37 protein-coding genes (2 of these 37 cut by a window edge) are annotated in these 57671 nt (G+C 56.0%); 16 read left to right on the top strand and 21 right to left on the bottom strand.

All coding sequences use genetic code 11. From position 1 onward, the window contains the following. From J3U88_RS27280 to J3U88_RS27265, 4 genes are all read left to right on the top strand, one after another. Positions 1-159: the 3' portion of a tetratricopeptide repeat protein gene (locus J3U88_RS27280; RefSeq protein WP_207862178.1), read on the top strand. The gene continues 1080 nt to the left of window position 1, outside the view; the window shows 159 of its 1239 coding nt (coding positions 1081-1239); its start codon lies beyond the left edge, outside the window; it ends in the stop codon at positions 157-159. A 9-nt stretch (positions 160-168) separates the two neighbouring features. Further along, complete coding sequence (locus tag J3U88_RS27275) at positions 169-1125, top strand: PAAR domain-containing protein (protein WP_207862177.1); 957 nt, start codon at positions 169-171, stop codon at positions 1123-1125. Positions 1126-1164: 39 nt separating this feature from the next. Further along, positions 1165-4566 carry an RHS repeat-associated core domain-containing protein gene (locus J3U88_RS27270; protein ID WP_207862176.1) on the top strand — a complete coding sequence of 1134 codons (3402 nt, stop codon included), beginning with the start codon at positions 1165-1167 and terminating at the stop codon, positions 4564-4566. 156 nt (positions 4567-4722) lie between these two features. After that, positions 4723-5517, top strand: a complete 795-nt coding sequence (locus J3U88_RS27265; RefSeq protein ID WP_207862175.1) for a HEAT repeat domain-containing protein — start codon at positions 4723-4725, stop codon at positions 5515-5517. 55 nt (positions 5518-5572) lie between these two features. Here the strand turns inward: J3U88_RS27265 and J3U88_RS27260 are convergent, their stop codons facing one another. After that, positions 5573-6445: a LolA family protein gene (locus J3U88_RS27260; RefSeq protein ID WP_207862174.1), complete on the bottom strand. Its 873-nt coding sequence runs from the start codon at positions 6443-6445 to the stop codon at positions 5573-5575. Between the two features lie 584 nt (positions 6446-7029). Beyond that, entirely contained in the window at positions 7030-7326 is a 297-nt protein-coding gene (locus J3U88_RS27255; protein WP_207862173.1) for an RNA recognition motif domain-containing protein, read from the bottom strand. A gap of 761 nt (positions 7327-8087) precedes the next feature. Between J3U88_RS27255 and msrB the strand changes: the two genes are divergently transcribed. Further along, positions 8088-8627 carry a peptide-methionine (R)-S-oxide reductase MsrB gene (gene msrB, locus J3U88_RS27250; RefSeq protein ID WP_207862172.1) on the top strand — a complete coding sequence of 180 codons (540 nt, stop codon included), beginning with the start codon at positions 8088-8090 and terminating at the stop codon, positions 8625-8627. A gap of 101 nt (positions 8628-8728) precedes the next feature. Here the strand turns inward: msrB and J3U88_RS27245 are convergent, their stop codons facing one another. From J3U88_RS27245 to J3U88_RS27210, 8 genes are all read right to left on the bottom strand, one after another. Beyond that, on the bottom strand, positions 8729-13051 hold the full coding sequence (locus J3U88_RS27245) for a pre-peptidase C-terminal domain-containing protein (RefSeq protein WP_207862171.1): 4323 nt from the start codon (positions 13049-13051) through the stop codon (positions 8729-8731). Positions 13052-13540: 489 nt separating this feature from the next. Beyond that, positions 13541-15880: a hypothetical protein gene (locus tag J3U88_RS27240; RefSeq protein ID WP_207862170.1), complete on the bottom strand. Its 2340-nt coding sequence runs from the start codon at positions 15878-15880 to the stop codon at positions 13541-13543. A gap of 181 nt (positions 15881-16061) precedes the next feature. Next, the gene (locus tag J3U88_RS27235) at positions 16062-16265 is read right to left on the bottom strand and encodes a hypothetical protein (RefSeq protein WP_207862169.1); all 204 of its coding nucleotides are present in this window, start codon (positions 16263-16265) and stop codon (positions 16062-16064) included. A 459-nt stretch (positions 16266-16724) separates the two neighbouring features. Then, entirely contained in the window at positions 16725-17411 is a 687-nt protein-coding gene (locus tag J3U88_RS27230; RefSeq protein ID WP_207862168.1) for a hypothetical protein, read from the bottom strand. A 104-nt stretch (positions 17412-17515) separates the two neighbouring features. Further along, entirely contained in the window at positions 17516-17713 is a 198-nt protein-coding gene (locus tag J3U88_RS27225) for a hypothetical protein (RefSeq protein ID WP_207862167.1), read from the bottom strand. A 340-nt stretch (positions 17714-18053) separates the two neighbouring features. Then, positions 18054-21878, bottom strand: a complete 3825-nt coding sequence (locus tag J3U88_RS27220; RefSeq protein WP_207862166.1) for a PKD domain-containing protein — start codon at positions 21876-21878, stop codon at positions 18054-18056. Between the two features lie 172 nt (positions 21879-22050). Next, positions 22051-26115, bottom strand: a complete 4065-nt coding sequence (locus J3U88_RS27215) for a pre-peptidase C-terminal domain-containing protein (RefSeq protein ID WP_207862165.1) — start codon at positions 26113-26115, stop codon at positions 22051-22053. 748 nt (positions 26116-26863) lie between these two features. Then, the gene (locus J3U88_RS27210; RefSeq protein ID WP_207862164.1) at positions 26864-29446 is read right to left on the bottom strand and encodes a sigma 54-interacting transcriptional regulator; all 2583 of its coding nucleotides are present in this window, start codon (positions 29444-29446) and stop codon (positions 26864-26866) included. Positions 29447-30664: 1218 nt separating this feature from the next. Here J3U88_RS27210 and J3U88_RS27205 point away from each other — a divergent pair. Beyond that, positions 30665-32917: a right-handed parallel beta-helix repeat-containing protein gene (locus tag J3U88_RS27205; RefSeq protein WP_207862163.1), complete on the top strand. Its 2253-nt coding sequence runs from the start codon at positions 30665-30667 to the stop codon at positions 32915-32917. Positions 32918-33174: 257 nt separating this feature from the next. Here J3U88_RS27205 and rseP read toward each other — a convergent pair whose 3' ends face one another. The 5 genes from rseP to J3U88_RS27180 all read right to left on the bottom strand — a co-directional run bounded on the left by rseP (position 33175) and on the right by J3U88_RS27180 (position 39704). Beyond that, on the bottom strand, positions 33175-34533 hold the full coding sequence (gene rseP / locus J3U88_RS27200; RefSeq protein WP_207862162.1) for an RIP metalloprotease RseP: 1359 nt from the start codon (positions 34531-34533) through the stop codon (positions 33175-33177). A 30-nt stretch (positions 34534-34563) separates the two neighbouring features. Next, entirely contained in the window at positions 34564-35721 is a 1158-nt protein-coding gene (dxr, locus tag J3U88_RS27195) for a 1-deoxy-D-xylulose-5-phosphate reductoisomerase (protein WP_207862161.1), read from the bottom strand. Between the two features lie 133 nt (positions 35722-35854). Then, a complete protein-coding gene (locus J3U88_RS27190; protein WP_207862160.1) occupies positions 35855-37168 on the bottom strand; it encodes an ATP-dependent 6-phosphofructokinase in 1314 nt (437 codons plus the stop codon). A 127-nt stretch (positions 37169-37295) separates the two neighbouring features. Then, entirely contained in the window at positions 37296-37658 is a 363-nt protein-coding gene (locus tag J3U88_RS27185; RefSeq protein ID WP_207862159.1) for a PilZ domain-containing protein, read from the bottom strand. Between the two features lie 1200 nt (positions 37659-38858). Continuing rightward, positions 38859-39704, bottom strand: a complete 846-nt coding sequence (locus J3U88_RS27180) for a polysaccharide deacetylase family protein (protein WP_207862158.1) — start codon at positions 39702-39704, stop codon at positions 38859-38861. Between the two features lie 1074 nt (positions 39705-40778). Here J3U88_RS27180 and J3U88_RS27175 point away from each other — a divergent pair. From J3U88_RS27175 to tsf, 6 genes are all read left to right on the top strand, one after another. Beyond that, positions 40779-41579 (top strand): ABC transporter ATP-binding protein, encoded by an 801-nt coding sequence (locus J3U88_RS27175; RefSeq protein WP_207862157.1) that lies wholly within the window; start codon positions 40779-40781, stop codon positions 41577-41579. Then, positions 41576-42796 (top strand): ABC transporter permease, encoded by a 1221-nt coding sequence (locus tag J3U88_RS27170; protein WP_207862156.1) that lies wholly within the window; start codon positions 41576-41578, stop codon positions 42794-42796. Before J3U88_RS27175 ends, J3U88_RS27170 begins: the two co-directional genes overlap by 4 nt. Before the next feature lie 213 nt (positions 42797-43009). Then, on the top strand, positions 43010-43444 hold the full coding sequence (gene rplM, locus J3U88_RS27165; protein ID WP_207862155.1) for a 50S ribosomal protein L13: 435 nt from the start codon (positions 43010-43012) through the stop codon (positions 43442-43444). Positions 43445-43457: 13 nt separating this feature from the next. Next, complete coding sequence (gene rpsI, locus J3U88_RS27160; protein ID WP_207862154.1) at positions 43458-43850, top strand: 30S ribosomal protein S9; 393 nt, start codon at positions 43458-43460, stop codon at positions 43848-43850. Between the two features lie 152 nt (positions 43851-44002). Next, positions 44003-44785, top strand: a complete 783-nt coding sequence (gene rpsB / locus J3U88_RS27155) for a 30S ribosomal protein S2 (protein ID WP_207862153.1) — start codon at positions 44003-44005, stop codon at positions 44783-44785. Between the two features lie 306 nt (positions 44786-45091). Beyond that, positions 45092-45745, top strand: coding sequence for a translation elongation factor Ts (gene tsf, locus J3U88_RS27150; protein ID WP_207862152.1), 654 nt, complete (start codon positions 45092-45094; stop codon positions 45743-45745). A gap of 86 nt (positions 45746-45831) precedes the next feature. Here the strand turns inward: tsf and J3U88_RS27145 are convergent, their stop codons facing one another. Next, a complete protein-coding gene (locus tag J3U88_RS27145) occupies positions 45832-47166 on the bottom strand; it encodes a cytochrome P450 (RefSeq protein ID WP_207862151.1) in 1335 nt (444 codons plus the stop codon). A gap of 762 nt (positions 47167-47928) precedes the next feature. Between J3U88_RS27145 and J3U88_RS27140 the strand changes: the two genes are divergently transcribed. Together J3U88_RS27140 and J3U88_RS27135 are read left to right on the top strand one after the other, a co-directional pair. Next, entirely contained in the window at positions 47929-48609 is a 681-nt protein-coding gene (locus J3U88_RS27140) for a GNAT family N-acetyltransferase (protein WP_207862150.1), read from the top strand. Positions 48610-48969: 360 nt separating this feature from the next. Next, positions 48970-49704 (top strand): DUF6901 family protein, encoded by a 735-nt coding sequence (locus J3U88_RS27135; protein WP_207862149.1) that lies wholly within the window; start codon positions 48970-48972, stop codon positions 49702-49704. A 110-nt stretch (positions 49705-49814) separates the two neighbouring features. Here J3U88_RS27135 and J3U88_RS27130 read toward each other — a convergent pair whose 3' ends face one another. Further along, a complete protein-coding gene (locus J3U88_RS27130; RefSeq protein ID WP_207862148.1) occupies positions 49815-50411 on the bottom strand; it encodes a nitroreductase family protein in 597 nt (198 codons plus the stop codon). 841 nt (positions 50412-51252) lie between these two features. Between J3U88_RS27130 and J3U88_RS27125 the strand changes: the two genes are divergently transcribed. Continuing rightward, entirely contained in the window at positions 51253-52125 is an 873-nt protein-coding gene (locus tag J3U88_RS27125; protein WP_207862147.1) for an NYN domain-containing protein, read from the top strand. A 45-nt stretch (positions 52126-52170) separates the two neighbouring features. Here J3U88_RS27125 and J3U88_RS27120 read toward each other — a convergent pair whose 3' ends face one another. Beyond that, positions 52171-52782: a TrmH family RNA methyltransferase gene (locus tag J3U88_RS27120; protein WP_207862146.1), complete on the bottom strand. Its 612-nt coding sequence runs from the start codon at positions 52780-52782 to the stop codon at positions 52171-52173. Between the two features lie 235 nt (positions 52783-53017). On the opposite strand from J3U88_RS27120, the gene J3U88_RS27115 reads away from it, so the two are divergent. Then, entirely contained in the window at positions 53018-55045 is a 2028-nt protein-coding gene (locus J3U88_RS27115; protein WP_207862145.1) for a M13 family metallopeptidase, read from the top strand. A 77-nt stretch (positions 55046-55122) separates the two neighbouring features. Here the strand turns inward: J3U88_RS27115 and ndk are convergent, their stop codons facing one another. The 3 genes from ndk to sucC form a co-directional block, all read right to left on the bottom strand. Next, on the bottom strand, positions 55123-55542 hold the full coding sequence (ndk, locus tag J3U88_RS27110; protein ID WP_207862144.1) for a nucleoside-diphosphate kinase: 420 nt from the start codon (positions 55540-55542) through the stop codon (positions 55123-55125). A 91-nt stretch (positions 55543-55633) separates the two neighbouring features. Beyond that, positions 55634-56512, bottom strand: coding sequence for a succinate--CoA ligase subunit alpha (gene sucD, locus J3U88_RS27105; RefSeq protein ID WP_207862143.1), 879 nt, complete (start codon positions 56510-56512; stop codon positions 55634-55636). A gap of 3 nt (positions 56513-56515) precedes the next feature. Then, positions 56516-57671, bottom strand: partial view of an ADP-forming succinate--CoA ligase subunit beta gene (gene sucC, locus J3U88_RS27100; RefSeq protein WP_207862142.1) — the 3' portion only. Its footprint extends 11 nt past the window's final position; only the last 1156 of its 1167 coding nucleotides appear in the window; the start codon falls outside the window, past its right edge; it ends in the stop codon at positions 56516-56518.

Genomic DNA, 57671 nt, shown 5'->3' with positions numbered 1-57671 from the left:
GCGAGTTTTGAAGGCGCGGCGACCCTCAGCCGTAACTTGGACATGAACGACAAATTACAAACCAACCTTGGCCATCTTAAACGGGTTTATCCGCGGGCCGGCCGTGAGGATCAGGTGGACGGCCTCAAAGAAGAACTCAAAAACCTGAAAAAAGGGTAGGAGGGTGTTATGAGCGCAGGCAGCAGGATGTTATCCGATATCGACCCGGCTTTACCCGGTGTTCCCCCGGCGACACCGCCCTCGCTAAAACGCCCCGAAAATGCCTTGCACAAAGCGGGTAACGCCATCGCCACGGTGGTTACCGCGCCCGCCGCGGCCATTGGCTTGCTCAACGAGGGTTTTGCCAGAGCCACCAATTTTGTGGCGTCCGCGTTACCGTCCCAACCCGCCGCGTTTCAGACCTCGCTGGCCTTAGGCGCCCCCCATGCGCACATTGCCCACCCACCCAGTGGGCCGGCCCCGATTCCGCCGACCCCGATTCCCCCCGTTGGGCCCGTGACTTTTGGTTGTTGTGTTCAGGTACTTATCAACGGTCGACCGGCGGCACGGGCGGGCGATATGGGTGTCAACCCAACCTGCTGTGGGTTACCGCCGATGTACGAAATCTATACCGGTTCCTCCAAGGTTTTCATTGGGGGCGCGCGTGCCGCGCGGGTGGGGGACATCACCTTCCATTGCAAACCCGTTCCCTCGGAAGCGGCGGCTCTGCGTGGCGCCATTGCCACCGCCCAGAAGGCGATGCGGGCCGCGATGATGGCCTGCATGGTGGGCGGGTTTGTCGCCACCGGTTTAGGGGTTGCCGGGGACATCGTTGAATCGGTTGAGGCGGACAACGCGGATATGTCCGCCGCGTTGGCGCTCAGTGCCGCTACCGCCACGGCGCAAATGGCGAATGACGTCATGGCCCTGGCCGCGGCCGCCATGATGGGCAAAGATCCTTGCCTGCCGCCGGGAACGCCGGGCGCCATTTTTGCCGGCTCCCCCGATGTTTGGATCGGCGGGTTTCCCATGCCGCCGTGGATGGATATCGCCAAGGGTTTGCTCAAAATGGTGAAAGGTTTGCGGGCACGCAACCAAAACCGTTCCAACACCAACGGCACCACCCGCGTCGGCGCCCAACACTAACACTTACCCGTCCAAAAAACCAATCTGAGAAGGTGTGTTATGCCGGTTAATGTTACCCGTGGTTCCTTGTATACCGCGGCCCATGATGTCGATTGCGGTGGGATTGTGCCCATCATCTTCCGGCGCTATTATTCCACCGGTTTGCTGGACAGGGCACCAGGCGTGCTAGGTCCCGGTTGGTACCACGCCTTTGAGGCGACCATTGAACCGGACCTCGACGGTTTTACCTTTTTCGGCCACGACGGCCATACCTTGACCTTCGACGGTTCGTTTGACCAACTCGATGCCGGCGCGTCCTTGTGGAACCTCGGCCACAACATGGAGTTGCGCCGTTATCAAGACTACCTTCAGCTCTACCATTGGCACGACTACCGGCAGCGCGTTCAAAAATTCTTTTTCCAAGCCGGCGGCGACGGCGTGTACCGGCTGACCCACTGGGGTTTACCCGACGGCCACTCGCTCCACATCAGTTACGACAGCCAAAACCGCGTAAAAAAGGTCGCCCAAACCCTGCAGGCGCGACGCCTCACCTTTGATTACACCGCCGAGGGCCGGCTCAATAAACTCTACCTCAACGTATCCGGCCGCAAACCCGAATTGATGGTGGCTTTCGAGTACGACAAAGAAGGCCGCCTGCTGCGGACCCGCAACGATTTATGCGTGGTCCAGTCCTACACCTATGACGACGCGGGCCGCATGACTTCCGAACGCTATTTGGGCGACAAGGCCTACCGCATGAAATACGACGATGGGGGTCGCTGCGTGTTGCTCGGTGGCGAAGCGCGTCACGGTGAGCGGGCTTTTGCTTATGACGAGGCGGGCCGCCAGACCGTGGTGACGGACAGTTTAGGCCGCAAAACGACCTACCAGTACAACGAGGGCCGCCAGGTTGAAATGACGACCCTTCCCAACGGAAGCCGACAGCTCACCCGCTACGATGAATATGGTCGTCGGGTCAGCGAAACCACGCCTTCCGGTTTCACCACCGAGTACCAGTACGACGGACGCGGTGACCGGGTGGCGCTTCGCTACAGCACCGGCGGCGAAACCACCCTGACCTACAACGAGGAACACGAACCCATTCAGGTGCGCGAATTTGACGGCGCGGTCTGGCGTTTTTGCTGGGCGCGGGGTGCCTTGACCGAGGTGGTGAACCCGCTGGGTGAAAGCACGCGTTATCAGTACGATGAACAAAACGACCTACGCGAGGTGCTTTATCCCGGCGGCAGCGTGGTCAAATACGACCACGATCCCAAATGGACCCGTTTGGTTGTGGCGGATGAAAGCGGTGTGCTTTCGCGTGAGCATTTCGATGTACGTCTGAATCCCATCGAAAGTCACGACAGCGCCGGCTTGGTGAAACGTTTTGAATACGATCAGCTCGGCCGTCGTGTCTCGGTAGAGGATCGCCGCGACGGTGGGGACGGCAAACGGGTGATCACCTACGATGGTGCCGGTCAGGCGATTCGGTACGACCAGGCCGGCCATGTGACCCACTTCCGCTACAAGGGATACGACCTGCCCACCGAAATTGAAGAAGCCTCGGGACGCATTTACAAACTTGAATGGGACAGTGAAAAACGCAATACCGCCATCATCAATGGGGCGGGCCAAAAAACCACCTTCATCTACGATGATTTGGACCGCGTGGTGAAAACCGAATATTACGACGGTTCTTTTCAGGAATACGAATACGATGAGGCCGGTTTTGTGGTGGCCGGGTTTGACGGGGTCAACCGCCTTCAATACGAAAACGACGAACTGGGCCGCCTGCTCGAGGTAACCGCCGACGGTCTGCTCTTGGCGTCTTTCACCTACGACCTAGCCGGCAACATCGTGGCTTCCACCCGCGGTGAAGAACGCGTCACCCTGGAGCGAGATGCCCTGGGGCGCATTGTCGCCGAAACCCAAAACGGGCGCACCGTGCGCACCACGTTGAGCCCGATGGGAAGGGTTCGCACCCGCGACTTCGAGGGAAGCCGCGCCGGTACCCTGAACTACAACCACGACGGTCGTGGCCGTTTGCGCGCCTTTTTCTCCGAAAAAGGGGTTCGCCAGGGTTTTGACTACACTTCTAATGATTTGCTGATTCGCCGTAACTTCTTGAATTTTGAGGAGCGTTTTGAATATGACCCACGTGGCTTGCCGTCCAAGCAGTGGGTTGGCGTCGGAAATGCAAAAATGGTTTTTGGCCGGGCATTTCAATTTGATGCCGCCGGTCAAATTCAATCCGTGAAGGATTCGCGGCGCGGTGAGGCTTTGTACGGCTACAACGCGAGTCAGGAATTGGTCCGTTCCGAGCATTTTGGCCTTTCTCCCGTGGAATTTGTTTATGACGCGGGGGGGAATCGCGTCAATAACCGCGCGGGTGAGCGCTTGTTTTACCAACCGGCCGACCGGCTCAACATGGCCGGTGCCGCCCGTCTTGATTACGACAACGCGGGCCGCGTGATTTCGCGAACCCTGGGCGATCAAGTGACCCGCTACCACTGGCACAAGCTGGGTCATCTCGATGCCGTGGAACGCCCGGACGGGCGACGCATTGAATATCACTACGACGGTTTCGGCCGCCGCACCCGAAAATGTGAAGGCGACCAAGAAACGCGTTTTTACTGGCAAGGCAACCAATTAATGGCCGTCGAGCGCGAAGATCGGTTGACCGAATATGTGATCGACGGGTTTCGGCCCTTGTTGATGTTTGAGGACGGCGTCCCGTTCCACGTCATTCACGGTTTGTGCGATGAACCCCTGGAGGTGGTTGACGATCAAGGCGAAACCGCTTGGTGGGGAACCCTGGATGAATGGGGCAAGTTGGTGGCGCAGTCTGGCGATGAACACGCGCCGATGTTGCGCTACAGCGGCCAGTATTACGACGAGGAAAGCGGACTGTCCTACAACCGTTTCCGTTATTACAGCGCCGAGGACGGCCTGTTCCTGTCGCCGGATCCACTGGGTTTTGCGGCCGGTCCATTCCGCTATCGCTACGCGCCCAACCCGTTGAATTTTATTGATCCGTTCGGCTTGGCCTGTGGCGGCTCGCGTGGCCAATCCGTCTACGTGCTTACCAAAGGCCAACCGCCGAAAATTGTTTACGTGGGCATTACCGAACAATGTCCCCGCGAGCGGATGATGCAGCACAGTCGCGACCGGGCCGCGGGCGAGTTTGATTCGATGCGCGTTATTGCCACCGATATGGACACCCGTCGTGATGCGCGTAATTTAGAGGGATCCGCGCTCCACCATATTAACGAGGGGAACATCCGAGGGGTTGAATTTGACGGTCTGGAAAACCGGCGCATCAGCGATGACTCCCGTTATTACCATTCCTACCACGATCCCAACGATGCGGCGCGGCCCATTTTGCCCCGTGCCGATGTCCAGCGGGCGCTTGATCGGGGCACCGCCGGCAACGAAATCGCCCATCTCCCCAGGCCGCAATAACCCCGATGAAACGCGCCGCACATGAGCTGTTTTGGAAACGTGCTAGGATGCGCGCAAGGAAGATATTGCATGAGCCTGGTATAGGGATCGCAAGTTCTTGGTTTGCAAGTAGAAAGCCGGCGAGAGAAGCGGGCTATTTTTTAACGGGGTGTGCCCATGGTTATTGACGAGGCCCGGCGACTGATCGATGCTGGTGATGCCGAGGGTGCCAAAACCCTGCTGCTGAATGCCGGTTTCATCGAGCACCACGACACGGTGGTCCAAGCGGCATATTACGAACTGATTCCCGTGGATGAGCCGCTTCGGGAGCGACTGGACGGCGTGCTGAAGCAGATCGGGGAAGGTGAAGTACCAACGCGGGCAAAGGCCGCCGGCGTCGTTGCCAAGGAGGCCGCGCGTGCCGTCAACAAGAAGACCCATGCCTGGATCCGCGATCCACGCGTGACCGATGTACTCATTGAGGCCATGGAAACTGGGCAGGCCAAGTTGGTGAATCAAGCGGCGGGTGCCGCAATTTTGATTGTAAGCCGTTACTTTGCCGATCAGCGCTTGCGCGAACCTTTTAAGAAGCTGGTAAAGAACCGCAACAAAACCGTGCGCCGCCATGCTGCCAACGCTTTGGCCGCACTTTATGTGCCGGAAAACGTGCCTTTGTTAATTGGCATGTTGCAGGATAAAGCGGATGAAGTTCGCGCACAGGTCGCCCTGCTGATGGGTTCTTTGGCCGAGGCCGGTCGTTTAACCGCGGCGCAACGCGAAGAAGTTGTGCCCATTTTGTGTTCGTTTCTCCGCGACGAAACCTACGAGGTGCGCAACCGTGCCGCGGGAGCCCTGCGGAAATGCGGTGACCCGTCCGCTTTGGACGCGCTCCGCGAAGCCCATGCGACGGAATCGCTTGCGCTGGTGCGCGAAACCTTGGAATTTGCGATTGAGGGCCTTGCCGACAAATAAGCAAAAAAAAACGCGACCCGTGGGTCGCGTTTTTGATTGCTTAAGACGTGGGGCTTTAGTCGTGTTTGTGACCGTGGTCGCCGTGGCTGTGGTCATGGCCGTGGTCGCCTTCTTTCATTTGTTGCTGTTGCTTCATCATTTGGTCACCGTCAATGACCATCGCACCCTCGGGTGCCGTGTAGGTGAACAGCGCGTCGTCGACCTTGTCTAACTTTTTGAAATCGTTGAAGTTAAACTCAAAAGGCATCTTCTGACCCTCGGGCCCTTCCATCTCCATTTTCATGGTGGTGGGCCAGATGTTTTTCTCATCCAGGATCAAGGTCATTTTCATGCCTTTGACGGGCGTGCCAGGCTGAGCCATGCCCATTTTTTTGGCGGCTTCTTCCGTCATCTCAGCTTGCATGGTGACTTTGCCGTCGGCGATCCCTTTAAAGGTGATGTCGAGGGTTTTTTCCATGTTTTTGACCATTTGCGCGGGATCCATGGGGCCTTGCATGCCCATGCCGCCGAAACCCATTTCTTCATTCATTTTTTCCATGGCTTCCAGGGACAATTTGGTGACCTGGGTCATGCCGCCCGCTTGGGGTGGCATTTTCATTTCGGTCCACATCATTCTGCCGTCGAGCACGTAAAGCGCGTTCATGTCCATGGGACCGGCGGGCGTGTTCATGGTCATTTTCATGGTCATGTTCTGGTGGGTTTGATCCTTGGCGATCATCTTCCCGTCCATTTTCATGGAGATCTCTTGACCCATTTGGTTCACGGTCATGGCGCCGGTGTAGTTAAGCGAGTAAGGCATGTTGGCGTATGCCTTGGCCATTTTCTCCAGCCATTCGGCGGACTTGGCGTCGGAACCCGCGTGAAGCGGTAGTAATAAAAAGGTGGCACACAAGAGTGCGACCAGTGAGCATTTTAAAGATTTTTTCATGTTTCTCCCCTGAATTGTGGATGCATCTTGCTGCAAGCAGCCTATTGGGTTCGTAAAGATAAGTCAATCCTTACCTAATTAGGAACCATGACCGCCGTCACCAATGGCGGAGGGCCCGCTGTTCAAGGCGCGACAGCGGCTGAACGGGTCCCTGATTACCGCCGATGGTGTTGCCGATTGTTTTGAACACGAAGCATTAACGCCGACAATGTTCTTCTGTTTTACCTAAGAGGCGTGGTCGGTAGGGCCGCGGGTATGCTGTGCCCAAAAGACGAAGCCAAGCGACCTCGCGCGTGGGGGATCGGCAAACGAAGGTGCGACCAAAGACCTGTATCCTTATTAATAGGACCCCGACCCAAGGCCGTCCCAAATAGAAAAGGCCCCGGAACGGGGCCGCAACTGGGATTGTGAAAAGATGACCATTAAATGTCGTGACACACAACAGCGCATCAAGAAGGGGGGTGAAGGGGGATCACAATCCTTGATGGATGATTGGAGCAAGTCCCTCCGTGGAAGGGCTCGAAGTCCTGAAAACTAGCAGCACGAGCCACAGGCGACGCGGCTGCTAGGCAGGGGCGGCGGTTTTAAACCGTTGCCATTTGCTGCGTGGATTGTTGTTCCGCGTAATTGGGGGTGTTTTGGTCTTTGGCCATGGTGACGCGAAGACTACGACCACCGAAATCGGTTTCGTGAAGCTTGGCGATCACCTGCTCGGCGTCGTCTCTTTTAACTTCAACAAAACCAAAACCGCGGTTACGGCCTGATTCACGGTCCATGATCAGTTTGACTGAGTGGACGGAGGTTATGGTTTCAAACAGGGTGCGAACATCTTCTTCTTTCGAGTTAAAGGGCAAATTGCCAACCCAAAGTTTCGTAATCATAGGTGCTACTCCTAACATTAAGCGCCGCGGGATGCCTTTTCTCCAGATGGGGCTGGTGCCGGCAGGCAACGAAAAGTGTTCCGGCAGGTTTTCATGTGCTCAGAGAATTGGAGGTTGAGCAGTGAAGCGGGCCAGGAATCAAATTGGGGCTTAGATCGGCTTCTAGATGGGGCTTTCGGCCAATCCGTGATGCCTGAATCAGCTTCTTACTCTAATCAAAAAGCAAAACGCTGACATATGCAATCAAATTAACCTAAAACTTCAATCTTTCTGGTTTCGGGTGTCACAGCTCACAAAAGGAATGCGGACTGATTTGCTCCAAGCGCTTGTTTATGTGGTTTTTAGATAATTTGGTGTGCCGTCATTTTTAGGATAAAAGATCGGCAAAACAACCTGTTTTTGCGGGGTTAGAGCGTGTTTTTATTCCTTTCTTTTGACGCGGATAATCGTCTCTCCGGTCCGCGAGCCGGGTCATTTTGGCCCTATCCATTAGGTAAGTTAATGAAATGCAGTTGCTTGGGGTTTGGTATTTACGTGGTTTATATACTTTGACGGGAGGGTGTTTATTTATTTGAGCAACGAGAGATAATCTGTCAGGGCGGTTTGGTTGCTTTTTTGAGACGCAACTTTAGGCCTTGACCACGGTCTTGGGTCTGATCATCATCACATTTCACCAACCTGTCTTCGCTTTTCTGGATTAAAACGGAACGTCGCCGTGTTTTTCCACGCAAGAGCTGCTCTTGAGCTTTTGGAGGTTTTCCATGTTTTATCGTTTTCTCTCGCCGCTGGGCGCCCCTTTCTCCCGCTGGGTTCTGCTTGCCTTTTGCGCCCTTTCCTTCGCGTGCTCCTTCTCCGGGGCCGGTGAACCCCCCGCCAAAACCGATCAGGAACCACTACCCGTTGTTGACGGCAAGGTCTCCCTTTCCGAGGATCAGTGGCGCGAACGGCTCACCCGCAAGCAGTTCACCATTTTGCGCAAAAAAGGGACCGAGCGCGCCTTTACCGGGACCTTGCTCAACGAAAAACGCGACGGCGTTTTTGTTTGTGCCGGCTGTCGTTTGCCGTTGTTTGACGCCGCCACCAAATTTAAATCCGGCACCGGTTGGCCCAGTTTCTACAAACCCATTAAAGCCGCCAACGTGGGCGAGGTCGCGGATAACAGCCACGGCATGATTCGCACCGAGGTGGTTTGCAACCGCTGCGACGGCCATTTAGGGCACGTGTTCAACGACGGACCGCGACCCACCGGCTTGCGGTATTGCATTAACTCCGCCGCTTTGGCTTTTGAACCCGCCCAATAACCGAAAAAGGGCGTGAACCCTGAGGTTCACGCCCGGTCCTAACGGTTCCTACCGGTCCTAACGGTTCCTACCGGTCCTAACGGTTTTTATAAAACTGAAGCTTACTCGAAGTGGTAGGCGTTCAGCGTTACATCACGGTAGGTACGGTAGGCACGTACCCCGATGAAGTAGGTACCGGCCGCGGGGTTGGCGATGGAAACGCTTTCCTCGTTGCCGTTCAGGTACGGCCGTTCATCGTATGCCGTGGTGGTGGGCTGGGCACCGAAACGGATGTAAAGATCCGCGTCGCCGCTGCCGCCGCTGATGTCGATGTCCAGACGTGCGCGACCCGCGGGGACCTCGATTTCGAAGTACACCCAGTTGTTGCGGCTCGCGCCCAAACCGGTTTCGGTGAAGCCGTCGCCGGGAACCGAGGTTTCGTAGGAGGCGATGACGGTGACGCCGCTGAAGGCGCTGTAGCCGCGAATACCAATGAAGTACTCGCCCGCCGCCGGTGTGGCTTCGTTACAGGATTCGCTGTTGCCCGCGCGGAAAGGGCGACAGTCGTATTCCGTTTCCGTGGGTTCCGCGCCGAAGCGGGTGTACAGGTCCGCGTCGCCCGTGCCGCCGGAGATGAGTACGTCGAGGTTGCTCGCGCCCTCGGGTACCACAAACCGGAAGTACAACCATTCACCGGTTGCCGCGCTCAATCCGCTAACGGGAACCTGGTTTTCCAGGGTGGGAATGCCGCTGTCGCTCACGGAAACGTCTTGGGACGTACTCGCCGTTGCACCGTCGTTGTCCGTGACCGTGAGGGTCACCGTGTAGGTGCCGTCCGCCGTGTAGGTGTGGCTGGGGTTGGTGTCGCTCGATCCGTTGCCGTCGCCGAAATCCCAGTTGCGGGCGGCAATCGAGCCGTCGTCGCTGCTGGTATCGGTCAGGTTGATCGTCAAGCCGTCGACCGCAACCGTGAAGCCCGCTTGCGGTAGGCCGTTGACGCTGATCGCAATCGAAGCCGAGGTGCCGTCGCCGTTGCTGTCGGTAACCGAGGCGGTGATGCTGTGGTTGCCCGCGGACAGGTCGGAACGGTCCAGCGAGGCACCGGTCCCCAGGTTGCCGTCAAGCGAGCTGGACCAGGTGATGGAAGCACTTAAGTCGCCGTCCTCGGCGTCTTGAGCGCTGCCGCTGAAGGTAACCGTGTCACCTTGGTTGAACTGATCGCCGTCGGCGGGGCTGTCGATGCTGATCGTCGGCGCGCTGTTCACGCCAGGTTGGTTAAAGGTCAGGGTTTCGCCCGCGATGCGAACGCTGCCGGTACGGGCCTGACCCGTGGTGTTTTCCGTGGCGCGCACATCGAAGGTGAGATCACCCTGGTTGTTGCTGCCCGCGAGGATGGTGATCCAGGGATCAAAGGTGGTCGTGGACCAACTGCAATCGGGGAGGTTTGTGTCAACCGTGACCGCGATGGTACCGCCCTCGGCAGGGAAGGTATCGGCGGCGGCCGTGACTTGGTAGGTACAGGTTGTGGTGCCGCCACAGTCGCTTGCCGCACTTACGGAAATATCGTCGATCCACCAGCCGTTGCCGCCGACCGAGGAATCACAGGCCAAACGCCAGCGCAGGAACAGGTCGTTGCCCGCGAAATCAGCCAGATTGACTTCCGTCACAATAAAGCCGCTCGAGTTGCCGGACCAAGCGGCGCGACCGCCGATGGGGCTGTTGTAACTCGTGCTGATCGTGCTTTGGTAGCCGTTGGTGCTGAAGCGGTCGGCGTTGGCCGGGATTGATGCGCCGTCGCCCGCGAGGATGTCGAACCAGTTGGTGCCGTCGACGGAGTACTCAAGCACGCCGCCGTCGTAGGTGGATTCCGTGTCGTAGCGATGGGCGAAGCTCAGGGAAGCCGCGTTGCCCGCGGGCAGGTTAATCGCGCCGGCGACCGCCGCGACTTGGTCCTTGATGTTGGCTTCGTCGCTGACGAACAAACTGTTGGGTGCGGAGTTGCTGTCGGTGGAAACCAAGGCCCAGGCGCTGGTGGAACCCGTGTTGCCGGGACCGGCTTCGAGCACCCATTGAGACGCGTCAACCGCGAAATCGTCGGCAAAAGCCACGTCGACCGGACCGCCGGGCGCCGCGCCCAAGGCCGTGGTGTTGGCGTCGCTGTTGCCGCTGTTACAGGGACCGTTGCCGAAGTTGGTGTCGTCCTCGGCACGGACGATGTAGAAATAGGTGGTGCCGGAGGTGACGTTCGTATCCGTCCAGGTGGTGGCCGTCAGGCAGCTTGCCACGCGATTGCTCGCGTTGGGGGTGAAGGAATCGCTGCTACCGCGGTAGACGTGGTAGGTCACCGAGGCGCCGCAGTTAGCCGTCGCCGCGTTCCAGCTCAGGTTCAGCGCACAGGCCGAGGTGCCCGCGGAGGTAACCGATTGGATACCCGCGAAGGTTGGGGCCGTGGTGCACGGACCCACGCCGACCGCCTCTGCACAATTCGAGTTGTCGGATTCGCAGTTGTCGGCCACCGCGCGCACCACATAGGCGTAGGTGGTGCCGCCCGCGACATCCGTGTCCGTGTAGCTCGTACCCGCCACATTGTCGGCCAGCAAGGTGGCGTTATCAGCCGGGCAACCCTGGACCGCGCGGTAAACGCGGTAGCTCGTCGCGCCCGCCGCCGTGTTCCAGCTCAGGCTGATTTGGTTGTCGCCGGATGCGGAAGCATTCAGACCACTTGGTGCCGCCGGTGGGTTGTCGCAACCGCTGCACGCCTCAAAGCCGAAGTTGGCGATGCGGGTCGACCAAGAACCGCTGGTATTGTACTGGCCCGTGAACCAGAAGGAGCAGTCTGTAACCGGGTCGACGCCCATGGCGCTGTAGTCGCCGTAGCGGTTGGAGTTGTTGGCCGCGCTGCCGTCGACGATGGTGTATTCACCCTGCGGCAGGGTACCGAGGGGATCACTCGCCAAGCGGCCCACGTAACGCAGGCTGGGTGCCGTCGAGGAACTGGACACGTTGTAACCCAAGGCGATGTTGCCGTTGCCGTCCATGGAGATCGCGCCCATGAATCGGTTGTCGGCGTCGGGGGAGAAGGTTCCTTCTTGGTACAGCGTCCAGGGGCCGCTGCCGGTTTTGCGCAGTTCAAACCAACGAATACCGCCGCGGTTGTTGCCGTTAACGTCCGTCACGAAGTTACCGACCAGGGTTTGGTGGGTCCCGAAGTTGCGGTACTGCAACCGGTTCATCACGACCTCGCGCAGGGGATCCAAGGTGGTACTGCTGCCTGGCTGTGGGAAGCAGTTAAACGAGGTCAGCCCGCATAAGGTTGAGTCGAACTCGCTAATCGGGATACGGATCGGACCGGTGACGGCCGAGTTGTTGCTGTCCGCGAAATCGACGCTGAACTCGTAGATTTCCAGGTAGTCCTCGGCGCTGTTGTTGTTGCTGTCGTGAACTTCGTCGTCACGGTGACGCATGAAGATGCCGGGTTCGTCGTTGGGGGCCGGGGTGGCGCCGTCATGGTCGGCCGGGGTGATCATTTGGAAACCAAATCCGGCCAAGTCGGGGATGGTGAAACGCTGTGATGTCGCCGGTTGACCCGCCAACATGGCCGTACGATCCAGCGCGTACAGGCTGGTGCTGGATTCGTTGGTGCCCACGTAGTAGGCATCGTTCCAAACCCCGTATTTGGGATAATCCGGGAAGCTGGGCGTGTTAAACGCGTAGGCGTACCAACCGCCGCTGACCGGGTCTTCCGTCCGCGAAACGTACACGCACAAAATGTTCGAGCCGCTGGCGAATTCGCTGATCATCCAGCGATTGGCCGCTTGGTCGAACAAAATGATGGGATCACCCAAACCGCTCCCGCAACCGCCGCTGCCGAAACCATCGAGGTTAAACGGGCCGGCGACCAGGTTGCCGTTGTTTTTGTCGTACACCGTGAAGGTGGCGCCGCCACTGCCGTTGATCGATTGGATGTAGTAGTTGGTACCGACGTCGCCGACCGTGTCCGGTGGGTTCACCCCGGAAAAGCCCTGACCCGCGATGTTCACATCGGGGGAGGGGAACGCCTGGTTAATGGGAACCAAACCGTGAACCGATTCTTGTTGTTCCAACAAGCCGTCGATTTGTTTGGCGGGTTTGGGAAATACGCCGAGGGTGTTGCGCGTGCGACGCGGCACTTCCTTAATCGGATCGCCTGGCTGCCAAATGCTTCGGATCGGCAGCGAACGAAGGTCGGTTTCAATGACATACGGGGTGACCGCTTCGCCCACCCAGGGTTGGGTGATGACCTGTGTTTGGCCGTCGTCTTGGGCGAGGGCCGTCATACAAAAGAGGAAGCTGCACAGAACCAGCACCCAATGTGAGCGGGGGGTGCACCGATGAAAACGGAAATCCGAGGCGGTTTGCAGCGACCGCGATTCGGTTCCGAGCGAACGAAAACCAAGGTTGAACATGAGACGTGTCCTTTTGACCCGTCTACCGCGTTCTGATGCTGACGCAATGGTCGTCCATGTTGGGCTTCAGCGAAGTGAAAAGGACAAGGTCAGAGGACAATGCCAACGGATGAGACGGTGTAAGGGATCACCGTGGGTTGCAAGACGGCCACGCGAGGAAGAACCAAGTCGCGGAAACGGGTACGAAGATTGAATGTAAAAGGAGTGTAAGAGAAGTCTTTACACTATGAGCCTTTACCAAGGTTGTCAAACGAAAATTCCGCGAGGAACCAACGTATTTACGGTTGTCTTTTGTAAATGTCGGAAAGCACTTAAGATGTGTGTTGAGAACCAATTCTCACAATGCCGCATCAAAGATAACCCCGTCCCGGGTGGGCGTGGCTGTCCAAAACCCGGGCCGGGGAAGCACGCCGGGGTACCCGGCCACGCCAAAAAAGAAAGGCCGGACACCGACGTCAATCGGTACCCGGCCTTTTGGTTAAAAAAGAGTTAGCGGCAATTAATACAGATCTCGAATTCGACCACCGCCGGCGCCCCGCCGTCCAGGCTGGTGAGCCGGAGCTTTTGGGTGCCGTCCGGCAGCGCGCGTCCCACCTTTAAGTGAACGCTCAGTTGGCAAGGTACACCTGGCTGCAAGGCGAGGACTTGGCCGGATTGGCTCGTATCGCGGCAACCGGCCTCGGTCCAGAAGTAGGTGGGGTTGGGGTCATTCACCACAAAAGCGGGTGGTGCGTCGAGGTTGCCGACTTCAACCTGGTAGCGCCGCGCGCTGTTGGGCGACACCAGCGTGATGAGGGAGGAACAGGTCGAACCCACGCTGCAGTTGGTCAAGTAAAGCACCCCGTTTTCCGCGTCGACATCCGCCCCGCTGATGGACAAACCACCGCTTTGGGTGACCGTGAAGTGCGGACTATAGGCGGCGACGGAGGGTGACAGGTTCAGGGTTTGCAGGCGAACACGGTAGCTTGCACCCGCTTCCCAGCCATGAACAGCGGTCCAACTCCACTGGTTCTGGCCGCCGGCTTGGTTGATGTTGCTGCCGAGACGGCTGTGATAAACGCCGTTTTTGTACAGATCGATGTTGATGGTGCTGTTGGGGCCGCTCCAGTTCCAGTTGAGGTTCAAGGTTTGGCCGCTCACCGAGGGCTGGGCAATGTTGAATTGCGGGTTCACCACCTGGAAGGTGTCGCTTTCGTCGTAAAGGATGGTGTTTTGGGTGGCGCTGACACGCAGGTAGTAGGTGCCGTTGTCGTGGTTGACGTTCCAGGTGAAGTTGTTCGCGCCATTGCTGAGCACAAAGTTGTTGGTCAGCGTGCGCACGATTTCATCCGTACCGGCGTCGACCAATTCAATCGTCGCGGTTTGACCCGCTTCAAAACAGGCCGCCTGCCATTGGATCGGCGTGTTGCTACCTTCATTGACTTGGCTGCTGATGGTGACGTTGTCGATGCTTTCGTGGCAGACCTCAATCGGTTGGCTGTCCCAAGTTGCGGTCAGGTTGTAGCCGATGCCGTTGAGCACTTCCAAGGCGCCTTGGTAAACGATGCGCAGTTGGTGATCGAGCACCGCATCCACCGTGGTTTCCAATTCAACGCCGACGTACCAGGTGCCCACGCTCAGGTTGGCCGGCGTGATGGTTTTGTCCGAACCATTGGCGGTTTGGCGGTACTGGGCCGTGCTGCCGAAGGCGGGTTCGTTCTTGTTGAGGTACAGGTTGAAATCGTAGCCGGGTTCACCGAGGAGATGGAGCAGCAAATGGCGTTGGTTGCTGTTGGTGACTTGGAAACGAAAGTGGTGAATCTGCTTGTCGCCGATTTTGGTGTATTCGGGGTCGTGGTCGCTGGTTTCGCGGTCCATGACGCGGGTTGTTCCGTTTTGCAAAGGCACTTGTTTGATGCGAACCGGGCCGTTGCCCGCAATCGCGTGACTGTAAATTGCGGCGGTCAAATCGTTGCCCGAGGCGTTGTTGCGCTGCTCGGGGTGAGCGCCGGATACAACCAAACGCCCCGCGCCATCCTGAGGCAAATCATAGGCCCACGCCAGGTTTGCCGTAAGGGGAGCTGCATGTGGATCAGGATTCAGATAAAGGCCCGAAGCCAGAATGTCGATCCCGAGATGATGCGCGGTTGTGGTTGGCAGTGTGCCGCCGCCTACTGTGCCGGGGCCGCCTCGGATCGGGTTGGGGATACTGGGGAAATAATCTCTAAGAACGGTTCCGACATGCCAGTTCCATGAGCCATCGGGCATGGGATTGTTTGGGGCATCGTAGAAATGAAGCAGTGTTCTTGAAACCAGTGCTGCGCCGGCGCAAAAGCCGCTGTAGCTTCCGCCGTTATGCAAAAAAGTTTGAAAAACCTCTTTGCCCGTTTGTCCCAGAGGATTGCGTCGGTTCGTATTGTCGATATGGCCGGCGAGACGGCTCGCGCCATACATCCAGCTGTCGTTGTCGTGAATGGGGCGGCTGCAGTCATCGTCGTAAAAGGTTTCACCGGCTGCGCCGCCGACGGTCATGATGCGGAAGCGAGGGCTGCCGTCGGGATAGAGCAGGCGCCCATTGAGGTCGGTCGCGTCGCCGGAGAAGGCGTGCTGAAAAAAGTCAAAATGTTCGTCACATTCAACCGTGGAAAGATCTTCAGCCGTTAACCCCATCATTTCGAAATGGCGGGCGGGAGTGGCTTTGACCCCGGGCCCCCCGTTGAGCAAGGCATCCTTGTAGAAGCCTTCTCCCAGCGGCACGGTCCAGTGGTCTTGACCGAGTGCTGCCGAGGTTTGGATAACGCACAGGGAAAGACAGAGTGACAGCAGGGCTGTCGTTCTTAGAAAGTTCATCGTGTCTCCATAGGTAGGAATCAGTGGTGAAGGCCTAAGGCGCGACACCGGGGTTTTACGTGCGATAGGACGCAAAGTAAGGTTTGCAAATGGTTGTATTGAATAGGTTTACTTTATGCCGCTGCGGCATTGGTCAGTGATCTCACGCCCTTTTCTTGGGGTGATGAGTTCGGAAAAAGACTTATAAATAAAAAAGGTTGAGCCAATAGACACCAAAATAGAAAGCGGTCTGTCTGAGGAGCAGTTCGCTTGCCAAGCAAGTTTTGCTCGCCAGATTCTCTAAATCACACATTTGTAGAGTGAGGCTTGTAGCCGTCGGGTCGACGGCTCTTTGACTGCTCTTGGGGATTATAAGGGCGATTTCTTTTAAAAAAAGGGCAATCAAGTTTTTCTCCTAGCCCTCACTTCTCACCAGCATTCGTTGCGAGGCTTTGAAATCGCTGTGAGGACACAGGTTGCGTCCGAGGGCAAACGAAGGCGTAGCAGCACTACGTCGAGGCTTGTCCGACCAAGTAACCTAAGTCATTGCAGCTATTTCAACTTCGGAGTAGAGCTTCTTGTGAGCAATGCGGGCTAGTGGAAAAGGTTGCGGCACTTGGGTGACTGGCTCACTTTAGGTATAAGCTCGCTGTCTTGAGCGAGCGAGTGATCGTCGGCTCTGGTAGAGACGTCGAACATAGCGCGAATGGAATAAATTGTGGCCTGGGAAAAGGTTTGCCGAGAGAGAAAATATCGCGCGTCCGGGATTTAAATAGAAGGGGGCGCGGGCGGTCGGATTCCTGGCGGACAACTTGTACAAACCCAATGCGTTTTTCAAGCATTTCAAGGTTGGCTGAGGATAAGGTCAGGATGATTCATGGGCGCCATTCGTTGCGCCATTGCCGTTCTTCTGAAAATCGTTCAAAATCTTCTTCCCATGTTCGCGATCCAAAGCATCGTCTAAATGGCGTTTTCCAAAATTAATTGCGAAAAATATCCCAAGATTGTAGTCGGGAGATTTTGTAACAAGGGCGCTCTCAAAAATCTCCTTGTCTTCTTCGCTGAGACCGTAAGGAAGGCTGTTCATAAGAATTAGAATGAACTCATCGCGAGAATCAAAGACAGGATCTTTTATTTTTTCATTAATGTACCGTTTAACATCGCTCTTTATTTTGTCTTCAAGCGTTCTGAGGAATTCATCATTATCGAATTGAAGGACTTGGGCAATAGTGATTGGTTTTGAACTGTTTGGGTTTAGAGGCAAGTTAAGGATGTGACTCCCCATAAAACCAATAAACAAAGGCGCCCATAAGTCCCCAGAGGTACTTATGGGAAAAACATTAAACTCGACAAGGAAGTATAGAACGCTGTTTACAATGCAGTACCCTGCTATGTAGAGATGATAAGAGAGGTTGCGAACGCGCCAATAACCTAGCTTCTTTAGTTCGGGTTGTTTTTGTAGCGCCTGGGCGACAATCGCTCTGGAAGTCAAAAAATTCACCACCGATAAAGCAAGCGCCACCTGCATCCAGGGTGGAAAGGTTCCCAGCATTGATACCTTCTTCTGAAAATAAGAACGATAGGTATCTATACTAGCCTGGCGGAGATGGCGCGAGCAAGAAAAAAACGCTTGCGTTTTTTTTGAAAGTAGATGGGCTATTTTTGGGTGTTTTTTCGTTGTTTGAAAATGACAATTTTTTTGTCAGGGTCAATCGAGAGAATTTTGCTCCTGCCTACAATTTCCCTGAGGGACCCTTCGCCAATACCGGTTCTTAGCTCAACGGTCTCAACAGGAGCGCTACCTTTGTAATCTCTAACTGTCTGAACGATTTTTGATGAAATTTCACTTTCCATGAATCCTTCCTGATCGGGGTGCGATGGATAGACACATCAGAGCCATCGTGCATTTTACCATTTCACTTGATACGGATGTGAATTATGGTGGGTTTATCTGAAATCTGTACTTACTAAGGGATGAATCTGGAAATTAAATGCTTTAGGGAGAACGCTTTGTAAGCGTGCCCTACCTTGAGTCGCTGTCTTCAATTTTGACCTAGCGGGCATGTGTTTTGGATGAGGGAGGCGGAAAGTCGCCTTCCTTCTAACCGTTTTTTGTTTAACGGTTATCTTTTGGTTTTGTTTCATGGTCGGGGATGGTCCCTGTCTTTGAAGCCGAAAATGGTGAATCGAGAAGTTAATAGGGCACGGCGGCGAGGCCCGCGAGTTGTTCGCCGAGGCCGGTGGCGCTTAAGGTGCCGAACAGTTGGAAGCCGCATAGGGAGGCCTGGTCGCCTTCCACGTGGATGTAGGCCGCGTTGGCCAGGGGAGCGTTTGCGCCGAATAGGTCTTGGGCCAGGGCGACCCACTTGCTGTTGGCCGCCAGCGTGTTTTGCGTTTCCGCCACCACCGCGCCGTTGGCATTGTAGGCGCGCACCGTGACCGTGGTTTCGCGGCTGCCGACGTTTAGCAACGAGATGCCGGTCCAGGTGCGGCCTGCCGATAGGGTTAGGTGGGGGAAGTACAGCTCGTCGCTGAGGGCGCTTGCCGCCTGGAGGCCCGCCAAGCGGTTCAGGCCGTGGTCGCCGAACAATTCAAAGCCCGTTAAACGGCCGTCCCCTTCGACCTTTAACCAGTCGACGCTGGTTTCGCCGAACAGGTCACGCGCCGTGCGCAGCAGCTTTCCGCCCGGTGGCAGGCTCATGTTGGGATCCTCAAACACGACCTGACCGGCCGCGTTGTAACCGGTCAGGCGGAAGCTTGCCGTCTGGTCGCTTACGTTGATCAGCGAGATGCCTGTCCACCAGTTGAGGGTGTCGGCGGCGATGTGGGTGAAGTACAAATCGTTGGCGATGTAGGTGAAGTTGGGGTTTTCGCGACGGGTTGGAATCATTTCAATACCCGCCGATTCCCGGTGGCTGTCGGTACGGCCGAAAACCTCGACCCCGGCCAAACCCGCCCGACCCGACGGGGTTTCAAACGCGCCCCAACCTGGCAAAGGCCGGGGAATAACTTGGCTAAAACGCACGTCGGTTTGACTGTCGGCCTTGGCGCTTTGCCGAATCGGGAAACTGCCGTCGGGGCCGTTGAACTGGATGGCGTTGTCGCGGTCGTCGCCGTTGATGACAATCGCACGCGTGTACCAGCCATTGTCGGGGTTGGCGATGTGGGGCACCGTCACCGCCGCCGACAGGTTGGCCGTGCCCGCCACACTCAGCAGCCGCGTTTGGTCCGCGCTCGCGGCGTTGAGGTAACCGATCACGCGGCGATCCGACTGCACCCGCACCCAACGGACCTGGCGGGCGACGGGGCCCTCCGCGCCGTCGCCGAATAAGCTGACCGCATCTTGCAGCAATTGGGCGCCTGCCGCCAAGGTCCGGCTGACCTGGACCACCACCTCACCCTCGGCCGTGAGACCTTGGATGGCGAGCAAGGCTTCCGCCCCGGTTGGATTAACCAAGCCCACCGTCGATTGCAAGTTGCCGTCTTCAACGACCAGCGGGAGAAACAACGAGGGACGTAACGTATTGATGCTAAAGCCGTAGCGCAACATGCGGCGCCGTTTCTCGCCACTTGCCGATAAACGAATTGCCACGGCGTAATCGCCGGGCGGCGCTTGTTGCACCACAAAACTGTCGGCCGTCGCGCGGCTGCTCTGCAAAAGCGTGTCGCCCGCCGCCGTGCGTCGGTAAAGGGTTAAATCCAAGGCTTCGTCGGTACCTTCGATTTGGAAACGCAGGTCGCGTTCCTCGCGATCCAAGCTAAATTGGAAGACGTCGACCGGGTCTTCGCTGGTGAGCTGCAAACCGCTGTAGGAGCCTTGGCCCAACGGGCTGGCTTGGTCGAGATTGTTGTTGGGCTCCAAACGCGCGTCTTCGATTTGTCGCACGGTGACGGAAAGCGTGGCGGGTTGGCTGCTGTTGGTGAACGCGGTGCGCGCGCTCAGCGATACGGTAAAAGGTTCGTTTGCCGCGGAGGCGTTGGGAAACACAATGCCGTGGACGACCGAACCCACGGCCTCGGCGACATGGGCGCCGCCGCCGAAGTTCCAGGTATAGGTCATCGCCAAGCCGTTGGGATCGCGGCCCACGGCTTCAAAGCGCATGCTGTCTCCCGGTGAAAGGGTGATATGGCCGTCGGGAAACACAATTTCAGGTTGCGGTTCTAAGCTGGGATCAATCACCTGGATCAGGCGTGACGCGGGGAAAGGGTTGCTCAGCCCGGCGGCGTCGGTCACGAAGTATTCGATCTGGTGGATACCCGGTTCATTAAAGGTCAGAGGCGGCGGTGTTTCACCGATGTCGTAGAATTCACCGTCGACCCACCATACGCTTTGTAGCGGGGTCTGTCCGTCGGTATCGGTTGCGACGCCGCGCAATGAAACCGTCTCGCCGACAGGCACCGCGTGGACCGCTTCGTTGCTGCTGTTGCGTGCGTTGCGCACGGGTTCGGCGATTTCGGCGTTGGGCGGCATGTTGTCACCGTAGATAAAAAGAGAGTACAGATCGGCGAAGGTCCAGAATCCATGGTGATCCTGCACAAAAACCCGGATTGGGTACCAGCCGGGTTCTTCAAAGGCGACGGGCGTGGCAAGGGTCGCGCCGACTTCTTGGCGACCGTCGCTGAAGTCCCACAAGACGGTGGTGACGGCCTCCGGGTTGTTGGTGGCAATTTCGACGGCAAAGGAAAAGGCGATGCCCCGTGGGCCGCTCAGAAGGGTTTCGCTCGGCGCCGCGGGGCGCACTTGCAGGTCGATGGGTTCGCTTCCCGTTTCCTCGGCGGGAAGAACCTGGACGAATCGGCTTCGGGCCATGGTAGCGGCGCCCATGCCGTCTTCCACCCGCAGGTTGATGCGGTACAGGCCGGGTTCGGTTAAATTGACCTGATCGATAAAGGGCTGGTCAAAGGTCAACGCGGGTTGGCTACCCCAGGGATAACGCTCGATGTCCCATTTGTAGCAGAGTTCGTCGCCGTCCAAATCCTCGGCCAGACCGGAAAGGCCGAGTGGTGCGCCGGGTGGCATGCTGAAGTCGTGGTTGGGTTCAACGATGGTCGCATTGAAGGGGGCGCGGTTGTCGTCGCGAACCCAAATAAACACGCTTTCCACCAGGGGATCGCTGAGTTCGGGGCGCCCGGCGACGCCGCCGATGAAAAACGCCTGGTAACGGCCCGCCGGCCAGGTTTGCGGCGGGGGATTGATGCCTTCGAGTTCGGACTGGGTACCTTGACCCAGGTCGTAAATGTTCCAGTAACCGGTTGCCTCGCCCAATGCTTCGGCCACGGTGACGTCGCCCATCAAGGTAACCGATTCGCCCACCCCGATTTCATAATCACCGGTCACCGCGTTGTTGGCGATGGGTGCCACAATGGTGCCCTCGGCGGGGGGATCGCCTTCATATATATATAGGGCGATGAAGTTGAGGTTGGCTTGGATGTAACCGGTTTCGTCAATCGCGAAGAGGTTGACGTTCCAGGTTCCCGGCGCGGGAAAGGTATGCCGCGGTTCGGTCACGTCTTGCAGCAGGGTCCCGTCACCGAAATCCCAATACAGGGTGACGGCGTGGCCTTGACTGTCGTAACCGTGGCCTTGAAAAGAGACGGGTTGGCCGTGGGGTAAGGCGGCGCGGTCATCCGGCCGGTTGAAAAACGGCCAGGGGGGAATTTGGGCCGCGTCGGCGGCGACGCGCGGGTCTTGCACAAACATCCAGCGGCGGAACGGCGTGCTCTCGCGGCTTTGGTCGTCGCGAACCACCAGGCTGACTTGGTAGACCCCGGCCTCGGGGTAGGACCATTCGGGATTCGCGCCTTCGCCCGTGGTGCCGTTGCCGAAATCCCAGGCATAGGTGAGGTTTTCGCCGCTTGCGCCGGTGATTTCGACGGTTACCGGATCGTTGGGAAACGCCATGTAGCTAAAACTCGGCCCGGCGGCGGTAAATACCGCCCACGGGAGATCGTCTTGGGACCAAAGGTGGGATGGGAACAACACACAAGCACACAGCAGAAGCCAAGGTTTCTTAAACAACGGCATACCCCTAATTTTTTGTACGGCGATCTCTCTAATCTAAAGCGCCGGCGGCGAAATCTCCAGGTATGAGTGCTGAAAAAAGAAAATCTTGGTCACATAATTTTGAATACATAAAAAAAGCGCCGACCCGAAGGTCGACGCCCTTTTTGATTACCGATGTCGGTAAGGATTAGGGGTTGTAGTGGTACGCCTCGAGGGTGACGCCCTCAAAGGCCTGGTACGCACGAATGCCGATGTGGTAGGTTCCGGCACGGGGGTTGGTGACGCGGATCGACTCGTTGTTGCCTTTCAGGTAACCACGTTGGTCGAATTCGTCTTTGTTGGGTTCTGCACCGTAGCGAACGTAGAGATCGCCGTCACCGGTGCCACCGCTCATGGCGAGTTCCAGACGGCCGCGGCCCTCGGGGACTTCGATGGTGAAGTACAGCCATTCGTCTTTATCAGCGGACAGGTCGGTTTCGGTGAAGCCGACGCCGCCTTCGTTCACCAGGAAGCTGACGCTCAAGCTGACATCGTCGAAGTCGCTGTAAGCCCACAGGCCGATGTAGTAAACGCCGGCCTCGGGTTGCGCGATGAAGCAGCTTTCGGTGTTGCCCGTTTTCATGGGGCGACAGTTGAAGTCGAACTTGGTGGGTGCGGCGCCGAAGCGGGTGTAGAGGTCCGCGTCGCCGGTGCCGCCGTCGATGGAGATGTTCAGATCAACCGCGTTTTCGGGAACGATCAAGCGGTAGTAGATCCACTCGAAGGTATCGGCGTTGAGACCGTCGATGGTTTCGCCGTTGAGGATGAACGGAGGACCGGTCAGTTCCAGTTCAACGGTTTCGCTTACGCTGTCGGAATCGCCCAGGTTGTCGGTGACGGTCAGGGTGATGGTGTAGGTGCCGGGGTGACGGTAGAAGTAGGAAGGATTGGCCTCGGTAGAAGTGTCGCCGTTGCCGAAGTCCCACAAGCGCTCAACGATTTCGCCGTCGGGGTCCACGGAGGTGTCGGTCAGGTTAACCGTCACTTCGTCGATGTCGATGGTGAAACTCGCTTCAGGTGCTTGGTTACCGCGTTCCTGGGTGAAGGTGATGGTTTGGTCGGCCACGGTTACCGTGGCGGTACGGGCGTCAGGCAAGGTGTTGGGTGCTGCTTCAACACCGAACATGCCGTTACCGGTTGCTTCGTCGTCGCCGAGAATGGTCAACCAGTCGCTGTCGCTGACCGGGGTCCATTCGCAGTTTTCACGGTTGGTGGTGACTTCGACGCGTGCACGTCCGCCGTCACGGGTGAACTCGGTGCTGTCGGCGCTGAGCTCGTACGAACAAGGTTCGCTGTAGCAAGGCTCAACCGAGGCGATGACCACATCGTCAACCCACCAGCCCGGGGCGGAAATCGAGGTGTCACAGCCGATGCGGAAACGGATCTGCAGGGCTTGACCGGCAAAGTCGCTCAGGTCAACTTCGGTTTGAATGAAACCGTCGCTGCGACCGGTCCAGGCGTCACGGCCGCCCAAGGGGTTGCCGAAGAAGGTGGAGATGTCGTCGTTGTAGCCGTTGCTGACGAAACGGTTGGCGTTGGCGGGAATGCCGTCGCCGTTACCGGCGAGGATGTCGAACCAGTTGGCGCCGCCGTCAACGGAGTATTCCAACACGCCGCCGTCGAAACCACTTTCCATTTGGTAGTTCTGGAAAAAGGTCATTTTGGCGGGCAGGCCGGCAGGCAACATAACCGCTTCAACCAATGCCGCGGTTTGGTCTTTGGTGTCGGGTTCGTCGCTGGCGAACAAGGCGTTGGGCGCGGAGTTGCTGTTAACGGTGGAAATTTCCCAACGTTCGGTACCGCCGCCGTCGCCGTCGCCGGGAACGGTGGACCAGTTGTCGAGACCGGCGGTGAAGTCGTCGCTGAAGACAACGATTTCAGGGCCGACAGCCAGACCGCTGACGCGAACCGTGTTGTCGTCGCGGTTGCCGCCGTTGCAGGGACCGTTGCCGTCGGTGGTGTCGTCCTCGGCACGCACGATGTAGTAGTAGGTCACGCCGGAATCGATGTCGGCGTCGAGGTAACGGGTTTCATTCACGCAGCTTGCGATCAAGTTCGCGCGAGATGGGGTGAAGTCTTCAACGGTAGAGCGGTAGACAGCGTAAGAAACGCCTTGGCCGCAAGAAGGACGTGCTTCTTCCCAAGTAAGGGACAAGGAGCAGATTTCTTCGTTGGTCACGTCGACGCTCTGCAGGCCGGCGAACTCGGGTGGAATGCGGCAGGAACCGGTGGCGGTGACGTCCGCGCAGTTGGAGTTACCGGATTCGCAGTCGCCGAAGGCGCGAACCACGTAAGCGTAGGTGAGGCCGCCGGATACGTCGGTGTCAACAAACGCGTTGCGGGTGATGTCGCCGGCGAGGAATTGGAAGCGCGAGGTGGGGCAGGCAGCTTGAGCGCGGTACACGCGGTAGCTGGTCGCGCCGGGTACCTCGTCCCAGGTCAGCGCAATGCGGTTGTCGCCTTCGTTGGCGACGGTCAGGTTGGTGGGATCGGCGGGCGGATTGTCGCAGGCGCGGCATTCGTCGAAGCCGAAGTTGGCGATGCGGGTGCTCCAGGTGGAGGCCGCGTTGTATTCACCGGTGAACCAGAAGGAACAATCGGTGGAAGGGTCCACGTTCAGCGCGCTGTAATCACCGTAGCGGTTGGAGGCGTTGGCCGTGGTGCCTTCCACGATGGAGTGCTCACCTTGAGGCATGGTGCCCAGGGGATCGGTGGCCAAACGACCGGTGTAGCGCAAGCTGGGCGCTTGGGTCGTGCTGGATACGTTGTACGCCAAGGCGATGTTGCCGTTGCCGTCCATGGAGATGGCGGCCATGAAACGGTTGTCGCTGTCGGGCGAGTAGGTACCTTCTTGGAAGAGTTCCCACGGTTGGTCGCCGCTTTTGCGCAGTTCGAACCAGCGGATACCGCCGCGGTCGTTGCCGTCGACGTCGACGACAAAGTTACCGACCAGAACTTCGTAGGGACCGAAGTTACGGTATTGCAAGCGGTACATCACGACCTCACGCAGGGGGTCGAGGCGCACGGAGGAACCGGGTTGAGGGAAACAAGAGAACGACGTCAAACCGCAAAGGGAGGAGTCGAACTCGGTAACAGGGATCGAGAAGGGACCGACCAACGCGGAGTTGGCGGGGGTGTCGAAGTCAACGTTGAACTCGAAGATTTCGAGGAAGTCGGCTGAGGTGTCGCCGCCGGTGTTGTGTACTTCGTCGTCACGGTGACGCATGAAGATACCGGGTGCGTTCGCGGGAGGCGCGGTGGCACCGTCGTGGTCGGCGGGGGTGATCATTTGGAAGCCGAAACCGCCCAGGTCGGGGATGGTGAACCGTTGCGCGGTGGCGGTTTCACCGGCGAGCATGGCGTTGCGGTCCAGCGCGTACAATGCGGTGTCGGCTTCGTTGGTGCCCACGTAGTAGGCGTCGCCCATGATGCCGTATTTGGGGTAATCCGGGAAGGAAGGGGTGGGGAAGGCGTAAGCGTTCCAACCACCGGCGATGGGATCGTCGGTGCGGGATACGTAAACGCAAAGGATATTGGCGCCGCTGGCGAACTCACTGATCATCCAACGGTTGGCTTCTTGGTCGTAAAGCACGATGGGGTCGCCGAGGCCCGCGCCGCAGCCGCCGGTGCCGAAGCTGTCCAGCGTGAAGGGGCCCGCGACCAAGGTGCCGTCGGTTTTGTCATAGACGGTGAAGGTGGCGCCACCCGCGCCGTTAATGGCTTGGATGTAGTAGTTCAGGCCGACGTCGCCCACGGTGTCGGGAGGGTTAACACCGGCAAAACCTTGACCGTCCATGTTGATGTCGGTGTCGGGGAAAGCCGCGTTTACGGGTACGGTGCCGTCAACAATCGTTTGGTTCCGCAAAAGGGGGTCGATTTGGCCGGCGGGTTTTGGGTTGACTAAGTCGGGGGTGCGGCGCAGACGGGGGACTTCTTTAATCGCGTCGCCGGGTTGCCAGATGGGACGAATCGGCAGGGTGCGTAAGTCCGTTTCGATGATGTAGGGTTTGACGGGATCGCCCACCCACGGTGTGGTGCGAACCTCGGGTTCCGTGCGGGTATCTTGCGCAACGGCCGAGAATGTCAGCGCAACGAAGGTCAGAAGCATAAGCGAAAGGGTGGTGACGCCGGACAAGCGACGTACCACCGGCTGTTGTTCCCACTGGTGTGGATGAGAACAACGACCTTGAGAACGACTTCCAAGGTTGTTCATGAATTGTCCTTTTCTCCGAAACTGAATGCGCCGCGTCAGGACTAAGGACAAGGTCAAGGACGGGGACGGGGCTCGGCGAATTGGATGTCAGATAACCATATGTATTCGCCGGGGCTAATCGTTGATAGGAGCGCGTCGGTTAGCCGGTGTCCGGTTTACGAATGTTCGCGGCAGCTTTTCAGACGGGATATATTTGATTTAGAGCAATCGATAGCAGAAGTGCCTTTAACCTAATGAGCTTGGACTTCGTTGTCAAACCTAAAGTTGGCGGTATACCCGAAAGAACGAGGTGGCGTATCCCCGTGGCGGTGACGAAAAATCGCCGAAACACGGACATATAACAGAAGTCTTATATGGCAATCTGTATTTTTTCACAGCACGGTGTATCTGAAACTGAAATGTTTGCGAGCGTAAAGGTTAGCGCTGTTATAAGCTTCGAAAGTCGGTTCTTGGGTGATTGATGAAGATGGAGCTAACATTGGTTAAATAAGATGTTTAGATTAAATTTTATTGCGGTGCGAATTCTGGCAGGTAAATTTGTATAAAAAAAGTTTTGGGGAAACGCCGCGCCCTGTTTTGGTGGGTTTCACCATATACGTCTCTTGTGAGGTGGGTCACATTGGGGCGGGCGCCGACCCATCGCGGCATCCACGCTGTCACCGGCTTGCGCGGTGATCCTTGCCGGATGATGGCTTGATCCCTTTTTTGTTTTGGGTTCGTTGTATGTGACCGGCTCTTTTTTGACCCTCTATCGGCGGAATTCCCGGTAATCCAATTTCGCGCGGCTGTTTTTGAGAAAGTCGAGGAAGCGGTTGTAATCGCTTTCCGCGACGCCCATCGCCGCCGCCGCCTGTTTGTAGCTACCCTTCGATTCGGTCAAGGCCTCGCGGACCAATTCGACCAATTGACCGTGGGTTAAATCGTGGTTGCGGTAGGGCTTCTGAATGTGCTCCCAAAAGGCGTTTTCCCCGCCCTTACAGACTTGCCTGAACAAGCTGGTACCGCTCTGCTGGGCGGGCGGCCCACTTGCCGCGTGGCGCATTTCCGCCGCCAAGCTGCGTTTGACCGCTTCTTCCGTGAGTTCGCCGTTTTCCGAGAACATCACCAGTGCACGGTTGATAACCGCCTCCAGTTGCCGCACATTGCCAGGCCATGCGTAGTCCTGGAGCGTTTGGACCGCGCGGTTGGAGGTCTGGATCTTGAGGCCCGCCACCTTGCGCTCGTAGCGCGCACAAAAGTGGGTGAGCAGCAGCGGAATATCTTCGAGGCGTTCGCGCAAGGGTGGGATGCGAATCACCAGCGTTTGCAGTCGGTAAAACAAATCCTCGCGAAACTTGCCTTGTTCCACCAGGTTCCACAAGTTTTGGTGGGTTGCCGCCAACACACGTACATTGGAGCTAATATGGTCTTGACCGCCGAGGCGTTGGAACTTCTTGTTGTTGCCCTGCTGCAATACCCGCAACAGTTTAATTTGAACCGAGGGCACGATGTCGCCGACCTCGTCGATCAACAGCGTGGTTTCGTGTGCCTGCTCAATGCAGCCGATACGGCGGTTGGTCGCGCCGGAGAAACTGCCTTTCTCATGGCCGAACAACTCGCTCTGGATCAGGTTGGGGTCGCCGCCGAAACTGGCGAAGTTGGTAACCACCATCGGTTTCTTGCCCCGTTGGCTGGAGTTGTGCAACGCGAAACTAACCATCTCCTTACCGCAACCCGTCTCGCCCGTGATAAGCACGTTGAGGTCCTCACGGCCCGAATTGTTGATTTTGTGGATCGCGTCGAAGACCGCCCGCATCGCGCCCTGGGGATGGCCGACCAAGTTCCCAAAGGTGTACTGCACTTCCTTCGCATGGGTGTGTTGGTCAAAACCAAAGCGCACATCCTGCGCCTGTTTCTGGGCTTCTTCCGTCTCGGTAAACGCTTTGTCCAAAATGCCCGCTTGCAACAAGGCAATCCCGATTTGGTCACAGTAAAACAGCAGCTTGCCCAACTCCAATTGGTGGAAGTGGTGCAACTCCCGGCTGCTGATGCTAAAAACCCCGATAATCTCGCCGCGTACCCGAATCGGTGCGCAAATCTCCGAGCGGATCGCCGGGTTGAACGCGCGGTAATAGCGGTCCTTACGCACGTCCGGTACCAAGTAAGGTTTGTTCATGCGGATCACGTGGGCCGCGATGCTGGTCGGTTCGCCGTTTTTGTCCACCAACGGCAAATCCTTGAGGGGGTTGGTAAACTCGCCCGCCTGACTCACGAACATCAGGCGGTTCTGCTCGCGCGAATACAACGCCAAGGTGCCAAAATCGGCGCCCAAAAAAGGAACCAGGGTGTCGATCAAATGTTGGAAAATCACGTTGATGTCGCGATCCTGCGAGCGAACCCAGTGCTGCAAATAGACCAGGAAAGACAAGGTCGAAATCGGGACCGGTTTGCGTTTCAGCAGCTTCTCGATTTGTTCAATATAATGGAAAATATTGTCCTTGGTCCGTCCGGTCAGGCGCACCACACCCTTACATAAAAGGATGGTATTTCCTGGCTTAAACACAATGCCGGTCATGGTTTGGTCCGGGGGAAACGAGCTGTCCTTGGTGATGTGCTGCCATTCCGCGGTGAAGAAAACCTGCTGCTCGCGGTCTTTCAAATTAAACAACAAGCGGTTGCAATCAAAATCATCTTCTAAGCCCGATTGGTTCAGTGCCTGGTAGGTATCGCCGTTTAAGCGCCGAATCAGCAATACCGGTAGCTCCAGCAGGCGGTTGAACAACTGGCAAATGAAAATCGGCGTTTCCTGCTGACGGATCGCGCGCGTTGCTTGATCCATCACATGCTGTTCCAGGCGCCAACTTAACTTCTGGAACACCACCAACAATTGTTCTTGGCAGCGGTGTTGGATCGAAGCCAAATCCTGCTCACGAATCGTGACCTTGCTTTCCTTCAATCCGAACATGCTGACCAAGCCGATATTGGCGTCGGCCTTTATTTGAAAAACCGCCATCTGGCGGGGTCGGATCGTGCGTTGGAGGTAGAAGGAGCGGGGATCGTCCAGGTCGAGGCTGTCGAAAAAAAGCGGTTCCTGCATCGTCAAGGCCATGGACCGCCAAGAAAGGTTGGCGGCGATGGGAATGTGGCCAAGCGGCAATAACTTGGAATCATGGGTATCGGAGTAAATGCACCGCAACACCTGGGAAATATTATCTTTGATGTCGAAAACAAAACCCCAGTCCTCGCCGTAAATGCCGCGAATTTCGTGGATGAACTTCTGGAAAACATCGATTTCCTGCTGGGGAAGCGCCAGATTGCTTTCGAACTGAAAGGGTGCCGTAACCGACTGCATAATCAACTCCGCGCAAAAATCCTCTAGCTCCGCGAAAATCCACAGGGGAGCCGTACCAAACCACCCACAAAGGACGGGCCAAGAAAAAGCCACCGCAAGGGTGGCTGAGAGGTTTTTGACAATTTATCAGAGTTTAGTAGGGTATGTCTCGGCTTTTATCGATTAAAACCGTGCGCTTCCTCAAGAAAAGGCAGGAAATAGGCGGTTTATCCGCGACTGTGATATTTGGCACGGTGGTTGCTTTACCAGAGCGTCACAGAGTGAAGACGCGGGTGTTTCTCCTCTAACACACCAAAGTTACCAGCAGCGAATTCATTCTGAAACCAAGGAATATTCTTGCTCCACACCTAACGGTTCTCTCCTCTATGCTAGTTTGTGGAGCTGCCGCACGCCTCATTTGAAGTGTGCGGTTTTTTTTTGCCTAAAAGCGGCATCCATGCGGCCAGTGTAACAAGATGAGCGGGTTGCGTAAACTTTAATTTACATTTTGTTTACATTAGGGCTTGTGTTTCTAGTCGTAATTTCCAGGTTTTTTAAAGCACTCTCGAGATCGTCGGTGCGTTACCGCGCTCATCCAGACGAAATGTCCTGCTGTGACGGCGACCTGAAAATCTGTTTTTGGTTGGGCTGATTCGGCCTGAAGCGGTTTCATTTGCGCGTTGGAAGACCATTGCGACATCTTGTGTCTTCAACGGCTCACCCGACGGTTAAGGGGTGTTGGTCCGAGAGAATCCTTTGCATGCCCTTTTTGTAATGGCCCGGCCGTTCAGACGAATGGAACTTTAACGGTGATTTCGTGAAACAGAAGTGCCTCAAGACCTCCTAGGGCCAATGGTTTGTAGAAATCCTCACATAAAAAATCGCTACGACCTCGTATGATCGGTACAAGGTTCATTTATAGCTGAAATGGTGTTTCAGCATCCATGCAGCATAGCGGGTATGAATCCTATAAAGAACACCCTCGATCCGCCGGCTAACCTGTTCTTGTTTTCCCTTCATTTACGCGAAAGGTACCTCTTTGAGCAGTAGAGCTCAGTTCTGCCGGTAAGCATGATGCCTCCTTTTCTTCAGGGGCGCCTTCAAGACGCGGCTAAGACGCAAAAATGCGTGTTTGGGCTCCCCCGCTTAGGGGGGTGGCACTTTTAAAAAAACCAGGGTTTTTATACTTGGCCTGCCAGGCTTTTATTTTAGTGGGAGCCTTGATATGAGGAGCATGTTATGCGCGCGATTTTATTGCTTGTTGTTTTTTTGGGTAACCAGGGGGAAGCTTCGTGTCCCTTTTTGTATTCTGACTGGCCGGTAGAGGGGAGTATTCTTAACATCATTCCTTGTCTTGGGGGAACGGAAAACGAAATACCGTCGATTCAGGCGATTGAACTACATACGGCCAGTCCTGGGGAAACCTACACCGCTACACCGGTTCTGGATCGCGGCGGTGAGGTGCACTGGACCATCGCTTACGGTCCAGATGATTTGCAAATCAATCCGCTTACGGGTCAAGTGTCTTGGCAAATACCTGCTGAAAATCCCTCCGAAAGTTTTTATGTCGGTGTTCGGGCCACGAACCGCCTCGGCTCAGCAACCGAATACTGGATTGTGAAAGTCGGCGGTGGCAATATTTTGTGGGTTGGTCCAAATGAAACCCACCACACCCTCGCCGAGGCATTTGACACCATGCAAAGCGGTGACACACTTGTTATTCGTGACGGCGTTTACCCGGTTTCTTTAACCCGCCACAAAAGTTACGAAAACGCCATTGTCCGTGGGAACCAACCACCGCCCGGAACTGCCGAAGCCTGGACCACCGTGATGGCTGAAAATCCGACCGGTGTGTTGCTTGATGCCTCGGACATTGGTTTTGGCGTTCAGGAGAAGGCGATTCACCTCGTTGGCACCTTCACCCATCCCGACTTTCCCAACACCCGGCCCTCCGGTGTTGCCGCGATCGATTACCTTGCGATCAAAGGGTTGGTTGCGGGTAATACGGGTCAGGATGGTTACGCGCCGATAACCGTGTGGTACGGTCAATACCTCAAGTTCGAACTCTGTGGTGCCTATGATGCGGCCGCGACCAATACCTGCACCGACAGCAGTAACTGGGGCGATTGTAACGGGGCGACCGCCTATTTCCTGCGCTCGCAAAACGTCCTTGTGGAAAGCTGTTTTGCCTGGGGTCATGGGCGCTATTACATTCAATTACGGAACTGTTCCGATTCCATCATTCGCCGTAGTGTCGTGCGCCTAGACGAATACCGCGGGCATCAGCCGCGCGGTGGGATCATCGGTTATTCCTGCCGCAACGTCGCCTTCCAAAATAATATGATTGTGGACGGCGATTCTTCTGAGTTTTGGACTTTTTACGAAAACCACGCCAACCTCTACGGTTTTCCGGCAACCGATGACCAGCAATATCCCGAAAATCTCAGGGTGGAACGTTGTTTGGCTGTCAATAGCGAGACGGGTTTCTCATCACACGATGCCCAAAGCGACGGCGTGCTGACGCTGAAGGATGTTGTCGGCTACGACCTGACCCTAAATACCTCTCCCGAAACAGGCCGACTTACGCCGCTGGTGCATTCGGTAGGGACCACCCAAATCCAGCAAGCTTCGTTTGGGCACATTCAAACCGAAGGCAATCTGCCCTTGGCACGTTCCTTTGTTTATACCCGCGATGAAATCGAGATCGACCGGTCGATTTTCTATCGAATGGGTTGGAACGGCACGCAAATGAATGACCAGGGCCCGCTGATTTGGGCCGGTCCGGGTGATGCGATCAGCATTGACGACAGTCTCGTTTTTGACTACACGCACCCCACCGTCGCCGGTGACGGCGGCGGTAACGAAAGCGTCGGGCAAATTCACACGATGAATCCTACTGAAAATGGTTGGCGTTACCTGCCGCGAATCGAGGCGGACAGTCCGCTGACGGGTACCGGCGCTGCCGGTTCGCGGGTTGGCGCATCGGTCGAAACCTATATAGGAAAAAGCGGCTCGTTGTTTTCGCAAGCCGCCGCACACCAAGAAACAAACCGACCCGCTTGGCCCGTTCCCGCCCAGGAATTGTTCCGCGACCATATGGCCGCGTATTCTTACACCGGGCCAACCCGGACCCAAGGCGTCCAAACCCTTTCCGGTGCGCGCGGGTTCTGTGCTCAAGATACCAATCTGACCCATTACATTTGGGAATACATGGGCGATTTAGCGCCGCCGATGCCTGTTTCCGGCCATGTCGAAAACGGGGTGATGACCTTGCTCTGGAACCCGGCCTCCGGACGTCACCAGGCGCGGGTCAGCGGCTTTCGCGTGTACTTGGTCGGCGATTCGCGGCAACTGCTGGCAACATTGCCCGCCGAAACCTTCCGTTATGAGATACGCGATTATCCGGTGGGAAGCTATCGGTTTCAAGTAACCGCGGTGGACGGGACCGGCAACGAAAGCGGTGCTATTTACACGGTCGCGCTTGAATTGTAGCCTTTGCGCTTAAATCCGCAACGAACCCGACTGGGTCTTTTCCGAGGGTGTGGCGGGTTGGTTAAGTGACACGCGCCTGGGCAAGTTGCGGTGGTTCTCATTCGTTTGAGACGGTGTATCCCAAACCACGATCTGAGTTGAAAAACCTCAAAAGGTACGCTGGAGTGGACCTTTTGGGGTTCCTTTCGGGTCCGATCATTCCGCAAACCGAAAAAATGAGGCACACCATGGCAAACCGGAACCGGGTATATCCGGCATTATCCCGGCAACGAGAAGTACTGCCATTCCTTAACGAAATCCATCAACAGCACCAAGCCCATAAATCCCAGCAGGAAAAAGAAGCCGACCACCTTGATGCGCATCTTGGTTTCCAGGCTGAAATCTCGGCCCGATACCGTTTCAATCAAAATCACAAAGATTTCGCCGCCGTCGAGGACCGGGATCGGCAGCAGGTTGAGGATGCCGAGTTGAAGTGAGAGAAAGGCCATCAGCCCGATGAAAATAAAGATGCCGCTGCGCATGGTTTCGCTGGCCACGCGGCTGATGCCGACCGGGCCGGTAAAAGAGCGGATCCCCAGCTCGCCGCTCGTGAGTTTTCGCAACGCCTTAAACAGCAAAATACTGTCTTCCAAGCATCGGTTCAACGAAGTGCTAAAGGCTTCCATTACCGTGAGTTGGCGGGAAGAATAATCCGTTGTCGGGCGGACCCCGATCAACCAGCGGTCCTCTTTCTTTTCCGGTGCGATGCTGAGGGTTAGGATTTCGTCGCCTCGTTGAACCTTTAGTTCGCTGGCCTCCGGTGCGCGGCCTTCAATCTTCGTGGAGAGGTGCGTGGACTGACCGACGGCTACCGAAAAAACCGGTTCGCCGTTGGCCGCAACGATGTGGTCGCCCGCTTTTAGGCCGCCGCGCGCCGCCGGGGTATCTTCGAACACCTCACGGATGAGCACCCGTTCGTAGGGCATGAACTCGCGCAAGCCGTAACCTTCCACCTCGTGAGCGGGTACCTCCAGGCTCAGGTCCAGGGTTTCTTCGCCGCGCTGGACCGTTAGGGCCATGGTTTTGCCCGGGCTGAGCAGCAATTCTTCGTGAAACTTTTGGTAGCTCTCGATGGGGGTGCCGTCGACCGCGGTAATCTGGTCCATCGCTTGTAAACCGGCCGCTTCAGCCGAGGAATTCGGTTGGATGTAACCCACGGTGTAGGGCGCCTTCTGGTAATCGGGTGTGTACATCGTCAGGTTGCTAAACATCATCCAATACAGAACAAAAGCCAGGATGATGTTGAACATAGGGCCCATTAGCAAAACCAAGAAACGCAACCATTTGGGTTTGTTGTAAAAGTGTTTGGCGTCGTCGGGGATTTTGTCGGTGTAGATGACTTCGCCCATAAAGTCGACGTAGCCGCCGAGGGGGATCAGGTTCCAACGGTACTCGGTGCCGGCGTATTCAAAACTGAACAGTTTTTTGCCGAATCCAAAGGCGAACTTATAAACGCGAAAACCACCTAACTTGGCGACCACAAAGTGGCCGAACTCATGGAAAACAACCAACGGCACCAGCAGCAAAAAAAACGAAATGATGCGGTTGGACAATATTTCTTGAATGATGGATCCCAAGGTCGGTGCCTCCCTGGCGCGCGGTGGTGTTTAGCGACGCTGTTCCTGAACCTGCCGCGCGGCGACGCGGCGTGTTTCCTCGTCCACGGCGAACAAATCGTCCAGGACCGTGATGCGTGTGGTGCCTAGTTGGTCAAGGCACATGCGATTGATACGAGGAATATCGGTAAAAAGTATCCGGTGGTCGAGAAAAGCCTGAACCGTTACCTCGTTGGCGGCGTTGAGCACCGTCGGTGCGGCGCCTTCCTGTCGAAGTGCTTGGTAGGCCAATTCGATGCAGGGGAACTTAACCGGATCCGGTGGGTAAAAATGCAAATCAATGCCGCGGGTGATGTCGAAGGTCTCGAAAGGCGAAGCCAGCCGTTGCGGCCAGGTGAGTGCATATTGAATAGGATCGCACATGTCCGTGCGGCCGAGCTGGCACTTGTAGGAACCGTCGACCGTTTCGATAAGCGAATGCACCACCGACTGGGGGTGGACGACGATGGCGATTTCATCCGCGGCGAAACCGAACAAGAAATGGGCTTCGATGACTTCCAGCCCTTTGTTCATCATGGTGGCGCTGTCGATGGAAATTTTTCGGCCCATATCCCAGGTGGGATGTTTGAGGGCTTGTTGCGGTTGAATCGCGCTCATGTCGCCTTCGTAGGTTCGGAAGGGGCCGCCCGAGGCGGTGAGGATCAAACGTTTGACCTCGGCTCGTTTCTCGCCACGCAGGCATTGGTGCAGGGCGTTGTGTTCCGAGTCGACCGGTAAAATGTCGACTTGGTAATCGCGTGCGGCTTGGCTCATGAAAGCGCCCGCGACCACCATCGCTTCCTTGTTGGCAAGGGCGATGGTTGAACCGCTTTCGATGGCGGCCATGGTGGGTTTCAGGCCAGCCGCGCCGACCATGGCGGAAACGGTGAGATCGGCGCGTAGTTCGCGGATCGCCGCCAACAATTCGGCTTCGCCACACAAGATCTCGGTGCGGCTGCCGCGGCATTGGTCACGCAGCCAGGCCGCGTCGTTAGGGGTGCTGATGGCGGCGTAGCGAGGACGCACATGGCGGATTTGTTCGAGCAGTTTTTCGCGCGAGCGGTGCGCGCTGAGCAGCACGACGTCGAATCGGTCGGGGAAGGCGTCGATGACCTTAAGGGTGGAGCGACCGATGGAACCCGTGCTACCGAGAATGCTAATGGTTTTCATGGAGACCCTTCCACGCAAAATAAGCCGTTATTGTACCCGATTCAAGCCAATTTGGCGCTGGGAATGCGGGAAGGGATCCTTTCAGCAGGGTCCTGTGTTTTCCGGCTGAGCGATGAGGCGTGGTCACCCGGCCTCAAAACATCTTCGCGGGTTGGCCGGTTGCCTGGAGAACGGCCATCCACAATTCGCTGTCGAGCGTGATTTTCTTGCGGTTGGCGACCGCAATCGGGATGGGGACGTGGATGAATTGGTTGAAGCGGCGGCCGATCATCATGTCCGTTTTGCCGGCCATGGCGGCGTGGACCGCGAATCGTGCCAGGTTTGCTGCAAAGATGCGGTCCTGGGCATTGGCGGGAAGGCTGCGCAGCATGTAGCTGGGGTCAAAGTACTTGAGGTTTACTTCCAGACCCTTTTGCTTGAAATGTTGGTTGATGCGTTGCTTCAGGTAAACGCCGATATCGCCGTGTTTGATGTTGCCGGAGGCGTCGCGTTCTCGTTCCGATTCCGGCAAAAGGTGTTGGCCCGCGCCCTCGGCAACAACGATCACCGCGTGGTTTTTGTCGGCCATGCGTTTTTCCAAATGGTTGAGCAGGCCGTGGTTCCCGTCCAAGTGGAAGTCCATTTCGGGGATGAGGGTGTAATTCACCGTGATCGAGGCCAGGGTGGCGTAGGCCGCGATAAAACCCGAGTCCCGACCCATGACCTTGACCAGGCCGATGCCCTTGGGGTTGCCTTTGGCTTCGATGTGCGCCGCCTCGAGTGCGTCGCGGGCAAAGGACACCGCGGTGTCGAAACCAAAAGTCTTGTACACATAATTAATGTCGTTATCGATGGTTTTGGGGACGCCGATGATGGCGATTTTGGCGCCGCGTCGGGCCACTTCTTCCCAAATCGTATGGGCCGCGCGTTGTGTGCCGTCGCCGCCGATCACGAACAGGATTTGGATGTTGTGTGCTTGCAGACGGTCGACAACCACGTCCGCGGCCACGTGTCCCCGTGAGGTGCCCAACATGGTGCCGCCGTAGGCTTGGATGTCACTGACCCGTTCGTGGTTGAGTTCAATGGGATCGAGGCCGGAGGCCGGATCAAATCCGCGCAAGCCGTAGCGGAAACCCAACACACTGCGGGCTTGGTAGATGTAGTGAAGCTCCATGAACAGCGCGCGAATCACATCGTTGAGACCGGGGCAGATCCCGCCGCAGGTCACAATGGCCGCGTTGACCTCGCCGGGATTAAAAAACAGTTTCTCACGCGGGCCGGCTTTCTCGAAGGCGCGCGAGGTGTCCAAGGGGTCACCCTCCTGGAACACCACTTGGTGGGGGACCCGTTCGCGGTCATTGACGAACAAGGTGTCGGAGGTGACGTTGCGGATGCTTTCAAAATCGGCGGCGTTGTAGCGCGCTTCACCGAGTGAGGTGATTTGGAAATCGCTGGGTTTCCACGGCATGGTCTTCTTCCTTGAATACGATGAATAAGATAAGTCTGCGAGACGAAGGTGCCTTAGTTTAACTGGGACCCGTGCCGGCCGCTTGCAAGAAAAAAGTGAAGCTTGGGCCGGAGGGACGGTTAACGCCCTAATCCAAACCGAATTCCGCCAGCTTGGTCGCCACAAAGGTGTCGATGGCAAGGCGGTCCAGGTCGGTGGTGCCCGCGAATTCTACCCCGCAGCCGCCGATCTCGCCGAGGGACATTTTATGAATGATCAGGCCGTCCAGGAACATGGTGTTCAGCTCAGGGACGTTAAAGCGAATGCCGCACAAACGGGAGCCCTTTTCAAAAAGGGGTTGTTGGGCGTCGACGGCCAGGTAGGCTCCGCCCGCGGAGATACTGAGCACGGGAATATCTTTGAAGCGGTGTTCGTCCAGTGAAAACTCGACCGTACAGTCCATAAAACCCCGGGTGGGGAGTCGGCGAAATTTGCGTTTCTCGTGGTGCATTGAGGGCCTCTTCCAGTGAAATCGTGCCGGGTGCCGAGCGGCCTAACCGCCGCCCTCACCGCTGCCGATGGGCAAAACGGAACGACGAACAAGCTGCCGTGCCGGCGATAGAGCGGCAGGGGAGCGCGGGTGACGTCGTTGCTAGATGATGAGATACGTCCCCATTGTACCTAATCCGACCACAAAAGGCGGATCTTTAAAAAAAAGAGCAAGCTGTTGGTTCTATGCTTTGCGTCCCCGCACCTTATTGCCGGTGGGGGGGAGCGAAAAACAAAAATAGTTGATGGGCTGTGAAAAATGTGATGTCCGTGAATTTGCGCCGGCTTACGAGGGGATGTGTGTGCGTGGCGGTTTTATCAGAAGGCAGGTCCGTGACTGGCTAGGTTCTCTTGGATGGTTGAATTTGATGAAAAATCAGGTGTTCAGGAAAGCTTTTGGCGAATCTCGAAAGGACCTTTTTAATGGGACAGGGACGGTGTTTTCTGTGAATGCTTGTGAGGTTTTTGTGAGTGGTTCCCTCGGGAGCACCATCCATTGTGAGACACGCGCGAAGGCTTGGGCACGCGCTCTTTTGCTCGGTTTTCCACAGTTTTTTCACAGCGCGCATTGAGACGCTCCGCCGTTTTGCCGCGAGCCGCATTATCCACTCTAGCGTGCGCTGTCAAGGCTGAAAACGCTGTGAAGTCAACCTTTTTGCATGCACTCATCTCTGTGCAAGGTGGTCTCAGTTGTTGCTGTACCAGTGCTTTTGGTGGGTTTTCCGCCACTTATCCACAAAGTTTTCCACAGCCTTTGTGGACGTTTCTAAAAACCCCGGTTTTCGATCCGCGTGTCTCTGAAATCGGCTCGCTTTGATTTGGAAATGTCAAACCGTTTTCTCGGCAAATGTTGCCGGCTTTCCTCTGTTCCCGATGTACCAAGCATCCCGATTCCCTATTCCTTCTCATTGGCTGGATTTTTGGCCGGGTACCGGCAAGCCTCGGTTTCTCGGTTCACATTTCTCCTGGCAGGGTTCTGGATACAAAGCTACTTCAAGGAAAATCTGTCTGCGACGAAATTTTGGAATCCCGTAAAAATGGCCTGAAGGACGTCTTGGTTTTTTAGCGCGCCGCGATCCCCACCGTTTTTGGCTGATTGCCGTGGCATGTCGCGGCGTAGCCTGTTCCGCGATGGAAGAGGTCGCCCGTCAATGCGAGCCGCTCAATCCTTTCTCGAATCGCCTTGGGTTGGGCCGACCGCCATTAAGGTCTCCGTGGTAACGAACCGGTAACCCTGCTTGGACAACTCGCGCAGGATGGTTTTGACCGCCAGTACCGTTTGCTTGCGGTCTCCGCCGCCGTCGTGCAAAAGCACAATGGATCCTGGCTGAATCTGCTTGATGACGCGGTCCGCGATGACCTTGGCTTTTTCCCCGCGCCAATCGTCCGGCGTCACGTCGAACATCACGTTGGGTTTTTGCATCAAGGCCAGGACCAAAGGGACCGAGATGAATTGGGCCGCGTAGGGTGCACGGAAGGGAATCAACTTGGAGGAGCCTAATGTTTGGAGCAGATGGTCGGTGCGCCGGATTTCCCGTGAAACGCCCAGCGGCGTCCGGCCCAGCAAAGGACGGTGGGTCCAGCCGTGGTTACCCACTTGGCTGCCTTGTTTAAGCACGGCCTTGACCGTATCGGGATGTTTGGCCGCCTGCTCGCCGATCATAAAAAAGGTGGCTTTGGCCTCGTGGCGGCTTAAGGTCGCCAGAATATCCTCGGTAAAGGGCGGATTGGGTCCGTCGTCGAAGGTCAGGGCGATCAGTTTTTCCTCGGTGTCAACACGGCGAATGATGGGTCCAAGCAACCGGGTCTGCGAAAGACGGCGGCCGATATCAACGGCGAGAAGTGCCGCTACCGTCGCCGCCGGCACAATCGACCAGTGCAGTGAGAAATGATAAGTGGCGTAAAACAAAGGGATAAGCGGCAGAGAAAGGTATCCGTACCAGTAACCGAGAAAGGTCGCGTCGTCGTACAATCGCCGTTTGATTTTAGAGAAAAGTGCAGACGCCATAGAAATTCCGCAAAGTGAGAAAGGTTGCCGTCGAAACCGTGTTCGCGCGTGAAGAAGTTGGGGAAATGAACCATTTACAGATGTTTACCACCTTACCCCGACTTTTGATCTCGTTCAAGTCTATGCTTGATTAAGCGGCTATTTATGGATAACTTCTGGTTGAACCACGCCGGTGTGTTGTAAAAAGGTCTTTTCGTGCAAAAAAGCCGGCCCCTTTGTTGTGGGTTCGTGCGCCCGGCAAAGTACGGCTTGTGTGAGACGCCGCCTGGTCGGCGCCGCATATTACCGCTTTATTTCATGAATCGGCCCGCGTTGCCGGCAAGCTTTTGTTCCGAGCGGGTTCGGATCTACAGGTTTTTGCCAGGGTACAGGAATGCTTGAAATCGGTGATTCGGATGGAAAAGTGCTTGCGGGAACACGCGTAAAAACCTAAGAAGCGCGATAAGAGTGAGGGATTTTGGCTAAAGATCTGGAGCGAAATGGTTTGGGAAAAGCGGAAGCGCACCCGCTGGGTGCGGTGAGCATTTTCACAGACCGTTGCAGCCCAGAGGTTTAGCTAAAATAACCGCGAGTTATCGCGCTTCTTAGGAAAAAGCGCGGGACGGCGTCGTAAGGGAAGAATGCGGCGGCGATTGGACCTGGGAAAGTGTTTCCATCTCTTAAATTTTCAGGTGTTTAACCTGTTTTTCTCGAAAAAATTCATTTTGATGCAGGTGAAGTGTAAGATTGTCGTACCGCCCCAGACTGAAGTGTTCGTAACAGAGGCCGAGCAGCCCGGTTGGCAATCCGCCGACCATCGATAAGATGGTTTCGTGACGGATTTCTTGGATGGTTTTCCCTGTCCAAATTATTGCCGACACGGCCAAGCTCGGCACCCGAACGCCTTGCCGCGTTCGTCAATGGTACGAAGGGATTTGCGCCAAGCGCGCGGTGCAACAATCGACCTTGACCCGTGCTGTTCACCACGATCCCGCGTTGCATTTTTTTAGACGCCGGTGGATACGACCCTAGTTGTGACGGGCATCGCACCTAGGGGGCAGGACTGATGCCGAGGACCAAGCGAGAGAGGGTTCTATGATTGAAGCCAGAGGACTGGAGAAAGTATTTAAAATCAAAGGGAAGCGGGGAAGTAAGGAACGCGATTCCTCCGACCCACGCGACGAGGGGAAAATTTTTCGCGCTCTGCGCGGCGTTTCATTTAGATGTGACAAGGGCATGGTTCTGGGATTGGTCGGCCCCAACGGCGCCGGCAAAACCACCACGCTGCGTATTTTGTCTACCGCGCTGACCCCGACCAAGGGTTCCATCATTATCGACGGCGAAGACTACAGTCTGTTTCCCAACGAAATTCGCCGCCGCATTGGCTTTCTTTCGGGGACCACCGGGCTTTATCCACGTTTGACCGCGCGGGAAATGGTGCAGTATTTCGGGCGTTTGCACGGCATGGAAGGCAAAGCGTTGAACCACCGCATGGATGAACTGTTTGAACGCTTTGGGATGCAGGAATTTGTGAATGAACGCAACGACAAGCTTTCGACCGGGATGAAGCAGAAGGTCAACATCGTGCGCACCTTGATTCACGATCCCAGTATTTTTATCTTCGATGAACCCACCACCGGGCTCGATATTATGTCGGTCACCGTGTTCCTCGATTTTTTGACCGAGAGCAAGCATCAAAACAAAACCATCATTTTCTCCACCCACTCACTGCATGAAGTGGAAACCTTGTGCGACCAAATCGTCATCATCAACCGCGGTATTTCCAGTTTTGCAGGAACCAGCGCGGCCTTGAAACAAGAAATGGGTGAAAAAACCCTGGAGCGCGCCTTTGCCAAGCAAATTGAGCAGCGCGAATCGATGGAAGGTGCCGCATGAATATGATTCCCACCATTGTCATGAAAGAGCTGACCGAAATTACCCGTGACCGCAAAACCCTCTTTTTTATGCTGGCACTGCCGACCTTTGTCATGCCGCTTCTGTTCTACGGTGTATTCACCATCGCCAAGAAAATGGCGGTCAAGGAGCGGGACCGCATCCTGCGGGTGGCCGTGATCGGCGAGGGCGACCTCAATCAAATTCGCGGCTTGTACGCTGATGAGAACCGCTTCGAGTTGTTGGACGACGTCAACCAGAACGCGGTGAAAACCATGATCCGCAACGAGGAACTGGACGCCGCCGTGGTGGTTCCGGCCAACTACCTCAAGCAAATGGCCGACGGTTTTCAGGTTGAAATCCCCATTCAGTTCACCGGCGCCAGTCAAATCGACATGGTGTTTGACCGGGTTAGCGAGCCGCTATACTTGCTGAGCGAGGAACTGAGCAAACAGCGCCTGAGTGATCTGGGCGTCACCTTCTCGCTGAAGCAGCAGGCCGTGTTGCAGCCGCTGGTCGCCAAAAAAGACTCGCTGGCGTCCTCGCGCGAGCGCTATGGGGAACAGCTCGGCGCCTTTCTGCCCTATATCTTTATTATATTTACCTTCGTGGGTGCTATTTATCCCGCATCCGACCTGGGTGCCGGTGAAAAAGAACGCATTACCCTGGAAACCCTGTTGTTGAGTCCGGTGAATCGCGTTCAGTTGGTGCTCGGCAAATACCTGGTCGTTGCCTTGGCAGGCGTGGTCTCGGCGGTGCTTTCGATCATCAGTACCTCGGCCAGCATGGTGTACTTTGTCAAAACCATGGAGGGCGGCAAGGTGCAAGAGTTGGCCGGTTTCCTCGGCTCCATCGACACCATGGATTTTGTACAAATCGGTCTGCTGATCCTGCCGCTGGCCGCCATTTTCGCCGCCGTGCTGCTGGCGATTTCGATTTACGCCAAGTCCTACAAGGAATCGCAAACCTATTTGATGCCGGTCCAGTACATCGTGCTGGTGCCCGTCATTCTCTCCACCTTGCCGGGTATGAAGCTCAGTTATCAGACCGCGCTGATCCCGCTGTTGAACGTGAGCTTGGCTTCCAAGGAGATCATCAAAGGCACGATTGATCCGCTGCAGTACGTGCTGATTTTCGTGTCGACCTTGGTGATCGCGGTGCTCGGAATTATTTTCTGCACCAAGTGGTTCCAGCGTGAGGATGTGCTCTTCCGCAACTGATCTTTTTAACCCGTTATCGATAGGCCGAAAGGCCCGCGTCGCAAGGCTTCGCGGGCCTTTTGTGTGTTTCGGAACCACCCTCAAAAACATTTTGACCTGCGTTTGCTTTTCTAGTAGAGTTAGGGTTTCGTGCGATCTCCCACCGAGACCGTACGCACAACGACCATCAGGTGTGGCTTGCCACGCCTGTTTTAATGTTTAGGAGTACCACACATGTCAACCTACTTTCCGAAAGGTAACGACGTCGAACGGAAATGGTTTGTTGTTGACGCTGAAGGTAAGCCCATTGGTCGCATCGCCAGTAATGTTGCCCGCATTTTGATGGGTAAACACAAAGCCACCTATACGCCTCATATGGATATGGGTGATCACGTGATTGTGATTAACGCCGGTAAAGTAGCTTTCACGGGCAAGAAATTGCTCTACAAAGCGTACCGTCGTCACAGTTCGCGTCCTGGCAGCTTGAAGACCATTACCGCTGGGCACCTGTTGCAAAAACATCCCATCCGTCCCGTCGAACTGGCCGTTAAAGGCATGTTGCCAAAAACCAAAATGGGTCGCGCTATGTACCGCAAACTTAAAGTTTATGCGGGTTCCGAGCACCCCCATGCGGCACAACAGCCAGAAACCCTTGAGTTGAACATCTAAGGAGGCACTTAACGTGGCCGATATTCAGTACTACGGCACCGGCCGTCGCAAAACGTCGACAGCACGCGTTTTCTTGCGCCCCGGTACCGGTAAAATCATGGTCAACAAACGCGAGTTTGACCAGTATTTCCCTTCCGATCTTCTGAAAATGATCATCCGTCAGCCCCTGACCCTGACCGAAACCACCGAAAAGTTTGACATCGTGATCACCGTTAAAGGCGGCGGTCCTACCGGTCAAGCCGGTGCCATTCGTCACGGCATTTCGCGCGCCTTGTTGGAATTCAACAGTGAACTGCGCACCAAACTCAAGCAAGCCGGCTTCTTGACCCGCGATCCGCGTGAGAAAGAACGTAAAAAGCCCGGTCTGCGTGGCGCTCGTCGTCGCTTCCAGTTCTCCAAACGCTAATTGGAGACTGCTTTTGGTGTCACGGTTCGCTCGCGGTTTACCGCGAGCGGCTTAACCCCGAAAACTTACCCGGCACGCTTCGCGCGCGCTCGGCCTAAATTAAAGTTAAACTCGTTGCTTTAAACGAGTTGATTTGAAAGGACTGGTTCCACATGGTTCACATTTCCATGAAAGAATTGCTGGAAGCCGGCGTCCACTTCGGTCACCAGACCAAGCGCTGGAATCCGAAGATGAAAAAGTACATCTTCGGAAGTCGCAACGGCATCTACATCATCGATCTGCAAAAAACCCTGAAAAAGTTCAAAGAAGCGGTTGCTTACGTTCAAAACGTGGCGGAACAGGGTGGTAACGTACTCTTCGTCGGTACCAAACGCCAAGCTCAAGAATCTATTGAGGTTCAAGCGCAACGCTGCAACATGTATTACGTCAACAACCGTTGGTTGGGCGGCACTTTGACCAACTTCAAAACGATCCGTAAGTCCGTTGAGACCTTGAATCGTTTGGAAGCCATGGCCACCGACGGCTCTTACGACAAGTTGACCAAAAAAGAGATCCTCGATCTCGAAAAGAAAAAAGACAAACTCAACAAAGTCCTGTTTGGTATCAAAAACATGACGCGTTTGCCCGACGTCCTTTTTATCGTCGACCCCAACCGCGAGAAAATTGCTGTTTCTGAAGCCAACAAATTGGGCATTCCCATTGTTGCCATCGTCGACACCAACTGTGATCCCGAAAACGTCGATTTTGTCATTCCCGGCAACGACGATGCGATTCGCGCCGTGAAATTGTTCACCACGCGGGTTGCCGACGCCGTCATCGAAGGTCGCCAGGTCCGCGAAGCCGCGACTGAAGGCGAGGATGAGGCCGATGTGATCGAAACGTCCGGCCCCAGCGCATACCACAGCGACGGTTCCGAACCCAACGCGGAAGCTTAATTCCGCCGATCCGCGCCCCGTTTTTCCAACGGGCGCGCGCGCGAGCCGGTCTGCCGGCTCGCGTTTTTCGCCCGTCCTTTTTGCTTGCTCTGACGGGCGTTCGAAGGTAGTGTGTACAGTTTGGTGGTTGATTGGGGGATTGCGCGGCGGTTTTTATTCGTCTGCCCGAGCACCAACTCTTCTTGTGATCCCACTGATACCAACCCTTTCCAGCGTTGGCGCCCCGAGGCTCAATGGCTGAAGAAAGCGGGAGACCGCTTTATTTTTTTTGAATTCGCAAAAACGAAATGTTTTTAGGAGATCAACATGTCCATTAGCGCAAAAGATGTTAAAGAGCTGAGAGAGCGTACCGGCCTCGGCATGATGGAATGTAAAAAAGCACTGGTTGAGTGCAACGGTAACTTAGACGAAGCCGTTACTTACCTGCGCAAGCGCAGTGAGAAAAAAGTTGAAAAACTTTCTACCCGTATCGCCGCCGAGGGGACGGTTCACTCCTACGTTCACGGCAACGGTCGCATTGGTGTTCTGCTCGAACTCAACTGCGAAACCGACTTCACCGCGCGTAACGACAACTTCCAAGCTTTGGCCAAAGACATCGCGCTGCACATCGCCGCCGCCGCACCTTCGTTCCTGTCTCGCGACGAAGTGCAACAGGCTGATCTCGAAAAAGAAAAAGAAATTGCCCGTGAGAAAGCGATTGCCGAAGGCAAGCCTGAAAAAGTGGTTGACCGCATCGTAACCGGCAAAATGGAAAAGTACTACGAAGAAAACGTACTGCTCGAGCAGAAGTTCGTTAAAGATCCCAAGAAAAGCGTTGAGGATCTGATCAAAGAAACGACCCACAACATCGGTGAAAAAATCACCCTGCGTCGTTTCGCCCGTTACGAACTGGGTGAAGGCATCGAAAAACGCGAAGACAACTTCGCCGAGGAAGTTGCCAAGCAGGTTGCCGGCAACTAAGCCTTTTTATCAAGGATTGCAAGGGGCGTGTTCCGAAAGGGGCGCGCCCCTTTTTCTATTTGGGAGCCGGCTTAGGCTCCGGCGGGCTAGCTCTCCTCGTCGTGGGAACGATCCTTGATACGCACATGGGGGCCGCGGTCCTTGGGGGAGCAGAAGAAACCTTGGACCTCACTGCCGCCGACCGGGCGGTCCAGGTTGATTTCCATATCAGAGAAAAGCGTCGCCAGCACGACTTTCATCTCGTGCATGGCGAACGAGCGGCCGACACACATGCGGTTCCCACCGCCGAATGGGGCCCAGCGCCAAGCCGAGGGTTTGGCCGTCAGGAAGCGTTCCGGCTTGAAGAGCAGGGGGTCGGGGTAAACCGAAGCGTCGCGGTGGAGGATGTGGGTGGCGATGGCGACCACCGTGTGGGCAGGAATGGTATAACCCCCGAGTCGCAGTGGCTCACTGAGGTAGCGCACCCCGGTGAAACCCGCCACCGAGGGACACAGCCGCAACGTTTCTTGGATGACCGCTTCCGTATAGGGCATTTGGTCAAAACGGCATTTGGCGGGTTCGCGACCGCCGACAGCGTTCATGGCTTCCTCTTGAATCCGTGCCCGAACCGTTTCCTTTTCCAAAATACAGGCGAACAGCCAGGCCAGGGCGTTGGAGGTGGTGCCGAACCCGGCCTTGAGCAAGGTGACCAATTCGTCGTGCAGTTCTTTATCGGTTAGGGCCAAGCCGTCCGGTTTGGTCAGTTGGCACAGGCGGGAAAAGACGTCCTCGCGGTCGCTCAAATCCGTGGTGCGGTTGGTCGCAATATGTTCGTGGATGATGCGGCTTAGTTCGCGTTCCGCCATGTGACGATCACGCCCTTGGATGGCCGCGTTTTCCAGGCACATCAACCGCGAACACAACATGTCGAAGAGTTCGGATTCGTCGAATCCCAGAATCGATTTGGCGATGACGTCAATGGTGATGCGCTGCATCTCCGGTAGCATGGGGAAGGCGCGGCTGCGCGACCAAAGGCGCGCATGGCGGCGGATCGTCGCCATGATCGGCAGGGTATAGGCGCGCATGCGGTTGCCGTTGAAAATCGGCTGGTAAACGCGGCGAATATTCATGTGTTCGCGGCCGTCGAGCCGGATAATACCGCCTTGCTGGGTGCGGCTGCCGAACAGCATTTTGTTGGCGACACCGGCCATGGCAATTTCCGGGCTGGTTTTAAACAAGGTTTCAACATCCTCGGGGCGGGTGATAAAGACCCACTTCCCGTTGGCCTCGGTATCGACCTCTTGGTTACCGAAGGTGCCAAGATTGAGCGTGAAAATGCGCCCGAATTTTTGATGGCAATCGTCGAAAAAACGCAGCGGCGTGCGGCGCAGCAACTGGAGTTGTTCACCTTGGTTTAGCTTGGGTCCTGGCGGAAAAAGCATGATGTTGCCTCGTGTTGCGCCCAGCATCCGCCGCGCCGGCAAAGGGAGTATGACACGGGGCCGGCAGTCGGGTTGTGCGAAGGTGTCTCGCACCGGATTTGGGGAGGATGAGGGTGTCGCATGAAATTATAAACCGGCGAAATACCAAAGCAAAATAAAATCCCGCTCAGGCGGGGCGGGAGGCCGGTCGGAACCCTCTTGGAGAGCGCGCCAGGTCGGCATTCAGTATTTGATCGCGTGTGCTCCGTGCCGGCGCGCGTTCTCGAGTCGGTTGATTGGCGCGAAGGAAACATGAAATGGAGGTTGTTTTTCCAGTAGACGGATGTGTATCGGGGTGCGCAAATGGGCTGGGGACGGGTTGTTTGGCGGGTTGCAAAAAGTCGACAAGGAATGTTGCTGGTAAAAATAAAGGTTTTGGAAAATAAATCCGTTATCCCTGCTAAGGTGTCGGTCACGATTTGCTGCGAAAAACGCCTTTCCGGTCGTCTGGCTTGCTGGATGATTCGGCGCAAGACGTGCTCGGGGTTGCGTTCTTTCCGGGGTCGTCTCGTCTAGGATAAACATAGCTGTTGCTTGATGTTGCCGATTTTTTGTCGTTTTTTAAGAATGATTTGAGTTATCGTCGGTTTTTAGAAAAACACAGTCGTCATGTTGACCCTGGATAAATGATAAATCGGAAATATAAATTGTCACAGATTGGGTTGAGCTTGCTCATGTTAAGATAACATCCGACTTGGAGAAAGGAATGGAGGGTTTGGATCGATGGGTAGTTGCGGGGCACTAGAAACTTTTGGGCGAATCGAACCCCGTCACGACATCGTTTTCGAGGTGGTCGATCAGAGGAACATGCACGACGCGGCCGCTTTGGTTGCTCGGGTGTTCGCTCGCGACGAACCCCTGGTTCGGTTTCTCGGGATTTCCGAAGAAGAGATGTTCGCATTCACCTCCCAGTACTACCCGAAAATCGCGGCGGAGGGGCTCTCGCTCATCGCGCGTGATGTGGCGACTCGGGCTGTGATTGGTGCCCGTATCTGCGAGGATTCCGCCATCCCCGCGCCCGACGGCTTGATTACCGAGCTTTCTCCTAAATTTGACCCCCTGTTCGCTTGTCTCGAGCAGCTAGGTTCCGATTACTTTACGGAATACCAACCGAAGCCCGGCGAATGTGCCCATATGTTTATGGTGGCCGTGGCCGACGACTACACCAATATGGGGATTGCGCCGCGCATGAACCGCCTGTTTTTTGAGATGGCGCGCGAGCGTGGTTACCGGCGGCTGGTGACGGAACCCACGGGCAACATTTCCCAGCATATTTTGCGCGACAAAATGGGTTTTGAGGTTCTGGTTAAATTGGCTTATCGGGACTTTTCCTTTAACGGTGAGAAGGTGTTCGCCTCGATTGAGGGGCATGATTACGCCATGTTGATGGAAAAACGCATCTAACCCGCATTTCTCACCAGTATCCTGCTTCGCGAGCCAAAAAGCTTGCTATCACCACGTTTGCTCCCACCGTTGCATGGCAACGGTGAGAACCGGTCTTCGACGTGGCGCTGCTACGCCGAATGGTCGGCCCCGCGCAAGGTCGAACCCCTGTGTCCGGTTTCGGTCGCAAGCCTTGTGCTACCAAACTTTTTGACACGCTCACGACGAAAGCTGGTGAGAAATGCGGGCTAAGCCGGGTGGCGTCTTGTTTTTCCCAGAATTTTTAAATTCTTCTCCTTGAGCCTTGCCGCTTAGCGTTAGACTAAGGTACCCATCCAACCTACCGGCGCAGGCTGCGTCCTTCCGCGAAGGAGAGGCCTTATGATTCCATTGGATTCTCAGGTCAGCCACGACGACCTCGATGCCTTAGAAGTCCGCTATCATTTCATTTTTCCCGACGGGCGTTTTAAAGTGTTCCGCCTTGATTTAGCCGAGGGGTTCGTACTCCGTGAGCGTCGCTTGAAGCGGCCCCTGCCGGCGTGGGTTGCATTGGGGTTTCATCAATGTCCCAATTGTCCGCTTAGTACCAAAGAGGTGCCTCATTGTCCGCTTTCCGTGGGTTTGGTCGAATTGATCGAATCCTCGGTGAATTTGCGCTCTTACGACGAGGTGCGGGTCGAGGTCCACATGAAATCGCGCACCGTGATCTTTAACGCGGCGATGCAGAAAGCACTTAGTTCGTTGATGGGCCTGATCATTCCGCTGAGTGGCTGTCCCCACACCGCGCCTTTTAAACCCATGGCGCGCTTTCATTTGCCCCACGCCACCGTGGAAGAAACCATCTATCGTGTCACTTCCATGTACTTATTGAGTCAGTACCTGCGCCATGTAGACGGCAAAGACGCGGTGTTTGATTTGTCCGGTTTGCGAGAAATTTACCAACATGTTCATGTGGTGAATCGTTTTGTGAGCGAGCGCATCCGCGCCATCGTGGAAGAGGACGCCTCGGTAAACGCGGTGATTATTCTCGACATGTTCAGCCAGGTGCTGCCCATGTCCCTTGAGCAAACCCTGGAAGAACTCAAGCCGCTGTTTCACGCCACCCTTGAGCGGTGACGCGGGGTGTTTTTTCGAGAGATCGGGGGCGGTTAGCCCGAAAACGCGTGAGGACGATCCATTCGCATCCTTCCACGGGACGGGTGGAAGGATGACGAAGACGATCTTGTTTAAAATGCGAGGCCTTTGCCAAATTCATCCTGAAAACAAAAGGTTTCCAGGGCGTTGCGTTCGCGAGGTGCGCGTTCCCGCTCGGCGAGGGGTTCTTCCAAGCTGCCGGGATCGTCGGGGACGCCGACCGCGATGCCGGCCACCGCCTCGTGGTCGGCCGGAAGGGTGTAGGTGGCGGCGATGTGTTCACGGTCGATACCGGCCATCATATGCGCTTGAAGACCCAGGGCGGTGGCTTGAAGCGCGAGTTGGCCCGCGGCGAGACCCACGTCGTGAAAGGCGTGGATGTTGGGTTTGCCGTTGCGCGTGAAGGTGGTGTGGGCAAAGGAAAGGATGAGGAGGCCCGCGTTTTGCGCCCATTTCTGATTGGCGGGAACCAGGCAGGCAAGCAAGGCGGCAAACGCCTCGGGTTGATCGCGACGCGCGACCAGAAAACACCAAGGTTGTTCGTTGAAGGCCGAGGCCGCCCAGCGGGCGGCTTCGAGGAGGGTTCGCACCTGTTCGGGGGACATTGATTGGGGCTTGAATGCGCGTGGGCTCCAGCGGTACTGGATGAGGCTGTGAATGGGGGCGTTTCCGGGGGCGGGTTTTTCCATGGGTTCCGTCCTGTAATTTTCGGTAAAAACAAGAGAAATCAAGCGTCGCTGTTTTGCGGCTGCTCGGCTGAATCGGTGTCTTGTTATTGTAAATCTTTGGTTGGCTGCCGGCGAAAAGAAACCGGGGTTGCGGGGTAAATGAGTTAACGGGGTAAAGCATGGATTGCGCGATTAGGGCGGCGGGTGAGGGCAGGTTTCGAACTTTACCGGCGCATCTCTCAGCTTTTGCTTGACTTTTGGCCGGTTTACGGCCACATTTCAAATAATTCTTTGCGAGAGTAGCGCTCGGCCGGCCTGACCGCCGCACGGATCATCGTGAATTTGTTCCGGTACGGGGCGCTTCGTCACCATCTCACATTGTTGAACTTCATGTTGATCGCCGCGATTTTAGACGGGGTGATCATTTCCATTCGACCGCCGTGAACGGCTCTTTCTTTGAAAACCTAAAATACCTAACGAAAACATTCAAATGTTGTTAGCACGCCTTACGATATGCTTTTGAGAGGGCGAATTTTCGTGAAGTTGGTGGGTTATCGAGAGAGATTGCAGAAGATTCTAACCGTTCCTCCTGCGCTGTCGCGCACGGTTTTGTTGAAACCCAGGCTTCATTAAATCTTTGGTAAACACTCATTTAGGAGAAGATAGACGGAATAGTCGGCTGTCGTTTTTTGGCGATGTTTTCGTTGATATTCAGTGAGGAAGGACTTACAATACAAGGCTTATTGTGATGGGCTTTCATGTGCTTTCTTCATTTTACGAATTTTGCCCAGGGTCACTTTTGACCTGAAACGACTTTTCTGTTCTGTCCGATCCTATTGTCTATTCCGTTCGAGGTACTCCGATGGTTCAACCAAACGACTTACAATTTTGTTCTATTCTTGTCGATTTTGAAAATTTGTTCTTCTCACTTAAAAATTATCGGCCCGACTTGACTGCCGGCCAGGAACTGGTTCACCTGCTCGACAAACTCCGTTACAAGATTCAGGAAGAATACGGCTATTTGCCGATTATGAATCGCACCTATGCCGATTACCAAAAAGACTACGAGATGGCTGATGTTCAGGGTGACCTGCAGCTCGCGGGTTTTGAGCCGCACTTCATCCACTCCAAACCTTCTAAGAACTCCGCCGACATCTTGTTGTCCATCGACGCCATGGAAATGGTTGTGTTGCGCGAGGACATTAACTGTCTGGTTATCTGCGCCGGGGACAGTGATTACCTACCCATCATTCGTCGCATCTTGCAATACGGGAAACAGGTTCTGCTGTGCGCCTTTAGTTTCAACATGTCCGGTGATCTCAAGCGTCAGGTGGGAGAACCCAACATCATTCGCCTAAACAGCTTGTTGCCCAAAAGCCGCTTGGTGAACACCGGCTTGGGTTTTCAGGACGAAGAGGTCGATTTTGGGCCGGAAGAGATGTGGCTTTTCGAAATCGACAATGACGAAGAGCGTTTGTTGCGGGTTGTATTGCAAGAGCACGCGCGCCATGAGCGCGAGGTTTGGGTCGGTCCCTTCTTCCGCGACATCGTTCCCAACGAGGCGGAATTGCAGCATCTTTCGCGTTTTGAAATTCAAAACGTCATTGACCGCCTCAAGGGTAAAGGGGTGATTCGGGTGCGCAAGGTCCCCGGTAAACCCCATCCTTATTCGGTTTTTTCCATCAATTTCAACCACCCCTGTGTGCGTGAAATTGTGATGGCCGCCGAAGTTTAGGGCGCGTTTTACAATGAAAAAAAGCCGGTTGTCCTACCGGCTTTTTTATGCTTCCCCCGACCAGGTTGCTTTGAGTTGCCTTTGTTCCGCCGCGTCCAAGGCCCAGTCCAAAGGCCCCGCCTCCAGTTTGCGCCGCAGTTCATGCAGGCAAAGGGCCACGCTGACCGAAACATTGAGGCTTTGGGTCATGCCGAACATGGGAATCCGAACCGCCACGTCGGCCGCCGCGTGAAGGGTTTCGCTTAGGCCGTGTTCTTCCGTTCCGAAACACAGCAGCAGCTTTTCGTCCATGGTGCATTCCGTGAGTTCCACGTATCCCGGGCGCAGTGAGGTCGCGGCAATGCGGTAACCCTCTTGTTTGAAACCGTTCATCAGCGCGGTAAGCGCCGTTGTATCCGCGGGTTGGTAACGGTGGATAGTGACGCGCCGCCAAGCCCCCTCGGTGGTGTCGACAAAGTCGGCGGGCAGTGGTGGTTCCGGCCAGTTGAAGCGGTTACGCGTTTCGACCACATGCAGGTCTTGAATGCCGTGATGATCGCAGGTGCGGATAATCGAAGCCGCGTTATGGGCCTGATAAACATCCTCGATTAACACGCTTAAAGCGCGTGTTCGGTTTTTGACGGCGGTGTCGAGGTCGATGGGGCGGGTGTGGGACAAAGAGTTCTCCAAAACGGGTAATCATTGCCGCGGCGGCACTCCTATCATACCGTGACATCGCCCCCGGTGCCTGCTCAAGTTCACCCGCCGCGCTTGAGCCGATTATCCCTTGTCCTACGCGTGTTAAGGGTAGGGCGGAACCGGTAGGGATTTCCGCCGGTGGTCCCTTTTTATTTCCGACCCACTTGTTGGTGTTTCCATGGACCACGGCATCTAAGACAGGGAGTAAGGACTCATGATTCGTAGCAAATTGGCCAAATTGGCCCTGAGCGGGATGTTCGCGGTGGCGGCGCTGACGGCGGGGGATAAGCCGATCAACACCGACTATTTCGACAAGGACTGCAAACCGTGCGATGACTTTTACAAGTATGCCAACGGCGCTTGGCTCAAAACCGCGGAGATCCCGGCGGAGGAAAGCAATTACGGCATGTTCCAAGTGGTTCGCAACCGAAACCAGGACTTGCTCAAGCAAATCGTGCAAAAAGCAGGTGATGCCAAAGGCGCTTTGCCGGGCTCGCCGCGGCAGCTGGTCGGCGATTTTTACGCTTCCGGGATGGATCAAAAAACCATCGACGCGGCGGGGATTAAACCCCTGGCTTCCTACTTGGCGGAAATCAATGGGTTTAAGAACGCGAGCGACATCGGCGCTTTTGTCAGTGCCTCTCACCGCGGCGGCCTCGACTTCCTGTTTGGTTTTACCTCGTTGCCGGACTTTTCCGATAGTTCCATGGAAATCGCTTACTGCGTTCAGGGCGGTTTGGGTTTGCCGGATCGCGATTATTACCTCAAAGAAGATGCCGAATCCGCCGAGTTGCGCAAAAAGTACAGGGCCCACATTGCCGAAATGTTGCGTTTCTTGGATTACAGCGCGGCTGATGCGGGCAAAGCCGCCGGCATTATTATGGAAATGGAAACGGCGCTGGCCCAGGCCAGCTTGAGCGCGGTCGAACGCCGTGATCCCGCCACGTGGTACAACCTCAAAACCCAGGCCGAGGCGGATGCCGCCACGCCTAACTTTTCGTGGAGCAACTACTTCAAAACCCTCGCCTTGTCCGAGGTGAAGCAGTTCTCTTTCGCGCATCCCAAGTTCTTTGCCGAGATGGATAACATGTTGGCCAAACGCCCCGTTTCCGATTGGCAGCATTACCTGCGTTGGCACCTGATCAGCGGTGCCGCGCCTTTTTTGAGCGCTGAGATCCGCGCCGCCGATTTTGCCTTTTCTTCCACGACCCTTCGCGGCGTGGAAGAACAGCAGCCCCGTTGGAAACAGGTGATTAACGCGACCAACTCGGTTTTGGGCGAAGCATTGGGGCAAATGTACGTGGCCGAGGCGTTTCCGCCGGAAGCCAAGCAACGCATGATGGTGATGATCGATGATTTGCGTGTTGCCCTAAAAAACCGTCTCAAAAACTTGGCTTGGATGAGCGAGGAAACCAAAAAGAAAGCCTTAATTAAAGCCGATTCCTTTACACCCCATATCGGCTACCCCGATGAATGGCGTGACTACAGCCAACTCAAAATTAAACGGGGTGATTACGCGGGTAACCTGCTGCGCGGCCGTGCCCACGCCCGTGCTTACGAAATTCACAAAGTCGGCAAGCCGGTGAACCCTAAGGAATGGGGCATGAATCCCCAGGTCGTCAATGCCTACTACAACCCGCTGAAAAACGAAATTGTGTTCCCGGCCGGGATTCTACAACCGCCGTTTTTTAACATGTCCGCCGACGACGCCGTGAACTACGGGGCGATTGGTGCCGTCATCGGCCATGAGTTGATGCACGGCTTCGACGATGCCGGCAGTCGTTTTGATCACGACGGCAATATGAAGAACTGGTGGACCGAGGACGACCGCGAGAAATTCGACGCCCGTGCCGCCGAGTTGGTCGCTCAGTTTAATGGCTACGAACCCCTGGAAGGTTTGTTCGTCAACGGCGAATTGACCCTTGGTGAAAACATCGCCGACCTGGGTGGCTTGACCATTTCCTATGAGGCCTTGCAATCGCGCCTGGCCAAAACGGGCAATACCGCCAAAATCGACGGGTTCACCCCCTCGCAGCGTTTCTTCCTTTCCTGGGCACAAGCCTGGCGGCGGCTGTACCGCGATGAGGAACTGACGGTTCGGGTCAAAACCGACCCTCACTCACCCAGCCAATACCGCGCCAACGGCCCGGTTTCCAACATGCCCACCTTCTACAAAGCCTTCGGCTGCAAGCAAGGTGACGCCATGTTCCGCGATGAAAAAGACCGCGTCGTGATCTGGTAGCGCTTGGGAAGCACAATAAAAAAGCCCGAGTTACCGTGGGGTAACTCGGGCTTTTTTGTGTTTGGTTGGGACCGGGGTTATACGGTTTCCATGGCGTTGAAGAAGTAACGGGTTTCGAAAGCGGCGGTTTCTTCCGCGTCGGAACCGTGGGTCGCGTTGCGCTCGATGCTCGCGCCGTACTTCTTGCGCAGGGTGCCTTCTTCCGCTTGCTCGGGGTTGGTGGCGCCCATCAGCTTGCGCCATGCAGGGATGGCGTCTTCTTTTTCAAGGATCAGGGCCACGATGGGGCCTTCGGTCATGAAGGTTACCAGCTCACCGAAAAAGGGACGTTCTTTGTGAACGTGATAAAAACCCTCGGCTTGTGCTTGGGTCAACTGCATTTTTTTCATGGCGACGATTTTAAAGCCGTTGGCTTCGATTTCGGCGAGGATGTTGCCGGTGTTACCGTCGGCCACCGCGTCGGGTTTGATCACGGCAAAAGTGCGTTGCAGACTCATGGAATTGCTCCTGTTTCTTCAGAATAAAAAGAATGAACCGCCGGTGACGCGGGGGCGGCACCGGCGGTTGGTTCCCAAATGGGATAAACGGTTAGAGGCCGAGGGCTTCTTTCATTTTGGCGCCCATGTCGGCCGGGCTTTCGACCACGTGGATGCCGCATTCGGCCATGATTTTCATCTTCTCGGCGGCGGTACCTTGACCGCCGGCGATGATGGCGCCTGCGTGGCCCATGCGTTTGCCCTTGGGCGCGGTTTGACCGGCGATGAAGCCGACAACCGGCTTTTTCATGTTCTCTTGAACCCAGCGCGCGGCGTTGTCCTCGGCGGTACCGCCGATTTCACCGATCATGATGACACCGTCGGTGTCGGGGTCGTCGTTGAACAGTTGCAGGGCGTCGATGAAGTTGGTGCCGATGACGGGGTCACCGCCGATGCCGACACAGGTGGACTGGCCGATGCCGAGCGCGGTCAACTGGCCGACAGCCTCATAGGTCAAGGTGCCGGAGCGAGATACGACGCCGACGCGGCCAGGCTTGTGAATGTGGCCGGGCATGATGCCGATTTTGCATTCGCCGGGGGTGATGACGCCGGGGCAGTTGGGGCCGATCAGACGGACGCCTTTGCGTTGGACGTAGTCATAGGCACGCACCATGTCGATGGTGGGGATGCCTTCCGTGATGCAGATGATCAGGGGAACGTCGGAATCCGCCGCTTCCATGATGGCGTCGGCGGCAAAGGGTGGTGGTACGAAGATCAGGGAGACGTTGGCGCCGGTTTTGGCAACCGCTTCGGAGACCGTGTTGAAAACGGGGACTTGGCCGTCGACGGCGGTTTGGCCGCCTTTACCGGGCGTGACACCCGCGACAACTTGCGTGCCGTAGGCGAGGCATTGTTGTGCGTGGAAGGTACCTTGGCTACCGGTAATCCCTTGGACGAGAATTTTGGAGTCTTTGTTGACGAGAATACTCATGGATTACGCCCCCTTCGCTACTTCGGCAACTTTGGTGGCGGCAGCCGCCAGACCTTTGGCCGGAATCAGACCCAAGCCGGAATCTTCCAACAGCTTGAGGCCTTCCTCGGCGTTGGTGCCTTCGAGGCGCACCACAACCGGGACTTGCAGGTCGAGATTTTTGGCCGCTTCGATGACGCCGCGCGCGATCATGTCGCAGCGTACGATGCCGCCGAAGATGTTGATCAGAACGGCTTTGACGCTGTCGTCGGAGAGGATCAATTTAAAAGCCGCTTCAACGCGTTCCTGGGTGGCGCCGCCGCCGACGTCCAGGAAGTTGGCGGGTTCGGCGCCCGCGTGTTTGATGATGTCCATGGTGGCCATGGCGAGACCGGCGCCGTTCACCATGCAGCCGACCGTGCCGGACAGGGTGATGTAGTTCAGGTCGAACTTGGCGGCTTCGATTTCTTTGGCGTCTTCCTCGGTGAGGTCGCGCATTTCGGCCAGATCTTTGTGGCGGAACATGGCGTTTTCGTCGAACTCCATTTTGCAGTCCAAGGCCACAACATCGCCTTCTTTGCTGATCATCAACGGGTTGATTTCGAGCATGGCCGCATCACTTGCTTCGAACGCTTTGTAGCAGGCCATCATTAATTTAACCGCTTTGTTGACCGTTTTCCCTTGCAGACCGAGGCCGAACGCGAGGCGACGGGCTTGGTAAGCGCTCATGCCGGTGGCAATATCAATCACTTCACGCAGGATCGCGTCGGGGTTCTCTTCCGCGACTTCTTCGATCTCCATGCCGCCTTCGCGAGACGCCATGATGACGGGGCTGCTGGTGGCGCGGTCGATGACGATGCCGAAGTACAATTCCTGGTCGATGTTCTGACCTTCTTCGACGAGGATGCGGTTGACCAGCTTGCCTTCAGGGCCTGTTTGGTGCGTAACCAGGGTCATGCCGAGAATCGCCTTGGCGTGCTGACGTACTTCGTCCAAGGAACGGGCCAGTTTGACGCCGCCGCCTTTACCGCGGCCGCCCGCGTGAATCTGAGCTTTAACGACCCATACGGAGCCGCCCAAGCCTTTGGCGATTTCTACCGCTTCATCGACAGAATCGGTAACACCGCTTTTTGGAACGGGTACCCCGAAGCGGGCCAGTACTTGCTTTGCTTGAAACTCA

This window comes from Acanthopleuribacter pedis (genome assembly GCF_017377855.1).
Lineage (GTDB): Bacteria > Acidobacteriota > Holophagae > Acanthopleuribacterales > Acanthopleuribacteraceae > Acanthopleuribacter > Acanthopleuribacter pedis.
The sequence above is the reverse complement of the archived record's forward strand: the minus strand, read 5'-3'. Positions and strand labels throughout refer to the sequence as shown.

What these genes read in the sequence shown, in the direction of transcription:
- J3U88_RS27115 (WP_207862145.1), top strand. Translation starts at nt 53,018, where the DNA reads ATGATTCGTAGCAAATTGGCCAAATTGGCCCTGAGCGGGATGTTCGCG.
- ndk (WP_207862144.1), bottom strand. Translation starts at nt 55,542, where the DNA reads ATGAGTCTGCAACGCACTTTTGCCGTGATCAAACCCGACGCGGTGGCC.
- J3U88_RS27125 (WP_207862147.1), top strand. Translation starts at nt 51,253, where the DNA reads ATGGTTCAACCAAACGACTTACAATTTTGTTCTATTCTTGTCGATTTT.
- J3U88_RS27275 (WP_207862177.1), top strand. Translation starts at nt 169, where the DNA reads ATGAGCGCAGGCAGCAGGATGTTATCCGATATCGACCCGGCTTTACCC.
- rplM (WP_207862155.1), top strand. Translation starts at nt 43,010, where the DNA reads ATGTCAACCTACTTTCCGAAAGGTAACGACGTCGAACGGAAATGGTTT.
- J3U88_RS27205 (WP_207862163.1), top strand. Translation starts at nt 30,665, where the DNA reads ATGCGCGCGATTTTATTGCTTGTTGTTTTTTTGGGTAACCAGGGGGAA.
- J3U88_RS27190 (WP_207862160.1), bottom strand. Translation starts at nt 37,168, where the DNA reads ATGCCGTGGAAACCCAGCGATTTCCAAATCACCTCACTCGGTGAAGCG.
- J3U88_RS27145 (WP_207862151.1), bottom strand. Translation starts at nt 47,166, where the DNA reads ATGCTTTTTCCGCCAGGACCCAAGCTAAACCAAGGTGAACAACTCCAG.
- J3U88_RS27240 (WP_207862170.1), bottom strand. Translation starts at nt 15,880, where the DNA reads ATGAACTTTCTAAGAACGACAGCCCTGCTGTCACTCTGTCTTTCCCTG.
- J3U88_RS27230 (WP_207862168.1), bottom strand. Translation starts at nt 17,411, where the DNA reads ATGCTGGGAACCTTTCCACCCTGGATGCAGGTGGCGCTTGCTTTATCG.
- J3U88_RS27130 (WP_207862148.1), bottom strand. Translation starts at nt 50,411, where the DNA reads ATGGAAAAACCCGCCCCCGGAAACGCCCCCATTCACAGCCTCATCCAG.
- J3U88_RS27180 (WP_207862158.1), bottom strand. Translation starts at nt 39,704, where the DNA reads ATGGCGTCTGCACTTTTCTCTAAAATCAAACGGCGATTGTACGACGAC.
- J3U88_RS27140 (WP_207862150.1), top strand. Translation starts at nt 47,929, where the DNA reads ATGGGTAGTTGCGGGGCACTAGAAACTTTTGGGCGAATCGAACCCCGT.
- J3U88_RS27225 (WP_207862167.1), bottom strand. Translation starts at nt 17,713, where the DNA reads ATGGAAAGTGAAATTTCATCAAAAATCGTTCAGACAGTTAGAGATTAC.
- msrB (WP_207862172.1), top strand. Translation starts at nt 8,088, where the DNA reads ATGTTTTATCGTTTTCTCTCGCCGCTGGGCGCCCCTTTCTCCCGCTGG.
- J3U88_RS27255 (WP_207862173.1), bottom strand. Translation starts at nt 7,326, where the DNA reads ATGATTACGAAACTTTGGGTTGGCAATTTGCCCTTTAACTCGAAAGAA.
- sucD (WP_207862143.1), bottom strand. Translation starts at nt 56,512, where the DNA reads ATGAGTATTCTCGTCAACAAAGACTCCAAAATTCTCGTCCAAGGGATT.
- J3U88_RS27245 (WP_207862171.1), bottom strand. Translation starts at nt 13,051, where the DNA reads ATGTTCAACCTTGGTTTTCGTTCGCTCGGAACCGAATCGCGGTCGCTG.
- J3U88_RS27185 (WP_207862159.1), bottom strand. Translation starts at nt 37,658, where the DNA reads ATGCACCACGAGAAACGCAAATTTCGCCGACTCCCCACCCGGGGTTTT.
- J3U88_RS27210 (WP_207862164.1), bottom strand. Translation starts at nt 29,446, where the DNA reads ATGCAGTCGGTTACGGCACCCTTTCAGTTCGAAAGCAATCTGGCGCTT.
- J3U88_RS27260 (WP_207862174.1), bottom strand. Translation starts at nt 6,445, where the DNA reads ATGAAAAAATCTTTAAAATGCTCACTGGTCGCACTCTTGTGTGCCACC.
- J3U88_RS27265 (WP_207862175.1), top strand. Translation starts at nt 4,723, where the DNA reads ATGGTTATTGACGAGGCCCGGCGACTGATCGATGCTGGTGATGCCGAG.
- J3U88_RS27270 (WP_207862176.1), top strand. Translation starts at nt 1,165, where the DNA reads ATGCCGGTTAATGTTACCCGTGGTTCCTTGTATACCGCGGCCCATGAT.
- tsf (WP_207862152.1), top strand. Translation starts at nt 45,092, where the DNA reads ATGTCCATTAGCGCAAAAGATGTTAAAGAGCTGAGAGAGCGTACCGGC.
- J3U88_RS27170 (WP_207862156.1), top strand. Translation starts at nt 41,576, where the DNA reads ATGAATATGATTCCCACCATTGTCATGAAAGAGCTGACCGAAATTACC.
- J3U88_RS27135 (WP_207862149.1), top strand. Translation starts at nt 48,970, where the DNA reads ATGATTCCATTGGATTCTCAGGTCAGCCACGACGACCTCGATGCCTTA.
- J3U88_RS27215 (WP_207862165.1), bottom strand. Translation starts at nt 26,115, where the DNA reads ATGAACAACCTTGGAAGTCGTTCTCAAGGTCGTTGTTCTCATCCACAC.
- dxr (WP_207862161.1), bottom strand. Translation starts at nt 35,721, where the DNA reads ATGAAAACCATTAGCATTCTCGGTAGCACGGGTTCCATCGGTCGCTCC.
- rpsB (WP_207862153.1), top strand. Translation starts at nt 44,003, where the DNA reads ATGGTTCACATTTCCATGAAAGAATTGCTGGAAGCCGGCGTCCACTTC.
- J3U88_RS27175 (WP_207862157.1), top strand. Translation starts at nt 40,779, where the DNA reads ATGATTGAAGCCAGAGGACTGGAGAAAGTATTTAAAATCAAAGGGAAG.